Genomic DNA, 57,671 nt, shown 5'->3' with positions numbered 1-57,671 from the left:
CCACCAACTGATCGCACAACTCCGCGCCCAATACCCGAACGGCCGTATCGACGAGCACTTCGTGCAGGCCTCTGCGGTCTCGGGAAGCTTTGCCTCGACCGTGTGCAACCGCCTGCTGCGCGGCACCGACATGCGCCTGCCAGACGGCCTCACGCTGACCGGCGGCGACGGCCTGACCCGCGCCTTCTTCCGCACCAAATTCTGGGAGGAAGACCCGCAAACCTATGGCGACATCGTGTTCCAGCCCGATGCGCTGCCCGAGGAAGTGGCCCGCGCGCCGCTCAGCCACAGCCAGAAGAACGCGCTGCTGCGTTATTCGGAGGATGAACCACTGCTGTTCGTCGGTCATTACTGGCGCAGCGGCCACCCCGCGCCGATCCGCGCCAACCTGGCCTGCCTGGACTACAGCGCGGTGCTCTACGGCAAGCTGGCCGCCTACCGGCTGGACGACGAAACCCGCATCGACCCGCACAAGTTCGTCTGGGTCGATGTCGACCGACCGCAGGCCAGCCAATGAACGTGATCGAAGTGATACGTCTGCCGCTGGGTGTCGACCTCAGTGGCTTCGTCACCTTGTTGCGGCGCCTCGAGGTGCCGCACCGGGTAGTCGAGGAGGGCAGTGAGCAAGTGCTCTGGGTGCCGCCCGCCATGGCCGCGCAGGTGCTCGAGCTCTATCGCCGCTATCCTGACGGCAATGCCGATGCGGATTCGCTCGTGGGTGCGCAAACGCCCGCGAGCGAGCCGACCCGGCCGCCGCTGAAGGAGCAGTTGCGCGCCTGCAAGGTCACCGCTGCGATCCTGCTGCTATGCATTGCCGTGGTCGGCTTGACCGGCCTTGGCGAAAACCTTTCGACCCTGAGCTGGTTCACCTTCCAGGACTACCAGGTACAGGGCGACTACCTCTACTTCGTGCCGCTGGCCCAAAGCCTGGGTGAGGGCCAGTGGTGGCGCCTGGTGTCGCCCATGCTGCTGCACTTCGGCGTCCTGCACCTGGCCATGAACGGGCTGTGGTACTGGGAGCTGGGGCGGCGCATCGAGTTGCGCCAAGGGCCTTGGGCGTTGCTGGCGCTGACCCTGGTGTTCAGCCTGGTGTCGAACCTGGCCCAGCATTTCATCGGCGGCCCAAACCTGTTCGGTGGCCTGTCCGGAGTGCTCTACGGCTTGCTCGGTTACCTCTGGCTCTATCAGTGGCTGGCGCCCAACCCCTTGTTCAGCCTGCCCCGCGGCGTGCTGGTGATGATGCTCATCTGGCTGGTGATCTGCCTGAGTGGCGTGGTCGGCCAGCTCGGCTTCGGCCAGATCGCCAATGCCGCCCATGTCGGCGGGTTGCTCATCGGATGCCTGACAGGCCTCTTGGGTGGACTGCTGGCCCGGCGTAAACTGTCGGCTTGATTTAGGAGACGCTCATGTCCACTTTCGCGCAAATGATCGAAAACATCACCCCCGAGATCTACCAGAGCCTGAAGACGGCGGTGGAACTCGGCAAATGGTCCGATGGCCGCAAGCTCACCGCCGAGCAGAAGGAGCTGTCGCTGCAGGCAGTGATCGCCTGGGAAATCCAGAACCTGCCCGAGGAAGAGCGCACCGGCTACATGGGGCCGCAGGAATGCGCCTCCAAATCCGCGCCGATCCCCAACATTCTGTTCAAGTCGGACTCGGTACATTGATCGAACTCGCTCGTGGCTCCTTGAGCAAGATGGCGGTGCGTCTCGAAGCACCGGTCGTGCAGTACAGCTTTCGCCTCGGTGAAGAGCAGGTGCCGGTCAACCCGTTGATCGGCCAGTCGCTGCGTCTGGAATACCTCGGTGCGATCCACTGCACCCATTGCGGCAAGCGCACCAAGACCAGTTTCAGCCAGGGCTACTGCTACCCCTGCATGACCAAACTGGCCCAGTGCGATGTGTGCATCATGGCTCCGGAACGTTGCCACTACGATGCCGGCACCTGCCGCGAGCCGTCGTGGGGCGAGCAGTTCTGCATGACCGACCATGTGGTGTACCTGGCCAACTCGTCGGGCATCAAGGTGGGAATCACCCGTGCCACGCAATTGCCCACCCGCTGGCTCGACCAGGGCGCCAGCCAGGCACTGCCGATCATGCGCGTGGCCACCCGCCAACAGTCGGGCCTGGTCGAAGACCTGTTGCGCAGCCAGGTACCGGATCGCACCAACTGGCGCACCCTGCTCAAGGGCGATGCCGAAGCGCTGGATTTGGTCGCGGTGCGCGAGCAGATCTTCGATGCCTGCGCCGAAGGCTTGCGCGAGCTGCAAGGCCGCTTCGGCCTGCAGGCGATCCAGCCACTGCCCGATGCCGAAGTGGTCGAGATGCGCTACCCGGTCCAGGCCTACCCGAAGAAGATCGTCAGCTTCAACCTGGACAAGGACCCGGTGGTGGAAGGCACGCTGCTGGGCATCAAGGGCCAGTACCTGATCTTCGACACCGGCGTGATCAATATTCGCAAGTACACGGCCTACCAGCTGGCCGTGCTCCAGTAAAAGGATCGTCACCATGCGTACCGAACAACCGCAAGTGATCTACCTCAAGGACTATCAGGCGCCCGAGTATCTGATCGACGAGACGCACCTGACCTTCGAGCTGTTCGAGGACCACACCCTGGTCCATGCGCAACTGGTCATGCGCCGCAACCCCGAGCGCGGTGCCGGCTTGCCGCCACTGGTGCTCGATGGCCAGCAACTGGCGCTGCAGCGCGCCGCGCTGGACGACCAGGAGCTGCAGGCCGATGACTACCAGCTCGATGACAGCAGCCTGACCCTCCACCCCAAATCTGAGCGCTTCACCCTCGACACCAGCGTGAAGATCCATCCGGAAAGCAACACCGCGCTGGAAGGCCTGTACAAGTCCGGCAAGATGTTCTGCACCCAGTGCGAAGCCGAAGGTTTCCGCAAGATCACCTACTACCTCGACCGCCCGGATGTGATGAGCACCTTCACCACCACGGTGATCGCCGAGCAGCACCGCTACCCTGTGTTGCTGTCCAACGGCAACCCGGTCGGCAGCGGCCCGGCAGAAGACGGCCGCCATTGGGCAACCTGGGAAGACCCGTTCAAGAAGCCGGCCTACCTGTTCGCGCTGGTGGCGGGCGATCTCTGGTGCGTCGAGGACAGCTTCACCCGCCAGTCGGGTCGCGATGTGACCCTGCGCATCTACGTCGAGCCCGAGAACATCGACAAGTGCGACCACGCGATGGTCAGCCTGAAGAAGTCCATGCGCTGGGACGAGGAGGTCTACGGCCGTGAGTACGACCTGGACATCTTCATGATCGTCGCGGTCAACGACTTCAACATGGGCGCCATGGAAAACAAGGGCCTGAACATCTTCAACTCCAGTTGCGTGCTGGCCCGCGCCGAAACCGCCACCGATGCTGCCCACCAGCGCGTCGAAGGGGTGGTCGCCCATGAGTACTTCCACAACTGGTCGGGCAACCGCGTGACCTGCCGCGACTGGTTCCAGCTGTCGCTCAAGGAAGGCTTCACGGTGTTCCGCGACGCCGAGTTCAGCGCCGACATGAACTCGCGCACGGTCAAGCGCATCGAGGACGTCGCCTACCTGCGCACCCACCAGTTCGCCGAAGACGCCGGCCCCATGGCCCATCCGGTGCGCCCGGACAGCTTCATCGAGATCTCCAACTTCTACACCCTGACCGTGTACGAAAAGGGCGCCGAAGTGGTTGGCATGGTCCGTACCCTGCTGGGCGCCGAGGGCTTCCGCAAGGGCAGCGACCTGTACTTCGAGCGTCACGATGGCCAGGCGGTGACTACCGACGACTTCATCAAGGCCATGGAAGACGCCAATGGCGTCGACCTGACCCAGTTCAAGCGCTGGTACAGCCAGGCCGGCACGCCGCGCCTCGAGGTCAGCGAAGCCTATGATGGCGCGGCGCAGACCTACAGCCTGACCTTCCGCCAGAGCTGCCCGCAGACGCCGGACAAGCTCGACAAACTGCCGTTCGTGATCCCGGTAGCATTGGGCCTGCTCGATGCCGAGGGCAATGACCTGCCGCTGCAACTGGCCGGTGAAGCGGCTGCCAACGCCGCGACCCAACGCGTACTTTCGGTGACCGAAGCCGAGCAGACCTTCACCTTCCAGGGCATCGTCGCCAAGCCGCTGCCGTCGTTGCTGCGTGGCTTCAGTGCACCGGTCAAGCTGAGCTTCCCCTATGACCGCGACCAGCTGATGTTCCTCATGCAGCACGACAGCGATGGCTTCAACCGCTGGGAAGCGGGCCAGCAGCTGGCCGTGCAGGTGCTGCAGGAGCTGATCGGCCAGCATCAGCGCGGCGAAGCGCTGAAACTCGACCCTCGGCTGATCACTGCCCTGGGTACGGTACTGGCCAACGAGTCGCTGGATTCGGCCATGGTCGCCGAAATGCTGTCGCTGCCAGGCGAGGCCTACCTCACCGAAATCAGCCAGGTGGCGGATGTCGACGCGATTAATGCCGCCCGCGAGTTCGCTCGCAAGCAGATCGCCGAGCAGCTGTTCGATGCGCTGTGGGCGCGCTACCAGGCCAACCGCGAAGTGTCGCGCAACACCGCTTATGTAGCCGCAGCCGAACACTTCGCCCGCCGCAGCCTGCAGAACATCGCGCTGTCGTACCTGATGCTCAGCGGCAAGGCGCAGGTGCTGGAGGCTACGCTGGAGCAGTTCGAGCACGCCGACAACATGACCGAGCGCCTGACCGCGCTGGCCGTGCTGGTCAATTCGCCGTTCGAAGCCGAGCGCGCCAAGGCGCTGGAGGCCTTCGCCGAGCACTTCAAGGACAACCCCCTGGTCATGGACCAGTGGTTCAGCGTGCAGGCGGCAAGCAGCCTGCCGGGCGGGCTGGCGCGGGTCAAGGCGCTGATGCAGCACCCGGCCTTCACCCTGAAGAACCCGAACAAGGTGCGTGCGCTGGTCGGCGCCTTTGCCGGGCAGAACCTGGTCAACTTCCATGCCGCCGACGGCTCGGGTTATCGCTTCCTGGCGGACCTTGTGATCGAGCTCAACGCGCTCAATCCGCAGATCGCCTCGCGCCAACTGGCGCCGTTGACCCGCTGGCGCAAGTACGATGCTGCGCGTCAGGCGCTCATGAAGGGCGAGCTCGAGCGAATCCTCGCCTCCGGTGCGCTGTCCAGTGATGTGTATGAAGTGGTGAGCAAGAGCCTGGCTTGATTCATTTTTAAACCGGGCTGGCCGATTCGCGGGCAAGCCCGCTCCCACAAGGATCAGGGAGCGGGCTTGCCCGCGATGCTTTTTGGCGGTTAACAAAACATAACGTCCCGCCCGTTGTGTTCGCGCGATCTTCCCCGATAGGATGGCCCAAAGCTATTGCAGGGCTCTGGATCAAGGGTTTTCGCAGTACCTGCAAGGCATTGACCCACTACAAGAACACAACAGGGGGCGGTCATGAGGGAATGGCTGAAGGCGGATGCCAGGCGCGGAGCCTTGGCGTTGACGGCCAGCGCGTTACTGGCGCTGGGCACATGGACAGGCACCGCACAGGCCGCGGCCGTCGCTGAATACTCGGTGGAATCGGCCAAGGCCAGCCAGAGCCTGCTGATCGACGCCGTACACGCCGGCAAACGCCTGGTGGTGGTCGGCGATCGCGGCCATATCCTGTTCTCCGACGACCAGGGCAAGACCTGGACCCAGGCCCGGGTACCCACCCGACAACTGCTCACTGCCGTGTTCTTCCTCGACGACAAGCGTGGCTGGGCGGTCGGTCATGACGCGCAGATTCTCGCCAGCGGCGACGGCGGTGCGACCTGGAGCAAGCAGTTCGAAGACCTCTCCCGTGAAGCCCCGCTGCTCGATGTGCGTTTCATCGATGCCCAGCACGGCTTCGCCGTCGGCGCCTATGGCGCGCTGCTGGAAACCACCGACGGTGGGCAGAACTGGCAGGACGTCGCCGAGCGTCTCGACAACCCCGACCAGTTGCACCTCAATGGCATCACCCAAGTGAAGGATGCCGGCCTGTTCATCGTGGGCGAGCAGGGCAGCATGTTCCGCTCCAGCGACGACGGCCAGACCTGGTCGCATGTCGAAAGCCCCTACGAGGGCTCGCTGTTCGGCGTGACCGGCACCGGGCAAGCGCACACGCTGCTGGCCTACGGACTGCGCGGCAACCTGTTGCGCTCCACCGACTTTGGCGACACCTGGCAAGCCATCCCGCTGGAGGCCGGGCGGGGTCCGCTCGAATTCGGCCTGGCAAACGCTACGCTTCTCGAAGATGGCAGCCTCGTCGTGGTCGGCAATGGTGGCAGCGTGCTGCGCAGCCGCGACGATGGCCAGACGTTCACGGTGTACAACCGCGCCGACCGCATCGCGCTGGCCGGTGTCAGCGGCCTGGCCGATGGCGGCCTGCTGCTGGTGGGGCAGGGTGGCATACACCTGGCCACTGCTGAAGGCGCCGAGGAGGCTCGGCCATGACCCGTCCGGAGAATTTCAACATGCCCCACCACAAGGACAAGGCCACCCTGCTCGAGCGGCTGATCTTCAACAACCGCCCCGTGGTCATCGCCCTGTGCGTGCTGGTGAGCATCTTCCTGTTCTGGCAGGCCACGCAGATTCGCCCCTCCACCAGCTTCGAGAAGATGATCCCGCTGCAGCATCCGTTCATCGAACAGATGATGGAGCACCGCAATGACCTGGCCAACCTCGGCAACACCGTGCGCATCTCGGTCGAGGCGGTCAATGGCGACATCTTCGACAAGGACTACATGGAGACCCTGCGCCAGATCCACGACGAGGTGTTCTACATCCCCGGCGTCGACCGTGCCGGGTTGAAGTCGCTGTGGAGCCCGAGCGTGCGCTGGAGCGAAGTGACCGAGGAAGGTTTCTCCGGCGGCGAAATCATCCCCAACACCTACAACGGCTCGCAGGACAGCCTCGACACCTTGCGTGACAACGTGCTCAAGTCTGGCCAGGTCGGGCGGCTGGTGGCCAACAACTTCAAGTCGAGCATCGTCGACATTCCGCTGCTGGAAAACTTCCCCGACCCGCAGGACCCGGGCAAGCTGACCAAGCTGGACTACCAGAAATTCTCCCACCAGCTGGAAGAGAAGATCCGCGACAAGTTCCAGGCGCAGAACCCGAACGTTAAGATCCATATCGTCGGTTTCGCCAAGAAGGTCGGTGACCTGATCGACGGCCTGGTGATGGTGGCGATGTTCTTCGGGGTGGCGCTGGTCATCACCTGGGCGTTGCTGTACTGGTTCACCTGGTGCATCCGCAGCACCATCGCCGTGCTCATCACCACCCTGGTGGCGGTGGTGTGGCAGCTTGGGCTGATGCACGCGGTCGGCTTCGGTCTCGATCCGTACTCGATGCTGGTGCCGTTCCTGATCTTCGCCATCGGCATTTCCCACGGGGTGCAGAAGATCAACGGTATCGCCTTGCAGTCCAGCGATGCCGACAACGCCCTGACCGCCGCGCGGCGCACCTTCCGCCAGCTGTTCCTGCCGGGGATGATCGCCATTCTCGCCGATGCAGTGGGCTTCATTACCCTGCTGATCATCGACATTGGCGTGATCCGTGAGCTGGCCATCGGGGCCTCGATCGGTGTGGCGGTGATCGTCTTCACCAACCTGATCCTGCTGCCGGTCGCGATCAGCTATGTCGGCATCAGCCAGAAGGCCATCGCCCGCAGCAAGAAGGATGCGGTCTGCGAGCATCCGTTCTGGCGCCTGTTGTCGAACTTCGCCAGCCCCAAGGTGGCGCCGGTGTCGATCGCACTCGCGCTGGTCGCCTTTGCCGGCGGGCTCTGGTACAGCCAGAACCTGAAGATCGGCGACCTCGACCAAGGCGCGCCGGAGCTGCGTCCGGATTCGCGCTACAACCAGGACAACAGCTTCATCATCAACAACTACTCGACCAGTTCGGATGTACTGGTGATCATGGTCAAGACCCCGGCCGAGAGCTGCTCGATCCACTCGACCATGGCGCCGATCGACGAACTGATGTGGACCATGGACAACACCCCGGGGGTGCAGTCGACCATCTCCCTGGTGACCGTGTCCAAGCAGGTGATCAAGGGCATGAACGAGGGCAGCCTGAAGTGGGAGACCCTCTCGCGCAACCCGGACATCCTCAACAACTCCATCGCCCGTGCCGATGGCCTGTACAACGCCGACTGCTCGCTGGCGCCGGTGCTGGTGTTCCTCAACGACCACAAGGCCGAGACCCTCGAGCGCGTCACCGCTGCAGCCAAGACCTTCGCCGATGCGCACAACAAGGAAGGCCTGCAGTTCCTCATGGCGGCCGGTAACGCCGGCATCGAGGCGGCCACCAACGAGGTGATCAAGTCGGCCGAGCTGACCATCCTGATCCTGGTGTACATCTGCGTGGCGGTGATGTGCATGATCACCTTCCGCTCCTTCGCCGCCACCTTGTGCATCGTCCTGCCGCTGGTCCTGACCTCGGTGCTGGGCAACGCCCTGATGGCGTTCATGGGCATTGGCGTGAAGGTTGCGACGCTGCCGGTGGTCGCCCTGGGCGTGGGCATCGGTGTGGACTACGGCATCTACATCTACAGCCGCCTGGAAAGCTTCCTGCGCGCGGGCCTGCCGCTGCAGGAAGCCTATTACGAGACCCTGCGCTCGACCGGCAAGGCGGTGCTGTTCACTGGCCTGTGCCTGGCGATCGGCGTGTGCACCTGGATCTTCTCGGCGATCAAGTTCCAGGCCGACATGGGCCTGATGCTGACCTTCATGCTGCTGTGGAACATGTTCGGCGCGCTGTGGCTGCTGCCGGCCCTGGCGCGGTTCCTGATCAAGCCCGAGAAGATGGTGGGCAAGGAGGGTGGCTCGATCTTCGCCCATTGAGGAAACCGACGCTATTGGTGCAGGAGCGGCGCAAGGCCGCTCCTGCAAGGTTTCAAGGCCTCTTGCAGTGATCCGAAGAAGTGATCCGAAGATATAATGGCCACCTTCCTAGCCCAAGGTGCCCCCATGCCCCCTCTCGCGACCGCACTGCAAACCTGCGACATGCTCCTGATCGATGGCCTGCACGCCTTCGAGTTCACCTGCGACACTTCCGGCCTCATGATTGAATGCATGGACGGCCGCCAGTTGCGCCGCTGGAGTTTCACCCCCGAGCAAATGGCTGCCGCCCGCGCAGAAGGGAACGATTGGTTGCTCCACGACGCCCAAGCAGAACACCGTCTAGTCTTGATGAGTGCGTTTCGCGCCCCGGAAGATGACGAAGATGAAGCTGACCTGGAAGCGCCTGCTGACCGCTAGTCTGATGAGCCTGTCGATCCACTCCCAGGCTGCCACCTTGCTGGTCGGCAGTTACACCGAGGGTGCCAGCCAAGGCATCTACCGTTATCAATTCGACCCGCGCAGTGGTCAGATCGCCACGCCAGCCCGGCAGGTGGTCAAGGCTGTCAGCCCGTCGTGGCTGGTGCTGTCGGCCGACCAGCGGCAACTGTTCACGGTGAACGAAACGCCCATGGGGCACCTCAGCAGCTTCGCGGTGAGTGCCAATGGCGAGATCACGCCGCTGAACCAGGTCGCCAGCCTGGGCGACGAACCGACCCACGCCAGCCTCAGTCACGACCAGCGCTACCTGTTCGTCGCCAATTACGCCGTGGCGCCCGATCCTGGCGGTAGCCTGGTGGTGGTCCCGGTGGCGCGTGACGGCAAGCTCAAGGCGGCGCTACAGCAGTTGCGCCATGCCCCGAGCAAGGTCAACCCCGAGCGCCAGGCCGGTGCTCATGTGCATTCGGTGGTCCAGTCGCCCGATGGCCGCCACCTGTATGCCAGTGACTTGGGGGCCGACAAGGTGTTCATCTACCGCTACGACGGCGCCAGTGCCGACCGGCCGTTGAGCCCGGCGATACCCGCATTCGTCAGCTTGGCGCCAGGCAGCGGGCCACGGCACCTGCTGTTCGATGCCAAGGGCCGGCATGCTTACCTCACGCTGGAAATGAGTGCCGAGGTGGTGACCTTCGATGTTCTGGACGGTGCGTTGCATGAGCGTCAGCGCCTGCCGTTGACCGACAGCAGCGATCCTGCCGCCAAGGCCGCGGGTGGCCTGCACTTGTCCGCCGACGGACGTTTCCTGTACGTCAGCAACCGCGGCAGCGCCAATCAGATCGTGGTCTACGCCGTGGGCAAGGACGACGGTCAGTTGACCTTGTTGCAGCGTCGCTCGGTGGAAGGCGATCACCCACGCGAATTCACTCTGGACCCAAGCGGCAACTTCCTGTTGGTGGCCAACCAGAAGAGCAACCAGATCGTGGTCATGCGCTGCGATCCGCGTACTGGCAAGCTTGGCGAAACGGTGCAGACACTGCTCCAGGACGCGCCTTCGGACCTGAAGTTTCTCGATTGACTATCAATCGGCGTGATAATCGCTACTGCTGCAATGAATTTCAGCCAAGCGCCTCGTCGGCGTAAGTTTGACCCAAGGCCCAAGAGGGCCACTGTCAAACACCGAAGACGAGGACACTCCGATGAACTTCAATCTCTTCCCGGTCATTGCCGCTTCCGCCATTTCCGCTTCCGTCGTGCTGCCGGTCCATGCCCAGTCGGAAAGCCGCAGCAAGGCTGCCGAAACCCACAGCTACACCGAGCAGTACCTGCGCCAGAGTGCCCACTTCCACGCAGCCCTGAGTGCCAAGCACAGCAACTGATCGACCCCTGACAGGTTCTTGTGGGAGCGGGCTTGCTGGCGAAGCAGTCACCACGGTGCCATGGCACCGACTCCGCCGGTGTTCGCGAGCAAGCCTACTCCCACAGGAACCTGGTCAATCGGTTTTTCAGCGGACCATGATCGCCTTGAACAGGTCCGATGCCAGCCATCCCTGCAACCAGCTCCGCACCCGCGGATAAGCCGCCTCGGCGAACCACTGAGGTTCGACCCCGGCGAACTGGCGCAGCAATGGCAGCAACGCGGTGTTCAGCCCAGTAATGCGTGAAAGGTGTTCGCCGTTGGCAGAGACCTTTCAGATTTCATGCGGCTTGCCGCCAGGAATATGGGTAGGTGCCTTGTCGTTGCAAGCGACACCGATTTGCAGGTTCTTTTCGCCGTTGTAGGGGTTTCCTTGGCGATCAATCAAGTAGAAGACTTCATGCAGGTATTGCTTACCCTGCTCTTGGTAGCAGCGGAATGAGGTGTTCTCTGGGAAAGCGGATTTGATCTCGGCGAAAGGCGTGTCTTTCCCGATCATTTGATTGAACTTGGATTGGTCGTACTTCACCACGGTGCGCAAATTCACGAAGTCCGCGAAATAGCTATGCAATTCCTGGCCCGAGCGACTGCCATGCTTGCTCCACTCATGGCGAAACATACCTTCTGGTCGCTGCGTGACCATGTTGGCCAGCTTGGGAATCTTCAGGACTGCTTGCATCTGCTCGTCGGAGATCGTGCATTCCTTGCCCGTACATTTGGACAGGGCCTCACAGAATTGTGGGTGGCGATTGTTCTTGGGCTCAATGCTTTTGCTGTAAGGCCAGATTCCATGGGTGAGGAAGGCCTGTGGCGCGTTCTCACAACCCGCAGCCCATTTGTCCTGGGGCTTCCTGAGTTTTTCCATTTCACAGAAAGAGGGTTGCCAAGTCACCGAATACACCAGGAAATCGGTGGGAAATTCAGAGGGTGATGGGCCGGCTTCTTCGTTGGCATCCATTGCCCAAGCGTTGGTGGCAGCGAGAAGTGCCAGGCTGGCGAGTAGTTTTTTCATCGGATCCATCCTCAGATAACACCGCATGTTGATGCGGTTTACGAGGAATCTACTGCGCTATGCGCGTTATTGACCACTGGCAAAAATGACAGGTCATGGGCATGTCAACTTGGACGGTGCCGAACTGACATGGGTTTATTCCCTATCGGTTCAGGCCGCCGGACGGCTGGAAACAAGTCCGACCTGGCACAGAAAAGGTTGTTTCACCGAGCCATGACTGCCTTGAACAGGCTTGAGTCCAGCCATCCCTGCAACCAGCTCCGCACCCGCGGATAAGCCGCCTCGGCGAACCACTGAGGTTCGACCCCGGCGAACTGGCGCAGCAGTGGCAGCAACGCGGCATCGGCCAGGCTTGGGTGGTGTGCCAGCAGGAAAGGCCTGTTCTCGAGCAGGCCTTCGAGCTCCGCCAGCCAGGCCTCGGCCTGCTGGCGGTAGTGTTCGCGTGAATGCTCCGGGTAGCGCTCAGCGTACTTGTACAGGTTGACCTGTGCCTTGAAATCCCGGTCATTGCGCGCGATCAACGCCTCGCCTCGTTCAGCCGCCAGCGGATCGGCCAGCAGCCGCCAGTCCTGCGGATCGTCATGCGCCAGTGCCCAGCGCATGATATCCAGACTTTCTTCCAGCACCCGCTCCCCGGTATCGAGCACCGGCACCGTACCCTTGGGCGACAGAGCCAGCAGCTCGGCCGGCTTGTCCTTGAGCGACACCTCGCGAATTTCCACGTCACAGCCTGCATAGCGCAGGGCCAGGCGCGCACGCATGGCCCAGGGGCAACGGCGGAACGAATAGAGAATCACCCGCAGACCTCGACATCGCTCAGGCCGTTGCCCTGGCGACGCACCTGGATCTGTACCGGAATACGCTCATGCATTTCCTGCACGTGGGAAATCACCGCGACCTTGCGACCCTGGGCCTGCAGGCCGTCGAGCGCATCCATGGCCAGTTGCAGTGACTCGGGGTCCAGGCTGCCGAAGCCTTCGTCGATGAACAGCGATTCGATGCGCAGGGTGCTGGAGGCCATCGATGCCAGCCCCAAGGCCAATGCCAGCGAGACCAGGAAGGTCTCGCCGCCCGACAGCGAGTGCACCGAGCGCAGTTCATCGCCCATTTCGGTATCCAGCACCAGCAGGCCGAGGGCGCTGCCGCCGCGTTTGAGGCGGTAGCGCCGGGCCAGCTGGCGCAACTGGTTGTTGGCGTGGTGCAGTAGCAGGTCGAGGTTGTAGCCTTGGGCGATCTTGCGGAACACATCGCCTGAGGCCGAGCCGATCAGGTCATTGAGCCGACCCCAGCGCTGGCGCTCGCCACGGGCCTTGTCGATGTCCTCGGCGAGTGCCTGGTGCGCCTGTTGGCGGCGCTGGTCGTCGGCCTGCTGGGCACGCAGCTCGGCGCAGTGCTGTTCGTGGATGGCCAGTTGCTCGCGCAGTTCGCCAAGGCTCTGCTGCAGGTCTTGGGCCGAAGCCTGGACGGCGGACTCGGCGCTGTGCTGTTGCAGACGCTGTTCGCGCTCGTGCAACAGCACCTGCGCTTGCTCGACGGCCTTGTCGGCATCTTGCAGGTGCTGGCGCAGCGCGCTGACGGCGGCCTCATCGATGGCCAGCAGGCGCTCCAGGCCGACGTCGTCCAGTTCAGGGTCTTCGGCGCGCCATTGGGCGATGTCGCCGTGCAGTTGCTGGTGTTCCTGTTCCAGTGCCTGCTGGCGATTGCCGTTGGCCTTGAGCTCACTGGCCAACTGCACGCCTTGGGTGCGCAGCGTCTGCAGGTGTTGTGCGGTATCGGCGTCGAGCGCCCGTGCCTGCTCCAGTTGCGCATCCATATGCTGTTGCCAGGCTTCGGCGCTGGGCTGTTCGCCGAGCAACTCGGCCAGCGCGGCCTGGGCCTGCTGTCGCTGGGCCTCGAGGGCGGCGAGTTGCTGGCGCAGTTGCTCCTGGGTGTCCAGCCGTGCTTGATGCTGATCGCGCAGCTTGTCCAACTGGAGTTGGCGCGCCTGCTGTTCTTCCTGTTCGTCCTTGCGCCGTTCGAGCTGCTGCAGGCGCTGGCTGATCTGCTGGTCGAGGGCGACGAAAGCGTGGGTCGGATCGTCGCTCAGGGCCTTGAGCACGTCGCCCGGCAGCACGCTGGCGAGGTCCTTCAGCCCTTGCTCCAGTTGCTGCTCGTCGTTGGCCAAGGCTTGGTGTTGTTGGTCCAGATGGCGCTGGGCCTGTTGCTGGGCTTCTTGTGCCGCCTGCAATTGCTGGGTGAGGCGTGCGGCGTCCTTCTGCAGGGCGAGCAGGGCGCTCTGGCGTTTCTCGTCCTTGCCGATTTCCTCGTCCAGGCGCCGCAGCTGGCTGTCGAGCCAGACGCTGCGTGCCTTGTCGTCCTGTGGTGCCAGGGCTGGCCATAGACTGTGGGCCTGCACCTGTGCCACCAAGGGTTGCAACTGTTCGCCGAGCTGCTGTTGCTGCTGCTGGAAATCCTTGAGCTGGGCGTTGACCACGCCCAATTGGGTGCGCAGTTCCACCAGTTGGCCGTTGAGGGTCTCGACCTGTTTCTGCGCGGCTTCTTCTTCGGCCTGGTCATGGCGGCCAAGGCTCTGCAGCAGCGCTTCGGGCTGGTGGAACGGATGCTCGGCGCTGCCGCAGACCGGGCAGGGTTCGCCGTCGCGCAGTTGGCCGCGCAATTCTTCGACGCTGGTGTTGCGCGCCAGGCGTTGGCGATCGAGCAACTGGCGGGTGAGGGCGAGTGCCTGTTCTGCCGTTTCCAGCCTGGCCTTGGCCGATGTGCCTTCGCCGATCAGTTGCTGGCGCTGCTGCATGGCCTGTTGCTGCCGCTCACGCAGGGCGTCGAGCTGCTGGCGCAGTTCCATCTCGCGACCGTGCAGGCTCGACAGTTCCTCGACTGCGCGCTGCTGCTTGCGGTTGTCCTGCAGCATGCCGCCGAGCAGGTCGATCTGTTCGGCCAGGGCCTGGGGCTCGGCCTTGGCTTCGCGGAACAGCAACTCGAAGCTGTCGCGCTGGGTTTGCAGTTGGGTATTGGCCTGGCTGGCCTGTGCCTGCAAGCCTGGCAGTTCTTCGCGACCCTTGGCCAGGCGGCTGCCGATCAGCATCACCTGCTTGAGTTGCGGGAGGTAGGCCTGCCAGGCATTGGCCAGGCCCGCCAGGTGTTGGCTGTCGGCCAGTGCGGTGTCGATCAGGGCCAGTTGTTCCAGGCTGCGCTGCTGGTTCTGTTCCAGCTGCTGCAGGTGCTGCTGGCTTTCGGCAAGGTCCTGCTCAGCCTGCTGGCAGGCCGAGTGCTGTTTCGCCAGGTCCTGGTCGAGGCGGGCGAGGCCGTCCTGGGCGGCAAAGGCCTGCCGCAGGCGGGGGGCGTTCTCGCTGTGCTGCGCCTGGCTTTGTGCGAGCGCATCGCGTGCGCTGAGCTGCGCCTGCTCCAGTTCGCCGATACGGGTGTGCAGTTCGGTCTGCTGGCGTACCTGCTCGGCGATTTCGGCGGCCAGCGGTGTGAGCTGGGCGGCCAGGGTCAACTGGCGGTGGAACTGATGGCGCTGGGGGGCCAGGCGCTCCAGGCGTTGCAAATCGATACGCTGCTCGCTGAGCTGTGCGCTGGTGTGCTCGGCGGCCTTGAGCGCTTCACTGGCTTCGGTGTGTTGGGCCAGCAGGCGCTGCTGTTCGCTGAGCCAGATGCACTGTTGTTCAAGCTGCCGCTCGCGCGCCTGTTCGCCCTTGAAGTGCTGTTGCGCCTGCTCCAGGCGCTGGTCAAGTTCGGCACGGGCCTCAGCGGCCAGCGGCAGCAAGTGGCTGGCGCGCTCCTCAAGTGCCTTGAGCGCCTCGGCGGCCTCGCGCGAGCGGGTGAAGGCGCGCTGCCCCAGGCGGGTATAGATGGCCGTGTTGGTGAGCTTTTCCAGCAGTTCGCTACGTTCGCGATCGTCCGCCTTGAGGAAGGCTCCAAACTCGCTCTGGGCCAGCATCACCGCACGGGTGAACTGCTCGAAATTCAGCCCCAGGCGGGCTTCGGCCAGTTGCTTGTATTCGTTCTTGCCACTGGCCAGCAGTTGTTCGCCGTCCAGGTCGTAGAAGCTCTGGCGGCTGTGTTGCAATTTGCCGTTGGCCTTGTCACGCGCGCGGTTGGCCTCCCAGCGGGCGCGGTAGCGCTTGCCATCGATGCCGACGAAATCGACCTCGGCAAAGCCGCTGCCGGTGCCCCGGCGCAACAGGTTGCGCGGATCGGAGGTGGGGATTTCGCCATCGGCGTCCGGCACCTTGGCTTCGCGGCCGATCTCGTTCAGACGTGGCACCGTGCCGAACAGCGCCAGGCACAGGGCGTCGAGCAGGGTGCTCTTGCCTGCGCCGGTCGGCCCGGTGATGGCGAACAACCCGGCGCTGGCCAAGGGCTCGGCAGTGAAGTCGATATCGATGGGACCGGCCAGGGAGGCAAGGTTCTTCAGGCGGATGGCCAGGATCTTCATGGCTGCTCCTCCAGTTGCACGTCCTGCAGCAGCAGGGCGAAGTCGCTCAGGGTCTGTTCATCGACGGGGCTGCCGTAGGCCTGCTCCCAGGCGCGGCCGAACAGGTCCTGCGGGGTCATCTGCGACAGCTCGACGAAGGCCTGTTCGTCCTCGTCCTGAGCATTGCGCCCGGCATATTCGGCGCTGATGCGCACCAGGCGCACCGCCTTGCCCTGCAGTGCGCTTTCTATCTGCTGGCGCAGGTCGGGCTGCGGCTCGTCCAGGCGTACCCGCACTTCCAGCCATGGCTGGCGATTGGGGTCTTCGAGAAGGTCGATCACCGGCAGGTCGGCAAGCTGCTCGAGCAGTTCGCCGAGCGGTGCCGGGCCCATGCGCTGCAGGGCCACGGCCCGAGGCACCAGGCGCGGTTCGACGCTGAGCAGCTCGGTGCCGTCCAACTCGATCTCCAGTACCTGGTGCGGATAGTTGATCTCGGCGAACGACAGCGGGATAGGCGCGCCGCTGTAGCGGATGCGGTTCTCCCGGTTGACCTTCTGGGGCTTGTGCAGGTGGCCCAGGGCGACGTAGCTGATGGCCTTGTCGAACAACCGCGCCGGCAGGGCTTCGGCGTTGCCGATGATCAGGCTGCGCTCGGAGTCTTCGGAAATCGAGCCACCGGCCATGTGGGCGTGGCTGATGGCGATCAGCGCCTGGTCCTTCTTGCGCTTGCCAAGGGCGGCGGCGATCAGCTGCTGGTGCACCTGGGTGATGCCCTGCAGGTAGTCATCGCCCAGTTGCGGACCGGTGACTTCTGCCGGGCGCAGGAAGGGCAGGGCTAGGCACCAGGCACAGACCTTGCCGCGGGCGTTGGTCAGCGGGATCAGCAGGCGCTCGGCGTCGAGCTGGCCTTCGTCCAGCCAGTGCACCCGGCCCAGGGCGTGGGTGCGCAGGCGGCGCATCAGGGCGGCGGGCAATTCGATGCGCGAGCCGGAGTCGTGGTTGCCGGCGATCATCACGATGTCCAGCTTGGGCTGCTGTTCGTGGGCCTGGACGATGAAGTCGTAGAGGCGCTCCTGGGCTTTGACCGGTGGGTTGACCGTGTCGAAGATATCCCCGGCGATCAGCAGCGCGTCGGGTTGGCGCAGGCGTAGCTGGCCGAGCAGCCAGTCGAGGAAGCAGGCGTGTTCGAAGTCGCGTTCCTGGCCGTGGAGGCTCTGGCCCAGGTGCCAGTCGGAGGTGTGAAACAGACGCATGGAGGACCTGTTGGTGTCGAATCAAGCGACCGGTCGGGGCTGCGCTTGAGATGGGGTCTCGGAGGGCGGGTATGGTAACCCAAGTGGCTGTGCAGGTTCGCTTTGCTGTTGCTGCCGAAGTTGTTGGGCGAGGTGTCTGCGTAGAGGCTGATAGGTGCTTGTCGAAAGGTTTTCAGCGCCCTTTAGATCGAGCGCCGCGCGGGCGGCGCTCGATCTCATAGGCCCCAAAAATCTTTCGACGAGCACCTGAAAAATCACTTGGGATAAAGCGGCGGCAAACTCCCACCATCCGCACCCACAGGCAACCCCTGCTGCACCGAAGGAATATTCCCAATCGCGCGCCACAGCTCCTCGCCCTGCCAATGCTGGCCCGACTCGCTGTAGAGCGCGCCATTGAGGCCGTCGAGGGCGTTGGACAAGGGCACGAAGCGTGCCGCCATCTCGGCCAGCGTCTCCGGTTGTTGGCGCGCCCAGGCGTCCAGCGCCTGGCGCGTGGCCTGGGGGTCGTTGGCGAGGGTCGCGCGCTTGAGGTCGTCGAGCAAGGTGCGGGGGCTTGGGCCGCTTTGTGCCGCCCGTAGCACCGCAGGCTGCGAACGGGCGCGCCACCACAGGGCAAAGCCGAGCAGCGTGGTCAGTGCCAGGACCAGCGTCGCCAGTTGCCAGGGCCACAATGGATTGGCGCCGCTGGCAACGTCACCCACCGGCGTGTCGGCACTCAGCGCGGGGTTATCGTCAACCTTGATGCTTCGGGCCGGGAGGCTGCTGTGCTCCAGATGATCTTCGAGGGTGTTCCACCAGGTGACTTCCAGCGCAGGTAGCATCAGGTTGCCACTGTGGATCGGCACCAACGCTTCGCGCTCTTCACGATTGGCGGTCATGCCGCGCTCGTTGATCTCGTTGCGCAGCAGTGGTTGGTCCGGGTAGCGGCGCAGGCCAGTGACCTCGGTGGCCGGCAACGGTGGCAACTGCGTGCTGGACAGCCCCTCGGCGCGCAGAGTGGTGCTGCGCGTCAGCGAATCGCCGATCTGCGTCGGCTGCTGGGTCGGGTCGGGGTTCCAACGCTCCTCCAGGGTGAGGCTGCGGGCCGGGAGCCAGGTCAAACCGGCAGGCCAGGCCGCAGGGATGGCCTTGACCTGCAGGGTCAGCGGCAGTGAGCTGACCTGCACCTGGCGCCCGCTGCGAGCACCTGTGGCAGGCGGCTCTGTGCTGTCGGCAGCGGTGGCGGTGAAGGTCAGGGGCGGCACTAGCAGTGTGCCGCTCTGTTGCGGGTAAAGCGCGTAGCGGGTTTCGATCACGCCATGGCGCACGCCGTTGATTTCTTTCTCGTAGGTGCGCGACTCGCCCAGCGGCTCGACCTTGGCGTTTTCGAGCCGCAGCGGGCTCAGGCTGCTGTCATCGTACAGCGACACCGAGTGGTAGATGCGCAGGGTCAGTACGGCCTGGGCCTGGACATACACTTCGGGGCTGTCGAGGGTTGCCTCGATGAACACCTGCGAGGCGCTGTCCGGGCGATTGGGGTCGGGTTGCACCACTTGCAGCTCGATGGCCTGACTGCGCGACTGCCCCAGTTGCAGCTCCGGGATCTGCAGGTTGCCGCTACGCCGGGGCAGCAGGGTGACGATCCAGCGCGTGCTGGCCCGGGTTTCGCCATCGAGGGTATGCAGGCTATTGAGCTGGCGCGTACCGCGCACTTCGAAGTCGCCCTCCAGGGCGCGCAAATCGGGCTTGCCGAACTCGGTGACATCCTGGCTTTCCAGCGTGAGTTCCAGGGTTTCGCCGGCCTCCACGCGGGTGCGATCGACGCTCGCCTGCAGCGCCGGTTGGGCCTGTGCCAGGGTGAGCCAGAGAAGGCTGAGCAAGAAGGCGCCGAGGCGACTCATCGTTGGGGTTCCTGATGCAATTGCTGTTCGTACCAGAATTTGCGTCGCAGCAGTTGCGCCGGGTTGTCGGGAATTTCCCGCAACCACTGCTCCAGGGCCTGGCGCTGTTCGGCGTCGAGGCTGGTCGAGGTGGGCCGCTGCGGCGGCTGGGTGAGGCTGTCATCATCGCCGCCCTGGTTGCCGGACGACGCCTGGTTGTTGCTGTTGCGGGTGCTGTCGCCACCATCCTGCGCTGGGCTCTGCTCGTCGTTGCCGGGCGTGCCCTGGGCGCTGCTGGAGGCCGAGCTGCTGTTGCCGTCGGTGTCGCGGCTCGGTGTCGGTTGCGCGTCGCTGTTGTCCGGCTTTTGCTCGGCGTTGGCCTCGCGTTGTTGCAGCAGTTGTTGCACCAGTGCCTGGTTGTCCAGTGCCGGTTGCAGGTCGGGCTGGCGCTCCAGGGCCTGCTCGTAGGCATCCAGGGCGGCATCCAGTTCGCCGGCACGGGCCAGGGCATTGCCTCGATTGTAGTGCGCCGCGGCGCTGTTGCCCTGGGCGAATGCCTGGGCCGCGCCAGTGTAGTCGCCTGCCTGGTACAGCGCCATGCCGCGCCACTGTGGATCCTCGAAGCGCTGGGCGGCTTCGGCGGGACGCTGGTGTTGCAGCAGGTACTGGCCTTGTTGATCGGGGCGACGCCAGAGGTCCTGGAATTCGAACGCCTGGCTTGGTTGGGGCAGGGCAAATAGCAGCGGCAGGCAGAACAGCCAGCCGCGGCGTCCGGCGCAGGCGGCCAGCAGCAACAGCGGCAGCAGCAGCCAGTAGCCCTGGTCGGCCCAACTGTCCAGTTGCAGGGTCTGGCCGTCGTTGCGCAGGGCGCGGGGGGAGTCGAACAGGCCCAGACCGCGCAGGTCGAGATCGTCGATACGGGCATGCCGGTAGCGTCCGCCCGTGCCGACGATGAAGCGCTTGAGCTCGGCGCTGTCCAGGCGTGGTACGAGGATGGCGCCCTGGTCGTCCTTGAGGTACTCGCCACTGGCCTGGCGCACGGGTGCACCTTCGGCGGTGCCGACGCCGAGCATCAATAAAGAGGGGCCCTGGCGACCCAGGGCCTGGACGATACCCTGGCGCTCCTGCTGGCTGAGCGAGCTACCGATCAGCAGCACGCGGCCTTGCCCCAGGCCGCTCTGAGCGAGCAGTGCCAGGCCCTTTTGCACTGCCAGATCGGCGCGATGGCCGGGCTGTGGCATGATCGAGGGGTCGACTGCCTCGAGCAGGTTGCGTGTGGTGCCCAGGTCATCCGACAGTGGCACCAGGGTATGCGCGCTGCCGGCATAGACGATCAACGCGGTCTGGCTTTCGCGACGGTGTTCGAGCAGATCGAGGACCTTGCGCCGAGCCTGTTCCAGACGGTTGGGCGGGCTGTCCTCGGCGAGCATCTGCGGGGTCAGTTCGAGCAGGATCACCAACGGGTCGGCCGGGCGCTGGCGGGTTTCTTCCAGGCGCTGCCAACTGGGCCCGAGCAGGGCCAGGAGCACCAGCAGCCAGGCCAGGCCCAGGGCGATCCACGGCAGCTTGCTGGTGCTGCCATTGCCGCCTCCGAGCAACACTGCATGGAACTGCTGCGGCAGAATCATCTGCCAGCGGCCGGCACGTTTGCGTCGATGCCAGAGCTTGAACAGCAGCCAGCCGAGCAGGGGCACCACCAGCAGCCAGAGCGGGCGCAGCCATTGTGGCCAGAGTTCGATCATCGCCGCCTCCTCAGGCGTAGGCGCTTGAGGCGCTGGCGCCATTCGGGGTGGGGTTGCAGAAAGCGTGGTCGACGCAGCAGGCGTTGCAGCAGATTGTCTGGCCACTGCACGGCGATCACCAGCAGGACGCTGAGCAGCAGCGCCAGGGCCATCGGCCAGGCATACAGCTCCCTGGCAGTGCGCGCCTGGGTCGGTTGCTGGGCTACTGGTTCGAGCTGGTCGAGGGTGTCACCGATGCTGTTCAGCTCGGCACCGTCATGGGCGCGGAAATAGGCGCCATGGGTGAGTTCGGCGATTTCCTTGAGCGAGGCTTCGTCCAGGTCCAGGCTCGGATTCAGGCCGAGCAGCCCCGGGGTGCCGCTGGCGTCGGGGTTGGCGCCGATGCCGATGGTGTAGATGCGTACGTCTTCCTGGGCCGCCAGGCGCGCGGCCGTCAGGGGGTGTATCTGCCCGCCGTTGTTGGCGCCATCGGTCACCAGTACCAGCACTCGGCTCTGTGCGGGGCGCTGACGCAGACGCTTGACCGCAAGGCCGATGGCGTCGCCGATGGCGGTGTTCTTGCCGGCGATGCCGATCTGCGCTTCGTCGAGGAAGGTACGCACGGTGCGCCGGTCGAAGGTCAGCGGGGCCTGCAGATAAGCCTCGCTGCCGAACAGGATCAGCCCGACCCGGTCGCCCTCGCGGTCCTGGAGAAAATCGCCGAGCAGCGCCTTGACCAGGTCGAGGCGACTGATTTCGTCGCCCTTCCACTGCATGTCGGGGAAGTCCATCGAGCCCGACACGTCCACCGCCACCAGCAGGTCGCGGCCGCTTGCCGCGATCGGTACCGGATCGCCCAACCACTGCGGCCGGGCGGCCGCCAATAGCAGAAGCAGCCAGATCACCACGAAGGGCGCCTGCTGGCGCCAGGTTGGCAGGTTGAGGCGGGCGCGGCGCCCGGCAAGGCCTTCGAGCTCATCGAGAAAGCCCACTTTGAGCACCGGCTCGCCACTGTCGGCGGCAGGCAGCAGCAGGCGCATCAGCCAGGGCAGCGGCAGCAGGGCGAAGATCCACGGCCAGGCCAGGTCAAACATGTTTGCGAATCCAGGTCTCGACCGCCTGGGCGAGCCCGGCGATGGCCTTGTCGTCGAGCTTGCACTCGGGCTTGTAGGCCCCTTCGACCAGTACCATCCAGCGGGTCAGGCCGGCAGCCGGGCAGCGGTTGTCGAGAAACGCCAGCCATTGACGGCCGTTGAGCGTGTGGCTGTTGGCACCAGGGTAGTGATTGCGGCACAGGCGTTTGAGCAGGGCATTGATCTGCTGCAACCAGGCCCCGGCCGGTGCGCCGTCGTAGGGGCGCGGCAGGCGGGCGAGCTCGGCCAGGGCTTCGACGCGGATCGGGTCCAGCGGCTGTTCGGCGGGCGGCGCCTGGCGTCGGCCTGGCCGCCAGCGGCGCAGGCGCCACAGCCCCCAGCCGAGCAGCGGCAGCAGGGCCAGCAGCAGCCACCAGCCCGGCGCCGGTGGCCACAGACCGATGGCCGGCGGGGCGATCAGCGGTTGCAACTGGTCGAGCGGGTTCATTGGCCGCTTCCCGGACGCTGGTTGAGGTACTCGCGCAACTGCTCGATCATTTCGCTCTGGGTGCTCAACGGCATCAGCACCACGCGCATTTTCTGCGCCAGCAGTTCCCAGCGTTCGATGCGTGCTTCGGCCTGTTGGCGATAGAGCTGGCGCAGGTTGGCGTCCAGGGTGTCGAGCTCCAGGTGCGCGCCGCGTTGGGCGAAGCGTAGCAGGCCGGCGGCGGGCAGCGCGTGGTCGAGCGGGTCGGAGACCGGCATCAGCAGCACGTCGCAGTGGCGTGAGAGCATCGCCAGGTGCTGTTCGACGGCTGGGGTGAGTGCGCGTTCGTCGCAGATGACGATGGCCAGGCTGCCGGGGCGCAGCACTTCACGCGCGCGGCGCAGTGCCAGGCCCAGGCTGTCGGATTGGGGTAGCGCTTCGGTGTGCAGCGACTGGTTGACCTTGGCCAGGCGGTTGAGCAGTTGCAGCAGGCTCTGCTTGCTGCGTCGGGGCTTGATCTCGTGGTGTTCGTTGTCGCCGAACACCAGCCCGCCGATGCGATCGTTATGGCCCAGCGCCGCCCAGCCGAAAAGCGCCGCAGCCTGGGCCGCGAGCACCGACTTGAACATCAGGCCCGAGCCGAAGAACAGGCGCTGGCTCTGCTCGACCATGATGAAGATCGGCCGTTCGCGCTCTTCATGGAAGAGCTTGGTGTGGGGCTCTTGGGTGCGTGCGGTGACACGCCAGTCGATGTTGCGCACGTCGTCGCCGGCCTGGTACACGCGCACCTGGTCGAAGTCGACCCCACGTCCGCGCAGCTTGGAGTGGTGCAGGCCCACCAGCGGGCTGCGCTGGCCGGGCCGGGAGAACAGCTGGATCTCGCGCACGCGGTGGCGCATGTCGATCAGCTCGGCCAGGCCGATGCGGATGCCGGGTTCGGCGAGGTGCGTGGCGGGCATGCGGGTCAGGCGACGGCGACGACGTCGAGGATACGCTGCACCACCCGGTCCTGGTCGATGCCCGCAGCCTCGGCTTCGAACGACAGGATGACACGGTGGCGCAGCACGTCGAACAGCACGGCCTGGATGTCTTCCGGGCTGACGAAGTCGCGCCCGGCCAGCCAGGCATGGGCACGTGCGCAGCGGTCCAGGGCGATCGAGCCACGGGGGCTGGCGCCGTAGGCGATCCAGTCGGCCAGTTCGCCGTCGAACTTGGCCGGGGTGCGCGTGGCCATGACCAGTTGCACCAGGTATTCCTCCACGGCATCGGCCATGTACAGGCCGAGGATTTCCTTGCGTGCGGCGAAGATCGCCTGCTGACTGACCTGGCGCTCCGGCTTGACCTCGCCGCCCAGCGCTTCGCCACGGGCCTGCTGGAGAATGCGACGTTCGACGGCCGCGTCGGGGAAGCCGATTTTCACGTGCATGAGGAAACGGTCGAGTTGCGCTTCGGGCAGCGGGTAGGTGCCTTCCTGCTCGATCGGGTTCTGCGTGGCCATGACCAGGAACAGCGGCGACAGCTCGTAGGTGCTGCGGCCCACGCTGACCTGGCGCTCGGCCATGGCCTCGAGCAGGGCCGATTGCACTTTGGCCGGGGCGCGGTTGATCTCGTCTGCCAGGACCAGGTTGTGGAAGATCGGCCCTTGCTGGAACACGAAGCTGCCGGTTTCCGGGCGATAGATCTCGGTGCCGGTGATATCGGCCGGCAGCAGGTCGGGGGTGAACTGGATACGGTGGAATTGCGCCTCGATGCCCTCGGCCAACTCCTTGATGGCCTTGGTCTTGGCCAGGCCCGGTGCGCCCTCGACCAGCATGTGCCCGTCGGCGAGCAGGACGATCAGCAGGCGGTCGACCAGCTTCTCCTGGCCAAGGATCTGGGAGGAGAGAAAGGTGCGCAGCGCGATCAGCGCTTCACGGTGTTCCATCGTCGGCGGTTCCTGGAAATGGGCCGGGCGCTTGGGGGAGGGCGGTTGCCGGGCAGGGGGTGATACTTTAATCCATCCAGGGGGGCGGCGACCAATTGGGTGTCAGAAAAAATCCTGACGGCCGGGGTGGTCCGGGCCCGCTGCGGGCCCGGCGACGTGTCAGAGGAACACGAACTTGGCGATGAAGATCACGCACAGCACCCACAGGCTTGCGGAAATTTCCTTGTACTTGCCGGTCCCGGCCTTGAGCACGACGTAACTGATGAAGCCCAGGGCGATGCCGTCGGCCACCGAAAAGGTCAGCGGCATCATGATCGCGGTGACGATCGCCGGGATGCTGTCGGTCGCCTCGTCCCAGTTGATGTGCGCCATGCTGCCCATCATCAGCATCGCCACGTAGATCAGCGCGCCGGCCGTGGCATAGGCGGGGATCATCCCGGCCAGCGGGGCGAAGAACATCGCCGCGACGAACAGCAGGCCGACCACCACCGCCGTCAGGCCGGTGCGCCCGCCCGCGGCAACCCCGGCGGCACTTTCCACGTAGCTGGTCACCGGCGGTACGCCCACTGCGGCGCCGAACACGCTGGAGGCGCTGTCGGCCTTCAGGGCGCGCGACAGGTTCTCGATACGCCCGTCCGGGGCCACCAGGTTCGCCCGCTGCGCCACGCCCATCAGGGTGCCGGCGGTGTCGAACATATGCACGAACAGGAAGGCCAGTACCACGCTGATCATGCTGACGTTGAAGACGCCGGCCACGTCCATGGCCATCCAGGTCGGTGCCAGGCTCGGTGGCAGCGAGAACACCCCGCCATACTGCACCAGGCCCAGGCCCCAGCCGGCCAGGGTCACGGCGATGATGCTGATGAGAATGGCGCCGAACACCCGGTGGTAGCTCAGCACCGCGATCATCAGGAAGCACACGGCCGCCAGCAGCGGTCCGGGTTCATGCAGCGAGCCCAGCTTGATCAGCGTCGCCGGGCTGTCGACGATGATGCCGGCGGTCTTCAGGCCGATCAGCCCGAGGAACAGTCCGACCCCGGCACCCATGGCATGGCGCAGGCTCACCGGAATGCTGTTGAGCAGCCACTCGCGCACCCGTGACAGGGTCAGCAACATGAACAGCACGCCGGAGACGAACACGGCGCCCAGCGCCGCCTCCCAGGTGTAGCCCATGGTGCCGACCACGGTGTAGGTGAAGAAGGCGTTGAGCCCCATGCCGGGCGCCAGGCCCACTGGCCAGTTGGCGTACAGGCCCATCAGCAGACAGCCCAGGGCGGCGGCGATGCAGGTGGCGACGAAGGCGGCACCGTGATCGATGCCAGCGTCGGCCATGATGTTGGGGTTGACGAAGATGATGTAGGCCATGGTGATGAAGGTGGTCATCCCGGCGATCATTTCGGTCCTGACGGTCGTGCCGTGGTGCCGGAGTTTGAAGATCCGCTCCAGCCATCCCGGTCGGGGCGACGCAGCGAGATCCAGCGTTGGGGCTTCGGATTTGCGGCTTTCCACAGCGAGTACTCCTCAAGTCTTTCTTGTTGTTCTGGAGCCTTGGTCCTGCGCATGCACTTGGCGGCTCCGCGAGGGGGTGGCAGACGTCTGACGGGTTTGTTGACTTTTGGGTCAGGAAGTTGCTCGGTGGATTATGCTTTTGTGTACAAAGAATGCAAATAATGTTTTATCTTTTGTGCGCACAATCTTCGTCAACGCAGCTATATGGGAATTGGCCACCTGCAGAAACGGCTCAGCCTGTGTACAATGCGCAGATACCTTGATCCCTTTTTTCACCCCAGGACTTGCCAGCCACCCTCTGACAGGTATTACAGTCGAGGTTCCACTGGCCGATCCCTTGTGCTCGAGTGCCCATGAACGAACAGCTGCAACCTCTGAAGAAACCTGCGCGCACAGCCAAGGCCGGCCGCAGCGGTACCCAGGACGACATCGTCTATGCGCACATTTTCGAGGCCATCCTCGAACAGCGCCTGGCGCCGGGCACCAAGTTGAGTGAGGAAGCGCTGGGCGAGATCTTCGGCGTCAGCCGCACCATCATTCGCCGCGCCTTGTCGCGTCTGGCCCATGAAAGCGTGGTGCTGCTGCGCCCCAACCGTGGCGCGGTCGTGGCCAGCCCCACCGTGGAGGAGGCGCGCCAGGTGTTCTTCTCCCGGCGCATGGTCGAGCGCGCCATCACCGAGCTTGCGGTGCAGCATGCCACCGACGAGCAACTCAACGAGCTGCGCCAGATGGTCCGCGATGAGCGCGACAGCTTCTCGCGTGGCGACCGTGGCGCTGGCATCCGCCTTTCCGGCGAGTTCCACCTCAAGCTGGCCGAGGCGGCCGGCAATGCGCCGCTGGTCAGTTTCCAGCGCAGCCTGGTGTCGCAAACGTCGTTGATCATCGCCCAGTACGAAAGCGGCAACCGCTCGCATTGCTCGTACGACGAGCACATGCAACTGATCGACGCCATCGAGGCGCGCGATGCCGAGCAGGCGGTGAGCCTGATGATGCACCACATGGATCATATCGACAGCAAGCTCAACCTCGACGAAGACAGCGCATCGGACGACCTGCATGCGGTGTTCTCGCACCTGCTGAAAAAACCCAAGGCTGCCGCCAAGGGTTGATCGTTTGCCTGGATGAATGACCGAGGGCTGCTGTGCAGCCCATCGCGGGACCAGCCCGCTCCCACAGGTATGGACTGCTACCAAGTTGGACATGAATCCAACCTTTGCGGCAGTTCAGGTACAGCACATCCCTCGGGCCTGGTGCTTTCTCTGTGGGAGCGGGCTCGTCCCGCGATGGGCCGCGCAGCGGCCCTTTGTGCATCAGCGCCGATGTACCGAGCGCCCCGCGGCGAAGGTCTCGCGCACGGTACGGTCATCGCCCAGGGTGGTCAGCACGAACAAGGTCTCCTCGATGCTGTTGGATTGCTGGATGCGGTAGTCCAGCAGCGGCGTGGCCTTGTAGTCGAGCACCACGAAATCGGCATCGTTGCCGGCGCGCAGGCTGCCGATGCGGTCGTCCAGGCGCAGGGCGCGGGCGCCACCGAGGGTGGCCAGGTACAGCGACTTGTACGGGTGCAGGCGCGCGCCCTGTAGCTGCATCACCTTGTAGGCCTCGTTCAGTGTATGGAGCAGCGAGAAGCTGGTTCCGGCACCCACGTCGGTGCCCAGCCCGACATTGACCTTGAAACGCTCGGCCTGGGGCAGGTTGAACAGGCCGCTGCCCAGGAACAGGTTGGACGTCGGGCAGAAGGCCACGGCCGAGCCGGTCTCGGCCAGGCGCTGGCATTCCTCGTCGCACAGGTGCACGCCGTGGGCGAACACCGAGCGCTCGCCCAGCAGTTCGAAGTGGTCGTAGACGTCCAGGTAGCCTTTGCGCTCGGGGAACAGTTCCTTGACCCAGTCGATCTCCTTGAGGTTCTCCGACAGGTGGGTGTGCAGGTACACGCCCGGATGTTCCTTGAGCAATTGCCCGGCCATGGCCAGCTGTTCAGGCGTGCTGGTGGGCGCGAAGCGCGGCGTCACCGCATAGTGCAGGCGAGCCTTGCCATGCCAGCGCTGGATCAGCGCCTTGCTCTCGCTGTAGCTCGATTCGGCGGTGTCGGTCAGGTAGTCGGGGGCATTGCGGTCCATCATCACCTTGCCGGCGATCAGGCGCAGGTCCAGGCGCTCGGCCTCCTTGAACAGGGCGTTGACCGACTCCGGGTGCACGCTGCCGAACACCAGCGCGGTGGTGGTGCCGTTGCGCAGCAGTTCCTGCAGGAAGATCTTCGCCACCTTGTCGGCATGAGCCTTGTCGGCGAACTGCTTTTCGCAAGGGAAGGTGTAGGTGTTCAGCCAGTCCAGCAGTTGCTCGCCGTAGGAGCCGATCATGCCGGTCTGCGGGAAATGGATATGGGTGTCGATGAAGCCTGGGGTGATCAGGGCGTCCTGGTAGTGCACCACTTCGATATCGGCGTCGAGGGTCGGCAGCAGGTCGGTGGCGTGTCCCAGGGCGCTGATGCGGCCTTCGTCGACCACCAGCAGGCCGTCTTCGTAGTATTCGTGGGAGGCCTCCAGGCCAACCTCGGCAGGGTCGGCAATGCTGTGCAGGATGGCGGCTCGGTAGGCTTTGCGGGTTGCGGTCATAAAGCGCTCGTCAAATGGCTTGGCTGCGCCGGGAGGGCGGCAGCAACTGGGCAATGGGGCCTGCATTGGCGCCAGCGTCATGCTGGCCGAAGCAGGCGTTGTAGGTGGCGATGATTTCGCCGGCAATGGACACCGCGATCTCGATGGGCAGCTTGCCCTTGACCTCCGGCAGGCCCATGGGGCAGCGCATGCGTGCCAGCACGGCATCGTCGTAGCCGCGCTCGCGCAGGCGGTGTTCGAACTTGACCCGTTTGGTCTTCGAGCCGATCAGGCCGAACCAGGTGAAGTCGTTGCGCTTGAGGATGGCGGCGGTCAGCTCCAGGTCGAGCTGGTGATTGTGGGTCATGACGATGCAGTAGCTGCCTGGCGGCAGTTCGGCCACTTCGTCGACCGGCTCTTCGCTGACCACCTTGGTCACCCCGTCGGGGACAAGCGGTGGGAATTCCTGCTCGCGCGAATCGATCCAGCGCACCCGGCAGGGCAGCGCGGCGAGCAAGGGTACCAGAGCCCGGCCGACATGGCCCGCGCCGAACACCGCGACCTGCGCCTGCACCGGCGCCATGGGTTCGAACAACAGCACCGTGACGCCGCCGCAGCACTGGCCCAGGCTCGCGCCCAGGCTGAAGCGCTCCAGATGCGGTGTGCTGCGCTGCTCGGCGAGCATCTGCCGGGCGATGTGCAGGGCCTTGAACTCCAGGTGTCCGCCACCGATGGTGTCGAACAGGCTGCTGGCGCTGACCACCATCTTCGACCCCGCGTTGCGTGGCGTGGAGCCGCGCTCCTCGATGATGGTCACCAGGATGCAGGGTTCGCCGCGGGACTGATGGTCGGCGAGGGCATTGATCCATTGGTGCATGATGTAGCCTCTCTAAACCATGCTGAGGACCCTGTAGGAGCGGGCTTGCCCGCGAAGAGGACGGTAAGGCCATCCTCACATTCGCGGGCAAGCCCGCTCCCACGGAATTCCTCGCTGTCAGTGGGTGACGGTTTCCAGTTCTTGTTCGCTCGGCTGCTGTTGCGCCACTGCCTTGCGCATCTGCTCGCATCCCCACAGCACCCGCTCGGGTGTCGCCGGGGCGTCGATGTGCGGCTGTACGCGATAGTCGGCGAGGCTCGCCACCGCATCCTTGATCGCGCACCAGGCGGCGATGCCGAGCATGAACGGCGGCTCGCCCACGGCCTTGGAGTGGAACACCGTGTCCTCGGGGTTCTTGCGGTTCTCCACCAGTTTCACGCGCAGGTCCAGGGGCATGTCGGCCACCGCCGGAATCTTGTAGCTGGCCGGGCCGTTGGTCATCAGCTTGCCCTTGGCGTTCCACACCAGTTCCTCGGTGGTCAGCCAGCCCATGCCCTGGATGAAGCCGCCCTCCACCTGGCCGATGTCGATCGCCGGGTTCAGCGAGTCGCCCACATCGTGCAGGATGTCGGCGCGCAGCATCTTGTACTCGCCAGTCAGGGTGTCGACGATCACTTCGACGCAGGCGGCGCCAAAGGCGTAGTAGTAGAACGGTCGGCCGCGCGCCTGGCTGCGGTCGTAGAAGATCTTCGGCGTGCGGTAGAAGCCCGTGCTCGACAGCGACACCTGGGCGAAGTAGGCCTGCTGCACCAGTTGCTCGAAGCTCAGCAACTGGTCGCGCACGCGCACGTGGCCGTTGCGGAACTCGACATCTTCCTCGGTGACCTGATAGTGCCGGGCGGCAAACTCGGTCAGGCGTTTCTTGAGGATCTCGGCCGCATTCTGCGCCGCCTTGCCGTTCAGGTCGGCGCCGCTGGACGCTGCTGTCGGCGAGGTGTTGGGCACCTTGTCGGTGTTGGTGGCGGTGATCTGGATGCGGTTGAAGTCGACCTGGAACACTTGCGCCACCACCTGGGCGACCTTGGTGTTCAGGCCCTGGCCCATCTCGGTGCCGCCGTGGTTGAGGTGGATGCTGCCGTCGGTATAGATGTGGATCAAGGCGCCTGCCTGGTTGAGGAAGGTGGCCGTGAACGAGATGCCGAACTTCACCGGGGTCAGGGCCAGGCCTTTCTTCAGTACCGGGCTGTGTTCGTTGAAGTGGCGGATCGACTTGCGTCGCTCGGCATAGTCGCTGCTGGCCTCCAGGTCGGCGGTCATTTCCTCGAGCAGGTTGTGCTCGACGGTCTGGTAGTAGTGGGTGACGTTGCGTTCGGTCTTGCCATAGTAGTTGGCCTTACGCACCGCCAGCGGGTCGAGCGCCAGGTGGCGGGCGATGTGGTCCATCACCTGCTCGATGGCGACCATCCCCTGCGGGCCGCCGAAGCCGCGGTAGGCGGTGTTCGACGCGGTATTGGTCTTGCAGCGGTGGCCGTTCACCGTGGCATCGCCCAGGTAGTAGGCGTTGTCGGAGTGGAACATGGCGCGGTCGACGATCGAGCCGGACAGGTCCGGCGAATAACCGCAATTGCCGGCCAGGTCGAACTCGATGCCGTGCAGGCGGCCTGTGTCGTCGAAGCCGACGTCGTACTCGACATAGAACGGGTGGCGCTTGCCGGTCATGGTCATGTCCTCGACCCGTGGCAGGCGCATCTTGGTCGGCTGCCCGGTGAGGCGCGCGATCACGGCGCACAGGCATGCCGGGCTGGCCGCCTGGGTTTCCTTGCCACCAAAACCGCCGCCCATGCGGCGCATGTCCAGCACCACCTTGTTCATCGGTACGTCGAGCACTTCGGCGACCAGCTTCTGCACCTCGGTGGGGTTTTGCGTCGAGCAGTAGACGATCATTCCGCCGTCTTCGGTGGGCATCACCGAGGAAATCTGGGTTTCCAGGTAGAAGTGCTCTTGGCCGCCGATGTGCAGGGTGCCCTGCAGGCGATGCGGGGCACTGGCCAGGGCCTTGGCCGAGTCACCGCGCTGGTGGGTATGGCTGTCGAGCACGAAATGCTTCTTGCGCAAGGCTTCGACCACATCGAGCACCGGTTCCAGGTCCTCGTATTCGACGATCGCCGCCATGGCGGCGCGACGTGCGGTGTCCAGGTCACGGGCAGCGACGGCGAGCACCGGCTGGCCGAAGAACTCGACCTTGTCGATGGCCAGCAGCGGATCGCCCGCGACCACCGGGCCGATATCCTTGAGCCCTGGAATGTCCTCGTGAGTGATGGCGATGCGCACGCCTTCGAACTGGTAGCAGGGGGTCGTATCGATGCGCAGGATGCGCGCGTGCGCACGGTCGGCGGTGCGCGCATAGACGTGCAACTGGTTGGGGAATTCCAGGCGGTCGTCGATGTACACCGCCTCGCCCGACACGTGCTTGTCGGCGCTGTCGTGCTTGACGCTGCGCCCGACCCCGGTGGTCAGGTCCTGGCTGAACAGTTCGGCCATCTCGGCCTGGCTCTTGACGGCGTGATGGTTAGACATAAGCGGTCACCCGGGTCTCGATGTATGGCGATTGCTGTTCGATGAAGTACTTGCGCAGCAGGTTCTGCGCGGTCAGCAGGCGGTATTCCTTGCTGGCGCGAAAATCCGTCAGCGGGCTGAAGTCTTCGGCCAGTGCCTGGCAGGCGCGCTCGATGCTCGCCTGGTTCCAGGGCTTGCCAAGCAGCGCCGCCTCGCAGGCACGGGCACGCTTGGGAATCGCCGCCATGCCGCCGAAGGCGATGCGCACGCCACCGACCACGCCGTTCTCGATGTTCAGGTTGAACGCTGCGCAGACCGCAGAAATGTCATCGTCCAGGCGCTTGGACACCTTGTAGGCGCGGAACGTCCACTCGTTGCTGGCGCGCGGCACCAGGATCTTCTCGATGAACTCGCTGTCCTGGCGGGCCGTGATGCGGTAGTCGATGAAATAATCTTCCAGCGCCAGGGTGCGCTGGCGATCGCCCTGGCGCAGGACGATCTGTGCGTTCAGGGCGATCAGCAGGGGCGGCGAGTCGCCGATCGGCGAGGCGTTGCCGATGTTGCCGCCCAGGGTGCCCTGGTTGCGGATCTGCAGCGAGGCGAAGCGGTGCAGCAGGGCACCGAAGTCGGGATATTCCTCGTTCAGCGCGCCATAGCAGTCGGTGAGCGGGGTGGCGGCGCCGATTTCCAGGTGGCTGCTGGTCTTGTCGATGCGCTTGAGCTCGGCGACATGGCCGACATAGATCATCACGGGCAGGGTCTTGTGGAACTGGGTGACTTCCAGTGCCAGATCGGTGCCGCCGGCGAGCAGGCGTGCTTCGGGGTGCGAACTGTACAGGTCGGCCAGGTCGGCGACGGTCAGCGGGACCAGGCAGCGCTTGTCGCCACTGTTGAGCTCGCCGGTCTGCTGCGGGGCGATGGCCTTGAGGCGGGCGATGGTCTGCGCCTGCTGCGCGTCGAACTGGTCCTGGCAGGGGCGGGCGCAACTCTGCTCGGCGGCATCGAGGATAGGCCGGTAGCCGGTGCAGCGGCACAGGTTGCCGGCCAGGGCTTCCTGGGCCTGGTGCAGGTCGTGGCCGCTGCTGTTCTTCTGCAGGGCGAACAGCGACATGACGAAGCCAGGGGTGCAGAAGCCGCATTGCGAGCCGTGGCAGTCGGCCATGGCCTTTTGCACGCTGTGCAGCTCGCCCTGGTGCTTGAGGCCCTCGACACTGATCAGTTGCTTGCCGTGCAAGGAGGAAACGAACGTCAGGCAAGAGTTGAGGCTGCGATAACGCAGGGCCGGCTGGCCCAGGTCATCCTGGGTCAGTTCGCCCACGACCACGGTGCAGGCGCCGCAGTCGCCGCTGGCGCAGCCTTCCTTGGTGCCGGGTTTGCCCAGGTGCTCGCGCAGGTACTGCAGCACCGTCATGTTCGGGTCCAGGGCGTGCTCGTTGCGCAGCTCCTGGTTGACGAGAAACTGGATCACGGGGAAGGCCTCGTAATGGTTTTATTGTTGTTGGGCGGACTCTAAGCAAGGGCTGACCTTGAGGTCAATATTTTTCTGACTCAAAGGTCAAGATTTTACCCGCGCCGGGTTCTGGCCACCCAACCCTGCCTTTTTACAAGCATAGATCGCGCCGGGCACTGCGACTGACCGACAGGTCGCACAAAGCCTCGTGTGCCGCTGCGCGCAAGCCCGGCGAGTGCGCTACAATCGCGCCTTTGTGCCCTGTTTTCGATTCCGAAGGAAAATCATGACGTTCAAGGCGCCGGACAGCCTCTCCGAGCAAATTGCCCACTACCTGGCCGAGCGGATCATCCGCGGCGAGCTCGCACCCGGCGAGCGCATCCAGGAGCAGAAGGTCACCCAGGCCCTGAATGTCAGTCGCGGCTCGGTACGCGAGGCGCTGCTGATACTTGAACGTCGTCATCTGGTGGCGATCCTGCCGCGCCGTGGTGCCCATGTCACCGAACTCGACGAGCACAGTGTGCGCAGCCTGTGCAGCCTCATGGGCGAGCTGTACATCCTGCTGGGCAACGCCGTCGCCCAGCAGTGGCGCAGCGAGACCGACCTGCTGCCGTTCCTGGAGATCCAGCAGCGCCTGCACGAGGCCCGCAGTAACCTGGACATCAAGGCGTTCGTCGCCGAAAGTTTCGCCGTCATGCGCGCCGCCTTCCCCTTCGCCGCCAACCCTTACTTGCAGGAGACCGTGGAGAACCTGCAGCCGGCCATGAGCCGCGCCTACTACCTGGCACTGGATCAGCGCCAGGCCAGCATGGACGATTACCTCGACCTGTTCGCCCGCCTGCTGGAGGCGGTGCTGCTGCGCGACCTGCCGCGTATCCGCGAGGTGCTGATCGCCTATTGTCAACGCAGCTGCGAGCTGGTGTTGGCCGCGCTGGTGCGGGCCTGACCGATGCGCCTCAAGTGCATTCGCCTGGCCGGGTTCAAGTCGTTCGTCGACCCCACCACGGTCAATTTCCCCAGCAACATGGCGGCGGTGGTCGGGCCCAACGGCTGCGGCAAATCCAACATCATCGATGCCGTACGCTGGGTGATGGGCGAAAGCTCGGCGAAGAACTTGCGTGGCGAGTCGATGACCGACGTCATCTTCAACGGCTCCTCCGGGCGCAAGCCGGTGAGCCAGGCGAGCATCGAGCTGGTGTTCGACAACAGCGACAGCACCCTGGTCGGTGAATACGCCGCCTATGCCGAGATCTCCATCCGTCGCAAGGTGACCCGCGACGCGCAGAACACCTACTACCTCAACGGCACCAAGTGCCGCCGCCGTGATATCACCGATATCTTCCTGGGCACCGGCCTTGGCCCGCGCAGTTACTCGATCATCGAACAGGGCATGATCTCCAAGCTGATCGAGGCCAAGCCCGAGGAGCTGCGCAACTTCATCGAGGAAGCGGCGGGCATCTCCAAGTACAAGGAGCGGCGCCGCGAGACCGAGAACCGCATCCGCCGCACCCAGGAGAACCTGGCGCGCCTGACCGACCTGCGCGAAGAGCTGGAGCGCCAGCTCGAACGCCTGCATCGCCAGGCCCAGGCCGCCGAGAAATACCGCGAATACAAGGCCCAGGAGCGCCAACTCAAGGCGCGCTTGTCGGCACTGCGCTGGCGTGCACTGGATGAGCGCGTGCGTCAACGCGAAAGCATCATCGGTGACCAGGAGGTGGCCTTCGAGGCGCTGGTGGCCGAGCAGCGCAACGCCGATGCCAGCATCGAACGCCTGCGCGACGGGCACCATGAGCTGTCCGAACGCTTCAACCAGGTGCAGGGGCGCTTCTATTCCGTAGCGGGCGATATCGCCCGGGTCGAGCAGAGCATCCAGCACGGCCAGCAGCGTCTGCGCCAGTTGCAGGATGATCTCAAGGAAGCCGAGCGCACGCGCCAGGAAACAGAGTCGCACCTGGGCCACGACCGCACCTTGCTGGCGACCCTGGCCGAGGATCTGGCGATGCTCGAGCCCGAGCAGGAAATGACCCTCGCCGCTGCCGAAGAGTCCGCTGCGACGCTTGAAGAGGCTGAGCTGGGCATGCATGGCTGGCAGGCCCAGTGGGATGATTTCAACACCCGCTCCGCCGAGCCGCGGCGTCAGGCCGAGGTCCAGCAGGCACGCCTGCAGCAACTGGAGGGCAGCCTGGAGCGTCTGGCCGAGCGCCAGCGCAAGCTGAGTGAAGAGAACCAGCAACTGGGCGCCGATCCCCAGGACGCCGCCATGCTCGAACTGTCGGAGCAGGTGGCGGGCAGCGAGTTGCAGCTCGAAGCGTTGCAGTTGCAGGAACAGCAGGTGGTCGAGCGGCTTGAGGCTGTGCGCGAGCAACTGCAGCAGGCGACCCAGGCCCAGCAGCAACAGCAGGGTGAATTGCAGCGCCTGGGCGGGCGTCTGGCATCACTGGAGGCCCTGCAGCAAGCGGCTCTCGAGCCCGGCAGTGGCGCGGCTGAATGGCTGCAGGGGCAGGGCTTGGGCAGCCGTCCGCGCCTGGCTGAAGGGCTGCGTGTGGAGTCCGGCTGGGAGCTGGCGGTGGAGACCGTACTGGGTGCCGACCTGCAGGCGGTGCTGGTGGACGATTTTGCTGCACTTGATTTTGCCGCCCTGGAGCAGGGCGACCTGCGCCTGCTGCAGGCGAGCGGCGAGGGTGCGCGCCTGCCCGGCAGCCTGCTGGACAAGGTCGACGGACGCATCGATCTGGCACCCTGGCTCGGCCAGGTCAAGCCGGTCGAATCCCTGGAGCAGGCCCTGGCCCTGCGCGCCACGCTTGGAGAGGGACACAGCCTGGTCAGCCGCGATGGCTACTGGGTCGGTCGGCATTTCCTGCGAGTCAGCCGTGGTGGCGAGTCCCAGGGCGGTGTTTTGGCGCGCGGGCAGGAGATCGAGCGCCTCGGCCACGAGCAACTGGAGCACGAGGCATTGCTCGAACAGCTCACGCAGCAGTTGCAGGACCTTCGCGAGCAACAGCTCGACCAGGAAGAACAGCGCGAGCAACTGCGTCGCCGCAGCCAGGACGAAAGTCGCCAGCTTGGCGAACTGAAGGCGAGCCTGTCTGCCGGGCGTGCTCGTGCCGAGCAGTTGGAGTTGCGCCGTCGTCGCCTGCAGGAAGAACTGGCCGAACTCCAGGAGCAACGCGCCCTGGAGCATGAGCAACTGGGCGAAGCACGCCTGGTGCTGCAGGAAGCCCTGGACCTCATGGCCCAGGATACCGAGCAGCGTGAACAGTTGATGGCCCGTCGCGACACCCTGCGCGAAACCCTCGACCGCGTCCGCCAGGAGGCCCGTCAGCACAAGGACCACGCCCACCAGTTGGCAGTGCGCCTGGGTTCCCTGCGTGCCCAGCACGACTCCACGCGCCAGGCCCTGGAGCGTCTTGAGCAGCAGGCCGCGCGTCTGAGCGAGCGCCAGGAGCAGTTGAGCCTCAACCTCGAAGAGGGCGAGGCGCCGCTGGAAGAGTTGCGCCTGAAGCTCGAAGAGCTGCTCGAGCGGCGCATGAGTGTCGACGAGGAAATGCGCCAGGCGCGCCTGCACATGGACGAGGCCGATCGCGAGCTGCGCGACGTCGAAAAGCGCCGTGCCCAGGCTGAACAGCAGGCCCAGTTGTTGCGCGGGCAACTGGAGCAGTCACGCCTGGAGTCCCAGGGCCTGGATGTGCGGCGCAAGACCCTGCAAGAGCAACTGCTTGCCGACGGTTACGACCTGCAGGGTGTGCTCGCCACGCTCGAGCCCGAGGCCAGCGAGCAGGGGACCGAGCAGGAGTTGGAGCAGACCGAAGCGCGGATCCAGCGCCTGGGCGCGATCAACCTGGCGGCAATCGAGGAGTACGAGCAGCAGTCCGAGCGCAAGCGCTATCTCGATGCCCAGAACGCTGACCTGGTCGAGGCGCTGGAGACGCTCGAGAACGTCATCCGCAAGATCGACAAGGAAACCCGAAACCGTTTCAAGGATACCTTTGATCAGATAAACGCCGGATTGCAGGCACTTTTCCCAAAAGTTTTCGGTGGCGGCAGCGCTTATCTGGAACTGACGGGCGAAGATCTACTCGATACAGGGGTGACGATCATGGCGCGCCCGCCGGGCAAGAAGAACAGCACCATCCATTTGCTGTCCGGCGGCGAGAAGGCACTGACCGCATTGGCGCTGGTGTTTGCCATCTTCAAGCTGAACCCGGCACCGTTCTGCATGCTCGACGAAGTCGATGCGCCGCTGGACGATGCCAACGTCGGGCGTTACGCCCGGTTGGTGAAGGAAATGAGCGAGACCGTGCAGTTCATCTACATTACGCATAACAAGATTGCCATGGAAATGGCCGATCAATTGATGGGGGTCACCATGCATGAGCCCGGTTGTTCACGTCTTGTTGCAGTTGATGTGGAGGAGGCCATGGCCATGGTTGACGCCTGATGCGCGAAGATTGGGCGATATCTGTAGGCAAATGCGCCTTGCATGTGCGACAGACGGTGTAAAGTTGTCTTTGGTCGTGCTAGCTTAATGTCACTCGTTTTTTGCGTGGGTAAAACGCCTGTCAGAACATAGAGTTGGCGCCACGTGTTAAAGGGCTTTGAAGCCTTTGTTTTCAAGCATATTTTTATAGAGGCACGGGATTACATGGAAATCGGTCTGCGCGAGTGGCTGATCGTCATCGGCATCATTGTCATCGCCGGTATTCTTTTCGACGGCTGGCGCCGCATGCGCGGCGGCAAGGGCAAGTTGAAGTTCCGCCTGGATCGTAGCTATTCCAACCTCCCGGACGACGAGGGCAGTGCCGAGGTGCTTGGCCCTGCGCGCGTCCTGGACACGCACAAAGAGCCGGAGCTGGACGAAACCGACCTGCCGTCGATGAGCGCCCCGGCCCGGGAACGCGAGCGCGAGCCAAAGCCGGCCAAGGCGCCCAAGCGTGGCAAGCGTGCTGCTGCCGAGTCGCAGCAGGGCGACCTGAATCTGGTCGCTGAACCGCGCGAGCCGGACCTGTTCGCCGACAGCGATGACGACTTCAGTGCCGACAACAACCGCAACAGCGGTTTCGCCACGAGCAACAACGCCGCCAAGGAGTTGCCTCCGGTCGAAGAGGTGCTGGTGATCAGCGTCATCTCCCGTGACGAAGGTGGCTTCAAGGGCCCGGCGTTGCTGCAGAACATCCTGGAAAGCGGCCTGCGTTTCGGCGAGATGGACATTTTCCACCGCCACGAAAGCATGGCCGGTCACGGCGAGGTGCTGTTCTCCATGGCCAACGCGGTCAAGCCAGGCATATTCGACCTGGATGACATCGACCATTTCAGCACCCGTGCGGTCAGCTTCTTCCTTGGCCTGCCCGGCCCGCGTCATCCGAAGCAGGCCTTCGACGTGATGGTTGCCGCCGCGCGCAAGCTGGCCCATGAGCTCGACGGTGAGCTCAAGGATGACCAGCGCAGCGTACTGACCGCGCAGACCATCGAGCACTACCGCCAGCGTATCGTCGAGTTCGAGCGCCGTGCGCTGACCCAGAAGCGCTGATAGATCCAGACTCAAGAGCAGCCCATGGGGATTGCTGGTCGGTTCGGCAGATGTCGTTGCCTGTGCCGGCCCCATTGCCGGACAAGCCGTACGCCGCACCGCCGCTCCCACAGATACACGATTGTCTGTGGGGGCGGCGGTGCGGCGTACGGCTTGTCCGGTGATGAGGTCAGTACATGCTGAACAGCATCCCGATCCGCGCCGGCATCACCCAGGCTGCTCTTTTGCTTTGCAAGAGACCTGAAAGATGAACGCCGAAAACCGAATCCACGAACTGCGCGCCGAACTCGACCAGCACAACTATCGCTACTACGTGCTGGACGAGCCCAGTGTGCCCGACGCCGAATACGACCGGCTGTTCAACGAACTCAAGGCCCTGGAAGCCGAGAACCCACACCTGATCACCCCCGACTCGCCCACTCAGCGTGTCGGCGGTGCAGCCCTGGCCGCCTTTACCCAGGTGCGCCACGAGATCCCCATGCTCAGCCTGGGCAACGCCTTCGAAGAGGCTGACTTGCGCGAATTCGGACGGCGTGTGGTCGAAGGGCTCGACCAGGCCGAGGCGGTCGACTACAGCTGCGAGCCCAAGCTCGATGGCCTGGCGGTGAGCCTGTTGTACCGCAACGGCCAGCTGGTGCAAGGCGCCACCCGTGGCGACGGCACGACCGGCGAAGACATCAGCACCAACGTGCGCACCATCCGCAACGTCCCGTTGAAGCTGCATGGCAGCGGCTGGCCCGAAGTGCTCGAAGTGCGTGGCGAGGTGTACATGAGCAAGGCGGGTTTCGAACGCCTCAATGCCGCTCAGGCCGAAGTCGGCGGCAAGACCTTTGCCAACCCGCGCAACGCTGCCGCTGGCAGCCTGCGTCAACTCGACTCGAAGATCACCGCCAGCCGCCCGCTGGAATTCTGCTGCTACGGTATCGGCCAGACTTCGGCGAGTGTCGGCGACAGCCATATCGGCATCCTCGAGCAGCTCAAGGTCTGGGGCATGCCGATCAGCCCTGAGCTCAAGCACGCCGCCGGCATCGAAGAATGCCTGGCCTACTACCAGGACATCGGCGCCCGCCGCAACGCGCTGCCCTACGAGATCGACGGCGTGGTGTTCAAGGTCAACAGCCTGGCGGCGCAGCGCGAGCTGGGTTTCCGTGCGCGTGAGCCGCGCTGGGCCATCGCCCACAAGTTCCCGGCCATGGAAGAGCTCACCGAGGTGCTGGACGTCGAGTTCCAGGTCGGCCGTACCGGCGCGGTCACTCCGGTCGCCCGTCTCAAGCCGGTCAAGGTGGCCGGGGTGACCGTATCCAACGCCACCCTGCACAACATGGACGAGATCGCCCGCCTGGGCCTGCGCATCGGCGACACGGTGATCATCCGCCGTGCCGGTGATGTGATCCCGCAGGTGATGCAGGTAGTGCTCGAGCGTCGCCCCGATGACGCCCGCCCGGTCGAAGTGCCGAGCGCCTGCCCGGTGTGCGGCTCGCAGGTCGAGCGCACCCAGTTGGTCAAGCGCAGCAAGGGCAAGGAAACCACCAGCGAAGGGGCGGTGTATCGCTGCGTCGGCCGTCTGGCCTGTGGCGCCCAGCTCAAGCAGGCGATCATTCACTATGTGTCCCGCCGGGCGATGGATATCGACGGTCTTGGCGAGAAGAGCGTCGAGCAGTTGGTCGACGAGGGGCTGATCGGTTCGCCGGCAGACCTGTACAAGCTCCAGTTCGAGCAGATCGTCGACCTGGAGGGCTTCGCCGAGGTCTCCAGCCGCAAGCTGCTCGAAGCCATCGAGGCGAGCAAGCGCCCGCCGCTCGCGCGCTTCATCTTCGCCCTGGGCATCCCCGATGTGGGCGAGGAGACCGCCAAGGTCCTGGCTCGCTCCCTGGGTAGCCTGGAGCGGGTGCAGGTGGCACTGCCGCAGGTGCTGACCTACCTGCCGGACATCGGCCTTGAAGTCGCCTACGAGATCCACAATTTCTTCGAGGATGCGCACAACCGCCAGGTCATCCAGCAACTGCTCGACAGCGGCATGCAGTTGCAGGACCAAGGCGAGTTGGCGGCGGAGTTCGCCGCCAGCACCACCCTCGCCGGGATGATCGCCAAGCTCGACATCCCCTCGGTCGGCCCGACCGGCGCCGAGAAGCTGGTGGACAAGCTCGGCACCCTCGACAAGATCATCGCCGCCGACGGCATCGACCTGCGCCAGGCCCTGAACACCAAGCAGGCCGATGCCGTGCGCGAGTTCTTCAAGGTCGAGGCCAACCAGCAACTCGCCCGCGCCATCGAAGCCCAGCTCGAAGCGTTCGGCATGCACTGGCACAGCGAGAAGAAAACCACCGAGGGCCTGCCCCTGGCCGGTCAGACCTGGGTGCTGACCGGCACCCTGGAGCGCATGAGCCGCGACATCGCCAAGGACAAGCTGGAAAGCCTCGGCGCCAAGGTGGCGGGCTCCGTGTCCGGCAAGACCCACTGCGTGGTGGCAGGTCCGGGGGCGGGGTCGAAGCTGGCCAAGGCCAGTGAGCTGGGGGTCAAGGTGCTGGACGAAGAGGCCTTCGTCGCCTTCCTGGCGGGGCAGGGCATCACGGTCTGATGTTGCCTGCCCTGGCCTCATCGCGGGACGAGCCCGCTCCCACAGGATAAATGTATAGGCGCACCTGTGGGAGCGGGCTCGTCCCGCGATGAGGCCGGCACAAATTCCCGAGAACCTCATCCCTGGCGGACAAGTCCTTGAGAAATGATGGTTTTTTTGCCGTCAAAGGTTGTAACTTCCCCCCGTAACGGTACAATGGCGCGGCTCGTCACCTGATGAGCTGCGTTATGGTGGCCCCACCGGTCCCCCCGCATTGATTACCCGTTAACCTGGTCAGGCCCGGAAGGGAGCAGCCACAGCGGGAACATCGAGTGCCGGGGTGTGGCTGGTGGGGCTGCCTCCATTACGCAAGTCCTTGATTCTAAAGGACTTTTCTCTCTCAAAATCTCGAAGTGGACCAGTGCCGTAGTACACCTGAGTGGTGCACTGCAAGCGGCATGTTAGCTTGCTCCTGTCTTTTCTCCAACTACCTCCCTTCCCCAAGCTCCCGTACCGACATCGGCAGAAGCACTTTGCTGGCTGCTAGCCATTGGAGGCCAGTATTATCGTCTGAACCTTCTGGTGAGGTAGGAAGATGAGCAACCGTGAGAAGATGACCTGGCAACAGTTCGCAGACGAGTATCAGCCTCCGTCAGAGGCCGCTTGGATCAATGATTTCGCTATCAGGTGCTTCAGAGATACTGGTGACGGCGACTACATCACTGCACGGCTCGCTTTGAGAGCTGGCCTGCCAAGCCAGGCAATCTGGTCGGGATTGCAGGCGATCGAGAAGTATCTTAAGTGTATTTTGCTTCTTGGTAGGGTTAGCTCGAAGGGGGTTGGGCACAAGATTGCTGAAGGCTTGAGGTTGGTAAACGACCGTTTGAAGTACAGCATTCTTCTGCCCGACCAAGAACAGGCTGTTTTCAACCATCTTGCAGAGTCCGAAGGTGACCGATACCTAGTGGCGTCCCTCTACCTTTGCCACCACGAATTAACTGACCTAGACGCATTGGTATGGCGGCTCCGCCAATACTGCGCTGTGCTTAATGTTGAGCACTACAACGACCCACCATCTCAAGAGGTGTTGTCAAGGAGTCTTGAGAGGATTGGCGAGCAATTGAAAGGGCCGCCTGAAGGGGGATATCTCGAACGAGGTTTCCTCGAACAGGTCTTGTCCAATGCGAATCACTCTGCTCACGACGGCCTTGTGTGGCGTAACGCGATGTTTGGCGGTAGGCAGCCATTCAGTAGCTCTTCCGGCGCTTTCAATTTTGTAGCTACCAACTCGCCGTTGTTTTTAAATCCGCAGATTGTGAAAGCAGTGGATGAGCTGGTCTACCTACCTAAGGGGGCTCGAAAAGCATTTGAGCGCCTAGCACTAGAGAGGGCAGGGGAGTCTCAACCCGGCAGACCTAACAAGTCTTGATGGCAGATTGACATTTCTTGTTGTCAAGAGAGTCGGCAAACAGGTATAAGGAAGATGCTGGGCGTACCGTCCAGGTGCTCTTTAAACATGGTCAAATTCTCTGGGCTTGCAGTTGGTGGTTGGGAAACCAACCAGCTTTGATGTTCGTCAAGGCTACCTCTCCGCACGACCCGTCACTGTGTGCTGCGAATTGCGTCACGGCTAAACGAGGTGCTCTTTGCGTCCCCTAAGGTTCGGACCATTACGGTTCGACCAATGCGGTGATGTCTTTGAGCGCTTACGAGAAGCTGAGCGCTGAGTGTTTGCGGCTGAGCGGTGACGAAATGTGGCGGCGACGGCTTGCCGATCTTGACTTGTCAAGATCGACAAGCAGAACTGTGGTTTGTAGTGGTGTCTTGGTAGTTCCATTCGGCCCGGAATGCTTTGGCGGCGGCAATTTCGCCGGCCAGGAGCTACAACCATGTTGCGTTCAAAGAAAGCGGCTAGTCCTCGGACAGAGCTGCAAAAGCACGATAACCAAGACACCCGCGTTACAGTTGACAATCAGGACTCAAAGAAACAAAGAGGAAAGGGCAATCGTATCAAACGCCTCCGTGAGGTTATCGAGGCTTTTGTGATTCGCCAAATCCTTCTGGATGTCTGGGAGAACCGGCTGGAGTACTGGGAGCTTGTCTGTGATAAAGCGGTCAAGCTCATTGAGGTGTTAACCTCATGACGCAGCAAACCACATCATTCGAATTGTGAAGGGCCGGTATCTGTATCGGCCCTTTTTCGTTTCAGGGATGGAAGATGGACGCTCCCGTTTATCCGTTTAAGCCAATCCATAGTGTCAGGGCGTTGGCTCTTGCTCTTGGCGAGAGCGAGCAGTTACTTGAGAGGCTCGCCGCTCGTGCGGATCGTATGTATCGCCATGTGCCCCAAGAAAAGAAAGGGAAGCCGGGCGAGACGCGAGACACCTACGATGCCCACGAACCGCTCAAGAGAGTACAGCGCAAACTCGTAGACAGGCTATTGTCAAAAGCGGTCTTCCCGGCTTACCTTCACGGTGGTATCAAGGATCGTAAATCTCCGAGAAGCATCCATAGCAATGCCGCCGTGCATGCAGGATCAAAGTACCTTATTCTTCAAGACATCCAGAACTTCTACCCTTCGATATCGATACATCAGGTCGATACCTTATTTCGTCAGCTTTTCGGATTCGGTAGGTCTGTAGCATCCCTGCTGTCGTCTATATGCACGCGTGAGGGTAGTACACCACAAGGCGCCAGTACCAGCGGCTACATTGCCAACCTATTATTCTGGGATGTAGAGCCGAAGGTCGTGAAAGACTTGATGGCGCGTGGCTTTCAGTACTCCCGCTTCGCTGACGACATCACCATATCATGCCGTCGTGAGCCGTTGCCGGATGAGCTAACAGATATCGTTTCAACCATCACTGGAATGCTGGCGTCCAAAGGGTGTCGTCAGAAGCGTGCGAAGCTTCATGTGCGAGTTCGTGGCCAGGGCATAGAAACGGATAACGCTACCTTCCAGCCGGTTACAGTGACGGGATTGAGCGTGTTCAACACCACCCCAGGGCTGACCAAGTTGGAGCGTAAACGTATACGCTCAGCCGTTCGGCAGCTTGAATTAATGAGCGAAGCCGGTGGTGTTTGGCTTGATCTTGAGCCGATTTACAACCGTGCGATGGGGCGAGTAGGCAGACTTTTGGCTTGCGGTCATGCAGATGGAGAAGCATTTAAAGCGCGTCTCAATGCCGTAAAGCTGTCACATCAGGCGCCATTACTTGATCGGTATAAGCTCGCAATCGTTGGCTTGCTTGACACTACCACCGTGATAGTCGGAGACGGGGCGCGCTTTTCCTATTCAGCGGAGCGAGATGGGCCTCTACCTTGGGAGTGACGGCTGGCGCCCTGAAGAACTCGTATTTCACCGATCCGCAAGTCATCGACTACGGAGATGGCGGGAACAGCTATAAGCTCGTGACTACTATGCGGAAGGGCCGGGGCGCAGGGGCGGAATCAAGTGTATTCGCGCTTACCATCATGGAATTCAAAGAGGGGCAGCGAAAGCCGTTCATTTACCTCAGCGACGCCTACCCAGACCTTGGGTGATGCGAGCATTTCTGAAGGGGGCTGCTTTTTTTCAAAGTACCTGTCCCTTATATTTTCCGGTCGAGCCTTCGCCCGCTGCCAAGTAACATGAATGTATCCGGGCGGGAATATAATCGGGTAAATTGGTGAGAAGGGACCAAGTGTGGCTCGGTGCCTAACCCCTAGCCCGAACTGCAATCGGCCAGCTATGCGAAATGCAGAAATATTATGGGCATGAATAAGCCGTCCGAAGGCGGCTAGTCACGAAGGCGGTCGATTACTGCGGATATCGCGTCGGCATTGACGTCCAATGTTTGTAAGCAGGCCATGGTGTTGTCGTGGACGTTAACGGACCCACGCTGGCGTACCCAGGTGCTTAATTCTTCTAGCCCAGCCCTTAAGGCAATCTGGTTTAGGTGCAGCAGCTGCAAGGCATCCGCTATTGCCGCGTCCCGGTCTTCCATGTTGGCACTCACGCTAAAGAGGCAGATACCTCAGCGTAGAGGCTTAGAGCGTCTTGCTCCAGTGGTTTTTGATTTCGACCCCTTTACTCCTTGAGCAGTTGTCCGGCCTTCTCTAGGGCCTCTTTCTTGTCCATCCATGACTGATAATCCGCCTCTGTGAGGTCATGGCCATTAGGCATGCTGGATTGCTCAATCTTCTCATCGAGGATTGCGTATTCCTTCTTGAATGCCTCATGGGCCGCATCCAGTGCATTCAACTGCCTAACCTTCTGTACCGTCGTGGTGCTGCACTTCAACAACTCAGCCACCTTCCGGATGCTCTTTCCATCTGCCAGTAGTTCACTAACCCTCTTGTGCAGGTCAAGGTTAGCCGGACGACCTTTGTACGCACCGTCCGCCTTGGCTTTATCGATGCCCTGGGCCTGGCGGCGGCGACGGTCTTCGTAATCTTTGCGAGCCACCACAGCGAGTATGTCGAGCAACATACCGTTCACTGCCGCGATCATACCTTTGGTGAAGTCGTCCATTCCGTCAGTGGCCTTCAAGGCCGCGTGGCTTGTGCTCAGGTCTAGCGACACTACAGTCACCTTCTTTGCCGCGATCTTCGCTTTCAGCAACGCCCAATCATCCTGGCTGAGCCTGGAGAGTCGATCTACACCTTCGATCAACAGCACGTCACCTTCGTGGCTATCGTCCAGGAGACGGAACAACTGGGGGCGGTCGAGTTTGGCGCCGCTGGCGTTCTCGATATAGAAAGCCGCGATCCTATGGCCTCGCTCGGCAGCGAAGTCGATCAACGATTGCTTGGCTCGCGTTGCGTCTTGTTCGGAAGTCGAAGCTCGAAGGTAGGCCCGGATGAACATGGTGGGTGCTCTGTGTCAGTTTGGGTGTGTCATATGCTAGTGTGTCACGTAGGGTTCGTAAAGCCATTTAATGACACAGTTTTGAAGGCACTTAAAGCCGTGTTTGCATGTAGCACCTCAAGCACACCCATAGTGGTACATCATGCTTATGGGAGAACTGAGTCAGACAGCATCTGCTGTTAATCTTTCGCACGATTGACGGTCCCGCAGCCTCCGTGCAATCAGGACCGATTTTGATTAAGTCCGCTTTGCGCGTTCAACAATTGATGCGAGCTGTGGGTTCTCCTTAATGCCTGCGATGTGCGCTAAGTAGTCAGGTAGCTCCAACACAACCCCGGCATTTATAGGGCGAGCTAGAATGACAATTTTACCATCACCAATTTTTTCGATGTCTTCCTCCGATAGCAGCGCTTCATGTGCACATAAGACTGTCGAATTCAGAATTGAATTTATGTTCAGATTTACCGCGACGCCTTCAGAAGTTCGTATTAAGGCAATCGTGACTGCATTCGGTATGCCGATGATAGCGGATAGCTGTGGGTCGCGTTCGCCGCCGAATAAAGAACGCCCAAGCACTGAGGGGGTGCTCTGCCCATTTCTGAACCAAAGGCCATTATGTAACTCAACGCCATAATCGGTATAGAGAGTCTTGGGTCCAAATAGGCAGTATCCAATGCCTATTGCAATTTTGCTAAGGAATCGATGGTCGAAATCTCGGGACATCGTCACTCTTATTTCACGCATCGGCATGTCATTCGATTTGTTCTTAAAGAAATCGAATCGTGCTAAATCCACTTCGTCGGCAGTAGCAAAGCCTATGTCCGCCGGGTCTGCTCCTTCGACAATGGTTCCTAATAGCTTTTTGACTTTTCGCCCTTTGAAAGCCTGCTCAAAAGAGAGCCAGGTTTTAAGCAAGTCCTTATGGCTTTGTTCAGAGAACAGAAAATACGCCCGGGTTTCGACAGTCTTCATCGTACGGGGATTGCCACCTACATACGAGGCCATTTTGTCATCGTGTGGGCGTATCCAGAATACCTGTTCGCCGTGTGGGCCTAACCAAAGCTCACAAACATGCTCATCAGGGGCGTCCGGTGGCAGAAGATCACAGATGCCCATACAGACTAACGATACACCTGCTGGGTTGGCAGGGTCATAATAAGCATCGGAGGAATTGCGGAGCCAGTTTGATACAGCCCAGTTTTTCTCGAATGCGGCATCTACAAAAAGACCTAGGTTGCTGTTGCAGCGTTTACAAACATCGCGGGTTTTCAACCAATCAGGCGCGTGAGCCCCGCCCAAAAACTGCGGTATGACGTGCTCCAGCGTTGAATCCGCTTCGGCTTGCTCCGACTGGCAGTAAAAACAATATCCCATCTTCGCTTCCATTCTGTGGCTTGGTAGGGACGGTATGATACTGCGCATTCACCCCGGACTGTCTAGGGCCGCAGAAGACGAGTTCAGCGGGTGAGTCGGCATTGGACGCCATATCTATTCCTATGTGCAAGGTGTCTTTCCCAGTTCGACATAGCGTTAAGGTGTGAAAAGGGGCGACTGGAGGAGATCGGGCAGCGTAGTGATCACAGCTTTTCCTCGCGCTAGTGCTAACGGTTTGTGTCATCTGTAAATAGTTTCATTAATCTCAAGTGATTAATGCTTTAAAAGCCACTTCGGCTTAACCTCGAGGTCCTCTATTCCAACATTCACGCGGGTTGGAGAAAAAGACATTGATTTTGATGGCGTAATGAGGGTTAGTTGTCGATTGGCAACTGATTAGAAAAAAAGCGCATCACGCTGTGGCTTAGTTCTGACTCACATTCCTTCGAACAGAGCAGCGATGCTCACGCCCAGAGCGTCAGCCAGCACCTTGATGGCATTAATGGACGGATTCGCCCCTCCTGTCTCGATGCGGGACATATACGTCCTAGCGAAGCCACACCGATCAGCGAATGCCTCCTGGCTCATGCCCATAGCAACACGCAGCTCCCTGACTCGGGTGCCAAACTGGTGCTGAAGCGCTGGGGAGGGAGGTGGTGCAGGCATTCCCTCATGGTCAGCGGATGTGCTCTAATCGGACACACACTAATCGTGACATTCGTTTGAGGCGCAGCCCTCGCGAGTGCCTAAGGATCGAGTCGATGACCGAGTTAGCCTCAAATTCCCCTGCATCCCATGACTCCGTGTGCTTCACGCCTGAAGCCATGAGGTGCGTCCTTAAGCTGGTGCTTTCACACCGTTCATGTGGTGCAATCCTTCTTGCCCTTTGGTCGAACGTAGGAGAGGGCGGAGTAGTGCGGGTATCACAGGCTGCTATCGCCCATGAGTGCGACGTTACCCTCCGTAAGCTCACCAAGGAACTTGCCCACCTTGTGGATGGGGGCTGGATCGAGTTAGTAAACGTGAGCATCGAGCCGGGCGGTTCGCTTGAGTGCGTCATTAGCCCTCTTGTTCTTCAGACGATCAGGCCCTAAGAACGAGTTTGAGTGTGCCGTAGCGGCTGGGCAGAGTTGTCACTCTTGGCTGCTGGTTGTTGTCTGATTGAACTAGAGGTGGGTGGTGATGCACTGCACCATCTTGCAGTTGGTGCACTTCGAGTGCCTGCGACGTGATAGTTTCAGAGGCGGGGGCAGAGGTGAAAGCCCCCGATCAACTCGGTTTTAACGGTAGAGCTAGATGTAACGTACCGTTACTGGATAACGTCGTGCACGATGATTGTAGAGTTAGAAGCAAGATGAAGAGCGCGGAGGGGCAGTACAGCCCCTTCTCTCTCCTGCAATCCTAGAGTCACTACCTTGCCTCACGGCATGTTTGAAGCAGGGGGCAGGGCAGAAAAGCCCTGTAGCCTTTGATTCGAACTGTACCAATTCATTGTGACGTTCCGTCACGCTGTAGTTACTTTTCCACTTGCCAGCAAGGTTAAAAGCAAGATCAAGAGCGGGGTGGTGCTGCATACCCTCCACCCCCGCTTAAAGAGTTCATACTGCATAGAGTTAATACTAAGCCTGTCGGCTTGATCCTGTGCGGTGGGGAGGGGCGGAAAGCTCCCCACTAACCTAGCTGCTTATGCATTCGAGGGCGTAACGTAACCGTTACTCAGGCGATAGTTCTTGGAGTGCAAGCTCAGAGTCGATATCTAGAGTTGGGGGAAGGGTTTTGTCCTTATCTTCCTTGCTTCATAGAGGTGTTACTCGTGCATCAGGCACCATTCGTTCTGCTGTGGCGTCTGCGCCACAGTTGCCAACTATCTATGAATTACATCTTGCAGTACGTGTCTGGAAATCGCCTCATACACTTAGTATGGTCCGCGCATTTTCTCATTTTTCAGACAGATAAGAATTGTTCGCATCTGCACGGTGACTGGATCAGAGCAGCCATCCCTTTCGCTCAGCGTAGTCGAGGAAGTGATCAACTCCTGAGGGCTCACGGAAACACTTGGGCTTCTCGGATTTCTCGGGAGTAGCTCCATTGTCGGCTAGTGGGAGGTCGGGGTTTCCTTCAAGTTCGCCAATGATGATGGTAGTTCTTCTGAGCAGATTTTCAATCGGCTCGTTATCATAGCCTTTGATCGCTAGTTTGATCAGGTGGCGTTCGACGGAGTAGTATTGCTTTCTGCGGGCAAGTTGAGCACTTTCGCTGCTCTCTTCTATCCGGGTGCCGTGCAATGTCATGTACTCAGACACGTACTCGCCAATCCTGCTTTGCAAGTCCGTGGCTGCACTCATTAGAAAGTTATTACTCATGCGTGGTGCTTTTTCGTCAATCCAGTCCATTACGAAGATTACGTTGCAGTCCTCTTCAATGGCGCGTTTACGAACTTTTTCCTTCACGCGTGTAATTGTGTCGCTATTGAATTTGCTTCGGTACGTGCCAGTGGACGTATCCCACTCAGTGCCGTACTCCTCGTGCAAAATGTTCTTCAGCTCGTAGTCCCGGATGCCTTGCTTTCGGCGGGCTAGCAGGAAGACCCTCTCGGTTGCTCTGGCAAGTGGGGTAGGGATTCTGGTTACTTTCTTCGGAGGCTTCTTGCCCTTAGGAATGTCTGCTATTAGGGCTTTGATCCGCCTTTCTGGTACGCCAGTCGCTTCATGCATTTTGTCGATCGCCATGCCTTCTTTGCGTAGCTCAATGACTTTGTGTTCTGCTGGAGTTACTGGGGTGGTGCTAGAGTTTTTCATGATTCATCCTTGAATTGGTTGTTGATCGTATCGCTGGCCCCCTCTGTTCCGGTGGTTTTTTTCGGAACTTCCCCGTTTTCAGGCAGCACAAGTCCCGCTCTGCTCAGTGGCCTATTGGCTTGAACAAGCGAGGTGGTGGTTTGAGGGGGGTGTTGCAGGAGGTCACTGGATCTGATCGGTGGAAAATAATACAGTTTTTTTTGTGAAAAGTCAAGCGGAAAGTGTACTGGGAAGTTGGCTTAAGTGCTTTTAGTTTGTTGTGCAGTAGTTGTTATGCTGTAATAAAAGTTTCTATGCATAAAGTGCGGTATTTGTCATACTGCAGTTAATGTTTTTGTTGTTGAAGTCTTTTGATTGAGTTTCCGATTTGTCTGGGATGTTCGGCGTGCAAAGAATGTTTTCCCGTATTGCAACCATCAATGACGAGATTGGGGCTGGCAATCACGCGTTCATGACGGCTCTTGAATCCTGCGGCCTCGTACTAGTGTAGGTTTATTTGCACTAGCGCTTCTAACATCGCCTTCAGCGGGCTTCTGCTCCCGTAAATGCTGAACGTAACGGCCCCGTCTTCATGACCGACGATCCGCTTGATCAACGAGTCCTGCACGGCTGCATCTCGGAGGTCATCGATTAGCGTGTGTCGGAAGCTATGAAAAGTCTTACGTGGGTCGGTCACGCCTATCTTCGCCTTGTAGCGGCCGAACCACTTTGATGGGGCGTGGCCGAGCTTGCCTCGTACTGCTTCCAGTTCAGGGAACACGCGATCAGCCCCTGATGCCTTGACTGACGCAACGTGCTGTAGGAGGCCCAGGTCTAACAGGGCAGGATGTATAGGGAGGATACGACGGCTGCTAGCGTTCTTGAGGTTCTGGCCCTTACCGCTGTCATCAATGCGGATGCACGGGATTCCCTGTTGCTCGATGAAGTCATCAACCCGCAACTGGCACAGCTCTTCCAGTCGTGCCCCGGTCGACCTTCCCATTAATGGCAGCCAGTAGCGCCATGGGTGCTTGCGTGCTTCCTTTCGCAGCGCTTCATGATCCAGCAGGATCGCAAGATCGCGGCGGTCAAAGGACAGGCGTGCTTCCTTTGCTGATCCCGTCATCACCTTCATTCCAGCGAGAGGATTGTCTGCGACATATCCGTTTGCCTTGCACCAGTTCATGAAGGCCGTGAGCTTGCGGAGCCGGTTGTTCACAGTGACAGCGGTGATGGTCTTGTAGTTGCTAGCTGACTCGACCACCTGCTTCAAGGTCTTACCCTTGAACTCTGGGCGTAAGCCGAAGTACTGAGGGCAGCGGCTAAGGCGCTCCTTTAGTAGGCGAGCTTGCTGAACGTCGAAGGCTACCGCTGGCATATCACCCATCAGCTCGAACAGTTCTGCTAGGGCGCGCTCAACGTCATCGGTGCTGCTTTGCCGCCATATGCCACCACGCTTCCCTTCCTCTATATACAGCTTGGAGAGAGTGGCCAGTGTGGAGCCTTCACCTCTTGGCTTCAGTGCGGCTGCTGGAGCTGTCCATGGTGCGGTTGCAACGGCTGGCTCGGGTGGCGCTACTCGCCATTGCTCACACAACGCACGCAGCGTCTCAGGGGCTGTTAACGGGTGTTCGCACAGGTGGCTGTTCACCTGCTGAACTAAGGATGAGGCTAGGAAGATGGCTGCCTGGCGCTCACGTACATGCAGAGAAATTCGAAGTGTGTGCCGGTTGGGAAACAGGCGCTTTGGCAGTCGAAGGTTGAGGTAGTAAACGGACTGGCGGCGGACGATGTAGGCCATGAATGAGCACCAGAGTGGACCAGTAGAGTGGACCAATTGAGTGGAACAATTCTGGTCACACCCCAAGCTCTGCGAGTCCGTGCTGAATGTCTGCACGTGTAGATGGCATGCTACCTCATCAGCCTGAAACCCTTGCCCCATAAGGCCCGCATTGATTCCCGAGCATGCTTGCATGCGATCTGGTCAGGCCCGGAAGGGAGCAGCCACAGCGGGAACATCGAGTGCCGGGGTGTGGCTGGTGGGGCTGCCTCCATTTCTCTCGAAGTCCTGCTCTCGAACGGCTTTCGCTTTTCACCGCCTGGTGATCCAAAGCGTTACGCACCGTACGCCTAGCCCTCCCTGCTTTTGCTTACCCCGCCACTTGGTCCCATTGTCAACGTTTACGCGTGAACTGCTGTTCCGTAACCGTCGAGCCCCATTGGCTGCCTTGCTCTTCATTAGTCAGTTCGAAGCCCAGCGATTCGTAGAGGTGCCGGGCGGGGTCGATCATTGTTGAGGTCTCGCCAGGAATGGTTGCGTAGTACAACCATCTTTGGTTGCATCATGCAACCATCCGTTGACCCATGGGCAGTTTCGCTGTGGGTGAAGACTGCTTCACAGCCTTGAGGTCCGGTTCTGGACAAGTGAAAACACCCTTGTTAGTTTGCGTCCGCCATATATTTCAAAATATGACAGTGACACTTGAGTGATATTGATCTGATATCAATTTATGACGAGCAAGGACGCATTGAATGAAAAGCCTGCAAGGTTTGCCCAGTCTTATCAGCGCTTCGGTAGGCACGCCCGGTAAAGCCCGAAACTTGCCCGCCGATGTTCAATGTATCCAGTACCTGTTCAATCTACTCATTCCGCGGCTCGGTTTTCCGTTGCCCGAGAATGGCCGTTGCGACGGGCAGTTGGTACAGCGCATCAGTCAGTACCAGTTTCGTCATCTGAAGTACGCGCATCCCGATGGCGTCGTCGATCCGAATGGGCGCACCTTCAACAGCCTGGTCGAGGAGGCTGTTCGAGTACCGGTCAAGTTGATTCCCGCGCTGCGCCTGCCAACCTTCATCAATGTCTTCGCCAATAATGTCGACGCCCAGGTGCAGGCCACGGTCAATCATTACCTGGACCGGATGCGCGCGGTAATCGAAGCCGAGCGGCGCAATCGGCGGATGGTGCTGCAGGTCACGTGCGATGGCGGCATGACGCTCAGCGACAGCGACTTCCAGAACGCTGCGACTCAATTGGGCAACGGGATTTCAGCCAACCTGATCAAGGCATTTGCCACGGTGGAGTCGGGTGGTCGTTCGGGTTTTGGGCCGGCCAAGCTGCCGGTGATCGCCTTCGAGGGGCATCACTTCCAGCGCTATACCAAGCACAAGTACGACCAGACTCATCCGCTGCTCTCGTACAAGTACAAGAAGAAAGCCGGCCCGCAGTGGCAAGCCAATAACAAAGACCAGACCAAGGCCTGGGAAACCATGGCCACGGCGTTTGGGCTGGATCAGGAGGCGGCATTGAAGTCGGCGTCCTGGGGTATGTTCCAGATCATGGGTTTCAACTTCGCCGATTGCGGACATGCCAATGTGTTTGAATTCGTCGCAGCCATGAAACTCAATGCCGGGCAGCAACTCAAAGCCTTCCTCGGTTTCTGCAGCAAGAACCCGTCGTTTATCAAGGCGGCGAAGAACAAGGATTACGCCGGCATGGCCGCCAGTTACAACGGCAAGGATTACGGCGACTATGACGTGCGTATCAAAAAGGCCTACGAAGCACTTGAAGGGAAGAAGTGACATGGCAAAAAGTTTCTCTCGCCGACTGACTGTTCTGGCCGCCGCACTGCTGGGATTGTCCGGGTCTGTTCATGCAAGCGCCGCCGTACTGAAGCCTGGGCAATACGATGCGCTGATGCTGGCGGTCACGCCGGATCGCCAGGTGGAGGGCTACTATTCCGAGACCCTTGGCGAAGGTGTGACCCGGCATTGCACCTTCTACCTCAAGGGGCAGATCAGCGGCGATGGGGCGGTTGCGCTGGCCACCTGGGAAGATCAGACCTTCCCCGGCAGCCTTGCGGCCACGGGCGATGGCGTCACCCTCACCGTGGCACGCGGCCGCGAGCATCCCGGCTGCGTCAGTGTGCTGATGCCGGAGATCGCCACGGGGCTGGAGCTCAGCCGCTATGCGGAAAAGCCCTGGATCGCGCTGCTGACGGTCACTGCCGACAAGGCCTATCTGCGCAAGCAGGCGGGCAGCAGCGCGAGCAAACGACCCTATATCGTCAAGGGCGATGTAGTGGGCGTGCTGGCCTTCAAGGACGGCTGGGCCAAGGTCGAGTTCATCAACCAGGACGACCGCTCGTTCACGGGTTGGATCAGTCAGGATCAGTACAGTCGACTCGTTGTGCCCAAGGGCTGAAGCTGTGTGTGGGTGACGGGCCGAGCCCGCCGTACCTGCATTTATCGGCAAACAGGCTTATGATGCGCCTCTCGCAGCCCACCCATTTCTGAGAGAGGCCATCAGCATGGATCAGGTTGACGATCTGACCCGCCAGCGCATCCGCGACTGGCAAGCGCGCCGCCTGGAGATCAAGGACCAGATGGCCTCGCACCCCGAGCGCACCCTTGAGCTTTCGAAAGTACTCGACCAGATGGAAGAGGAACACGAGCGCATCCTTGGCGAAGCCACGCCCGCAGCCGACACCATAGCAGCAGTCGATCAGGCGCCGGGGCTGGATTTTCGCCTGAGCGTTTCGGCGCGCAATGCCCAGGACCTGCGCAAGCTGCTGGAGATGGCGCTGCACGAGCTCGATAGCGCGCTGGCTGCCGAAGCCCGCTGCGAGAATGACGCGCGGCGTGTCTATCCGGGCGGCATGTCCGGCTCCCTGGGCGCCTACGCCTATGAACTTGAAGCCAATCCCGACACCAGCGAATGACCTGCGCGCATGCAACCTGAACATTACGACTTCGCCGACACCGTGTATCTTCCCGTCGCCCTGGAGGTGTGCCAGGGCCTGCTCGAGGACGCCTCCGGGCTTGATGGGTTGAGCGATCCGGAGCTGGCGGCGGTGCTGGTGATCCAGAACCTGTCCCAGGCGCGCGAGCAGGTGCTCGACCCTGCGGCAGCGGAAAAGGTGCTGGCCAAGTTGCTGCAGTGGTCGGTGCAGGGTCCGCATTCGCCGGGCGTGGGGCTGGGGTCCGAGGCGCGCCGGCTGTTCGATGCGCGCAAGCTGTATTTCGGCCTGGAGGTCATCAAGGGCTCGCGCTTGCAACTGCTGGGGGCCGAGGAGGTGGCGCAGCGCGAATACTTGTTGGAAGACGGCACCTGGGACATGCGCTTCAGGTCGCTTCGCCACCCGCGCCACAATCCGTTCAGTCAGCAAGCCATCACAGGCTTCGATAAAGAGCGCTGGCTGACCCGCGAACAAGACAAGTTGCTGCGAGTGCTGCGCGCCAACCCTGACGAGGACCTGCATGTGCAGGGCTATGCGGGCATCGGCAAGAGCTACCTGCTGGGAGCGCTTATCGATTGCCTGCCCAGGGGGCGGGTGCTGGCACTGGCGCGCACGCCCGGCAAGCTCGACGCCCTGCGGCGGCGTATCGGAAAAGGCTCCAAGGCTGGCAAGACGTTCGCCGAGTTTGCCCAAGCCCTGCTGAGCGTGCCTGGGCGGCCTGCCGCACGCGCATCGGCACGCCTGCCGGGCAAGCGTGCGGTGGCCGAAACCTTGAACATCCTGGGCTTTCGCCAGTACGACGGCGAGAAGACCCTGGATATCTGCCTGGAGCTGCTGAAGAACTACTGCGAGTCACGCGATCACAGCCTCGCCGCGCGCCACCTGCCGCACTTCGCTCAGGCGCTTTCGCGGCTGGACAGCCAGGTGCTGCTCGAATACGCCAGCCGCCTGTGGGCCTACCTGCAGGACAACCCTGCCTGGGATCGCCAGACCGGCTTCCCCACGTTGCTGCTGCTCAAGCGCGCCAGCCTCGCTGGCCACAGTGTGCCGAACCGCTACAGCCATGTAATCGTCGACGAGAGCCAGGACATGCCTGGCCCGTTGTTGCAGATCATCGAGCGGGGCCGCCAGGTGTTGATCACGCTGGGTGACGAATACCAGCGTGCCGACGGGCCCGGACTGCGCCGCGCGCGTCAGGTGCGCCAGCGTGATATCGCCTTCTCGGTGCGTTGCGGGCCGAAAGTGGAGCGGCTGATCAACCCGCTGATCGGTGTGCATTCGCAAAAATCCAAGCTCGCCTTCGAAGGCGCCGGCAGCGTGGATGTCGGCATCGAGTACTACCCCCTCGATTTCGTGCCGCCGCAAGGCTGTGTGGTGCTTACCGCATCGCCCTGGGATTCGATGAAGTGGGCCATGCAACTGGCCGACAACCAGTGCCGGGTGGGCTTCTCCGATAACGTTGGGATGCAGCGTTTCATGTCCAGCGCCGTGCAGTTGTTCCGTGCCGACCTTTATGGCGCGGGCAGCGATGGCCAGGACACGCACGCCTATTTCGCCCACGCGCTGAACTGGCGACAAGTGCATGAGGACAATCGCTTCGACGAGTCATTCCTGTGGGTCGAGGCGCGGCTGCAGGACGGTTTTCGGATTGCCGAACTCAACGCCTTGTCGGCACGCTTCTCCAATCAGCCGGGCAGCCTGTTGCTGATGCCGGCGCAGGAGGCCGGTGGGCAGGAGTTCGATCACGTGCTGTTGACCCAGGAACTGATGGCGCTGAACCCGTTCAAGGATGCCTACGCCTTCGACAACCGGGTCTGCGCGGTCTATATCGCGCTGTCGCGTGCCCGGCGCCATCTCTATCTGCCCTACGATGTGGACGAGTGGGTGGCCTACCACAAGGGCCAGAAATTCCGCGAGTCGCACGGCTACTGATCGGCCGACAGCGCCTCCTGCACCCGGGTGTAGCGTTCGATGATCCGTTCGATCTCGCCGGACTGCTTGAGGCGCACCAAGGCGCGCAGCACCTGCTGCGCCGGAATGGCCGGGTCGTTGCGCACCATGCAGCCCAGGTCCTGCGCTTCCAGCAAGGCCAGCGGGCGCAGGCGCTGCTCCCGGGGTTGCTGGCGGTTGAACCATTGCAGCGACAGTTGGTTGCTCACCGCATAACGATAACGGCTGGCTTGCAGTTTCTGCAGGGCCAGGTCCTGGTTGCGGCTGTCTTCGCGCTTCAGTAGACGCTGCGCGAACAGCGGGTCCAGGGCCGGGTAGGTGTAGCCCAGCACCGTACCGATGGCTTGTGTGGGCAGTTGCGCCAGGCCGCCGGGCAGGCTGTCGCCGGCACGCCCGACCAGCAGGTCGCGTTGATGGATCAGCGGTACGCTCCAGATGAACTCACCGGGCCGTTCGTTGAGCCAGTTGCTGGCCACGTAGCAGCGCACGTCGATGTCGCCATCGGCCATGGCCTGCTCCAGGCGCAGGCGTGCCATTACGTGGTATTGCGGGCGCACCC

General features: G+C 62.1%; 42 protein-coding genes, 1 other RNA gene and 2 pseudogenes (2 of these 45 only partly in view). 23 read left to right on the top strand and 22 right to left on the bottom strand.

Annotated features, from left to right (window positions below; all coding sequences use genetic code 11):
- From HU748_RS06935 to HU748_RS06890, 10 genes are all read left to right on the top strand, one after another.
- Positions 1–517: the 3' portion of a metallophosphoesterase gene (locus tag HU748_RS06935; RefSeq protein ID WP_186719808.1), read on the top strand. 455 nt of this gene lie to the left of the window's left edge; only the last 517 of its 972 coding nucleotides appear in the window; its start codon lies beyond the left edge, outside the window; the stop codon is at positions 515–517.
- Positions 514–1,392: a rhomboid family intramembrane serine protease gene (locus tag HU748_RS06930; protein WP_186719807.1), complete on the top strand. Its 879-nt coding sequence runs from the start codon at positions 514–516 to the stop codon at positions 1,390–1,392. Before HU748_RS06935 ends, HU748_RS06930 begins: the two co-directional genes overlap by 4 nt.
- Before the next feature lie 14 nt (positions 1,393–1,406).
- Positions 1,407–1,667, top strand: coding sequence for a DUF1315 family protein (locus tag HU748_RS06925; RefSeq protein ID WP_065861159.1), 261 nt, complete (start codon positions 1,407–1,409; stop codon positions 1,665–1,667).
- Positions 1,664–2,494, top strand: a complete 831-nt coding sequence (locus HU748_RS06920) for a DUF2797 domain-containing protein (RefSeq protein WP_186666763.1) — start codon at positions 1,664–1,666, stop codon at positions 2,492–2,494. The genes HU748_RS06925 and HU748_RS06920 overlap by 4 nt, the downstream gene beginning before the upstream one ends.
- Before the next feature lie 13 nt (positions 2,495–2,507).
- Positions 2,508–5,168 (top strand): aminopeptidase N, encoded by a 2,661-nt coding sequence (pepN, locus tag HU748_RS06915; protein WP_186719801.1) that lies wholly within the window; start codon positions 2,508–2,510, stop codon positions 5,166–5,168.
- A gap of 234 nt (positions 5,169–5,402) precedes the next feature.
- Entirely contained in the window at positions 5,403–6,425 is a 1,023-nt protein-coding gene (locus HU748_RS06910) for a YCF48-related protein (RefSeq protein ID WP_186719800.1), read from the top strand.
- Positions 6,422–8,818 (top strand): RND family transporter, encoded by a 2,397-nt coding sequence (locus HU748_RS06905; protein ID WP_186666760.1) that lies wholly within the window; start codon positions 6,422–6,424, stop codon positions 8,816–8,818. The genes HU748_RS06910 and HU748_RS06905 overlap by 4 nt, the downstream gene beginning before the upstream one ends.
- A 126-nt stretch (positions 8,819–8,944) precedes the next feature.
- Positions 8,945–9,235 carry a DUF5629 family protein gene (locus HU748_RS06900; protein WP_186666759.1) on the top strand — a complete coding sequence of 97 codons (291 nt, stop codon included), beginning with the start codon at positions 8,945–8,947 and terminating at the stop codon, positions 9,233–9,235.
- Positions 9,201–10,331, top strand: coding sequence for a lactonase family protein (locus HU748_RS06895; protein ID WP_186719799.1), 1,131 nt, complete (start codon positions 9,201–9,203; stop codon positions 10,329–10,331). Before HU748_RS06900 ends, HU748_RS06895 begins: the two co-directional genes overlap by 35 nt.
- Positions 10,332–10,452: 121 nt before the next feature.
- On the top strand, positions 10,453–10,632 hold the full coding sequence (locus HU748_RS06890; RefSeq protein ID WP_186666757.1) for a hypothetical protein: 180 nt from the start codon (positions 10,453–10,455) through the stop codon (positions 10,630–10,632).
- A 126-nt stretch (positions 10,633–10,758) separates the two neighbouring features.
- On the opposite strand, the pseudogene HU748_RS06885 reads toward HU748_RS06890, so the two are convergent.
- The 12 genes and pseudogenes from HU748_RS06885 to HU748_RS06830 all read right to left on the bottom strand — a co-directional run.
- Positions 10,759–10,899, bottom strand: a pseudogene (locus HU748_RS06885) (glutathione S-transferase); the annotation flags it as partial.
- Positions 10,900–10,944: 45 nt separating this feature from the next.
- Entirely contained in the window at positions 10,945–11,682 is a 738-nt protein-coding gene (locus tag HU748_RS06880; RefSeq protein WP_186719798.1) for a hypothetical protein, read from the bottom strand.
- A gap of 203 nt (positions 11,683–11,885) precedes the next feature.
- Positions 11,886–12,479 carry a glutathione S-transferase N-terminal domain-containing protein gene (locus tag HU748_RS06875; protein ID WP_186719797.1) on the bottom strand — a complete coding sequence of 198 codons (594 nt, stop codon included), beginning with the start codon at positions 12,477–12,479 and terminating at the stop codon, positions 11,886–11,888.
- Positions 12,476–16,120, bottom strand: a complete 3,645-nt coding sequence (locus tag HU748_RS06870) for an AAA family ATPase (protein WP_186719795.1) — start codon at positions 16,118–16,120, stop codon at positions 12,476–12,478. Before HU748_RS06870 ends, HU748_RS06875 begins: the two co-directional genes overlap by 4 nt.
- Positions 16,117–17,352, bottom strand: a complete 1,236-nt coding sequence (locus HU748_RS06865) for an exonuclease SbcCD subunit D C-terminal domain-containing protein (RefSeq protein ID WP_186707896.1) — start codon at positions 17,350–17,352, stop codon at positions 16,117–16,119. Before HU748_RS06865 ends, HU748_RS06870 begins: the two co-directional genes overlap by 4 nt.
- Before the next feature lie 254 nt (positions 17,353–17,606).
- Positions 17,607–19,232: a BatD family protein gene (locus tag HU748_RS06860; RefSeq protein ID WP_186666752.1), complete on the bottom strand. Its 1,626-nt coding sequence runs from the start codon at positions 19,230–19,232 to the stop codon at positions 17,607–17,609.
- Positions 19,229–20,953 (bottom strand): VWA domain-containing protein, encoded by a 1,725-nt coding sequence (locus HU748_RS06855; RefSeq protein WP_186666751.1) that lies wholly within the window; start codon positions 20,951–20,953, stop codon positions 19,229–19,231. Before HU748_RS06855 ends, HU748_RS06860 begins: the two co-directional genes overlap by 4 nt.
- Positions 20,950–22,026 (bottom strand): VWA domain-containing protein, encoded by a 1,077-nt coding sequence (locus HU748_RS06850; RefSeq protein WP_186666750.1) that lies wholly within the window; start codon positions 22,024–22,026, stop codon positions 20,950–20,952. Before HU748_RS06850 ends, HU748_RS06855 begins: the two co-directional genes overlap by 4 nt.
- Positions 22,019–22,513: a DUF4381 domain-containing protein gene (locus HU748_RS06845; protein WP_063543917.1), complete on the bottom strand. Its 495-nt coding sequence runs from the start codon at positions 22,511–22,513 to the stop codon at positions 22,019–22,021. The genes HU748_RS06850 and HU748_RS06845 overlap by 8 nt, the downstream gene beginning before the upstream one ends.
- Entirely contained in the window at positions 22,510–23,451 is a 942-nt protein-coding gene (locus HU748_RS06840) for a DUF58 domain-containing protein (protein WP_186666749.1), read from the bottom strand. The genes HU748_RS06845 and HU748_RS06840 overlap by 4 nt, the downstream gene beginning before the upstream one ends.
- 5 nt (positions 23,452–23,456) lie before the next feature.
- Positions 23,457–24,416 carry a MoxR family ATPase gene (locus HU748_RS06835; RefSeq protein ID WP_186666748.1) on the bottom strand — a complete coding sequence of 320 codons (960 nt, stop codon included), beginning with the start codon at positions 24,414–24,416 and terminating at the stop codon, positions 23,457–23,459.
- Between the two features lie 159 nt (positions 24,417–24,575).
- Positions 24,576–25,895, bottom strand: a complete 1,320-nt coding sequence (locus HU748_RS06830) for an NCS2 family permease (RefSeq protein WP_189657582.1) — start codon at positions 25,893–25,895, stop codon at positions 24,576–24,578.
- A 383-nt stretch (positions 25,896–26,278) separates the two neighbouring features.
- Between HU748_RS06830 and HU748_RS06825 the strand changes: the two genes are divergently transcribed.
- Positions 26,279–27,034: a GntR family transcriptional regulator gene (locus tag HU748_RS06825; RefSeq protein WP_186707889.1), complete on the top strand. Its 756-nt coding sequence runs from the start codon at positions 26,279–26,281 to the stop codon at positions 27,032–27,034.
- A gap of 201 nt (positions 27,035–27,235) precedes the next feature.
- Here the strand turns inward: HU748_RS06825 and guaD are convergent, their stop codons facing one another.
- From guaD to xdhA, 4 genes are all read right to left on the bottom strand, one after another.
- Positions 27,236–28,540, bottom strand: coding sequence for a guanine deaminase (gene guaD / locus HU748_RS06820; RefSeq protein WP_186719794.1), 1,305 nt, complete (start codon positions 28,538–28,540; stop codon positions 27,236–27,238).
- A 10-nt stretch (positions 28,541–28,550) separates the two neighbouring features.
- The gene (gene xdhC, locus HU748_RS06815) at positions 28,551–29,396 is read right to left on the bottom strand and encodes a xanthine dehydrogenase accessory protein XdhC (protein WP_186719793.1); all 846 of its coding nucleotides are present in this window, start codon (positions 29,394–29,396) and stop codon (positions 28,551–28,553) included.
- A gap of 117 nt (positions 29,397–29,513) precedes the next feature.
- Positions 29,514–31,913, bottom strand: coding sequence for a xanthine dehydrogenase molybdopterin binding subunit (xdhB, locus tag HU748_RS06810; RefSeq protein ID WP_186719792.1), 2,400 nt, complete (start codon positions 31,911–31,913; stop codon positions 29,514–29,516).
- Entirely contained in the window at positions 31,906–33,360 is a 1,455-nt protein-coding gene (gene xdhA, locus HU748_RS06805) for a xanthine dehydrogenase small subunit (protein ID WP_186719791.1), read from the bottom strand. The genes xdhB and xdhA overlap by 8 nt, the downstream gene beginning before the upstream one ends.
- Before the next feature lie 268 nt (positions 33,361–33,628).
- Between xdhA and HU748_RS06800 the strand changes: the two genes are divergently transcribed.
- The 8 genes from HU748_RS06800 (at position 33,629) to HU748_RS06765 (ending at position 44,757) form a co-directional block, all read left to right on the top strand.
- Positions 33,629–34,288 carry a GntR family transcriptional regulator gene (locus tag HU748_RS06800; protein WP_186711743.1) on the top strand — a complete coding sequence of 220 codons (660 nt, stop codon included), beginning with the start codon at positions 33,629–33,631 and terminating at the stop codon, positions 34,286–34,288.
- A gap of 3 nt (positions 34,289–34,291) precedes the next feature.
- Positions 34,292–37,780: a chromosome segregation protein SMC gene (gene smc / locus HU748_RS06795; RefSeq protein WP_186719790.1), complete on the top strand. Its 3,489-nt coding sequence runs from the start codon at positions 34,292–34,294 to the stop codon at positions 37,778–37,780.
- Between the two features lie 204 nt (positions 37,781–37,984).
- The gene (gene zipA, locus HU748_RS06790; protein ID WP_054893632.1) at positions 37,985–38,869 is read left to right on the top strand and encodes a cell division protein ZipA; all 885 of its coding nucleotides are present in this window, start codon (positions 37,985–37,987) and stop codon (positions 38,867–38,869) included.
- 247 nt (positions 38,870–39,116) lie between these two features.
- Positions 39,117–41,447: an NAD-dependent DNA ligase LigA gene (gene ligA / locus HU748_RS06785; protein WP_186719788.1), complete on the top strand. Its 2,331-nt coding sequence runs from the start codon at positions 39,117–39,119 to the stop codon at positions 41,445–41,447.
- Positions 41,448–41,684: 237 nt separating this feature from the next.
- An RNA gene (ffs, locus tag HU748_RS06780) (signal recognition particle sRNA small type) lies at positions 41,685–41,781 on the top strand.
- Between the two features lie 240 nt (positions 41,782–42,021).
- Entirely contained in the window at positions 42,022–42,855 is an 834-nt protein-coding gene (locus HU748_RS06775) for a hypothetical protein (RefSeq protein ID WP_186719786.1), read from the top strand.
- Between the two features lie 460 nt (positions 42,856–43,315).
- A complete protein-coding gene (locus tag HU748_RS06770) occupies positions 43,316–43,570 on the top strand; it encodes a hypothetical protein (RefSeq protein WP_186719784.1) in 255 nt (84 codons plus the stop codon).
- Positions 43,571–43,644: 74 nt separating this feature from the next.
- Positions 43,645–44,757: a reverse transcriptase family protein gene (locus HU748_RS06765; RefSeq protein ID WP_186719782.1), complete on the top strand. Its 1,113-nt coding sequence runs from the start codon at positions 43,645–43,647 to the stop codon at positions 44,755–44,757.
- A gap of 915 nt (positions 44,758–45,672) precedes the next feature.
- Here HU748_RS06765 and HU748_RS06760 read toward each other — a convergent pair.
- The 5 genes and pseudogenes from HU748_RS06760 to HU748_RS06740 form a co-directional block, all read right to left on the bottom strand.
- Positions 45,673–46,275: pseudogene (locus HU748_RS06760) on the bottom strand (recombinase family protein); the annotation flags it as partial.
- A gap of 237 nt (positions 46,276–46,512) precedes the next feature.
- Complete coding sequence (locus HU748_RS06755; protein WP_186719778.1) at positions 46,513–47,661, bottom strand: HNH endonuclease; 1,149 nt, start codon at positions 47,659–47,661, stop codon at positions 46,513–46,515.
- A gap of 423 nt (positions 47,662–48,084) precedes the next feature.
- Positions 48,085–48,315 (bottom strand): helix-turn-helix transcriptional regulator, encoded by a 231-nt coding sequence (locus HU748_RS06750; protein ID WP_084212844.1) that lies wholly within the window; start codon positions 48,313–48,315, stop codon positions 48,085–48,087.
- A gap of 1,319 nt (positions 48,316–49,634) precedes the next feature.
- Complete coding sequence (locus HU748_RS06745) at positions 49,635–50,447, bottom strand: hypothetical protein (protein ID WP_186719776.1); 813 nt, start codon at positions 50,445–50,447, stop codon at positions 49,635–49,637.
- A 481-nt stretch (positions 50,448–50,928) separates the two neighbouring features.
- A complete protein-coding gene (locus HU748_RS06740; protein ID WP_186719774.1) occupies positions 50,929–52,227 on the bottom strand; it encodes a site-specific integrase in 1,299 nt (432 codons plus the stop codon).
- A 731-nt stretch (positions 52,228–52,958) separates the two neighbouring features.
- Here HU748_RS06740 and HU748_RS06730 point away from each other — a divergent pair.
- The 4 genes from HU748_RS06730 to HU748_RS06715 all read left to right on the top strand — a co-directional run bounded on the left by HU748_RS06730 (position 52,959) and on the right by HU748_RS06715 (position 57,094).
- The gene (locus tag HU748_RS06730) at positions 52,959–54,005 is read left to right on the top strand and encodes an N-acetylmuramidase family protein (RefSeq protein ID WP_186719772.1); all 1,047 of its coding nucleotides are present in this window, start codon (positions 52,959–52,961) and stop codon (positions 54,003–54,005) included.
- Between the two features lies 1 nt (position 54,006).
- The gene (locus tag HU748_RS06725; protein ID WP_238343296.1) at positions 54,007–54,627 is read left to right on the top strand and encodes a hypothetical protein; all 621 of its coding nucleotides are present in this window, start codon (positions 54,007–54,009) and stop codon (positions 54,625–54,627) included.
- 106 nt (positions 54,628–54,733) lie between these two features.
- Complete coding sequence (locus HU748_RS06720) at positions 54,734–55,144, top strand: hypothetical protein (RefSeq protein ID WP_186666740.1); 411 nt, start codon at positions 54,734–54,736, stop codon at positions 55,142–55,144.
- A gap of 9 nt (positions 55,145–55,153) precedes the next feature.
- Complete coding sequence (locus tag HU748_RS06715; protein WP_186719770.1) at positions 55,154–57,094, top strand: hypothetical protein; 1,941 nt, start codon at positions 55,154–55,156, stop codon at positions 57,092–57,094.
- Here the strand turns inward: HU748_RS06715 and HU748_RS06710 are convergent.
- On the bottom strand, positions 57,088–57,671 hold the 3' portion of the coding sequence (locus HU748_RS06710) for a transporter substrate-binding domain-containing protein (RefSeq protein WP_186719768.1). It continues 175 nt past the right edge of the window; only the last 584 of its 759 coding nucleotides appear in the window; its start codon lies off the right edge, out of view; the stop codon is at positions 57,088–57,090. The two genes, HU748_RS06715 and HU748_RS06710, sit on opposite strands and share 7 nt — an antisense overlap.

Origin of the sequence: Pseudomonas sp. RW3S2 (assembly GCF_014268955.1) — a bacterium.
Lineage (GTDB): Bacteria > Pseudomonadota > Gammaproteobacteria > Pseudomonadales > Pseudomonadaceae > Aquipseudomonas > Aquipseudomonas wayambapalatensis.
The sequence above is the reverse complement of the archived record's forward strand: the minus strand, read 5'-3'. Positions and strand labels throughout refer to the sequence as shown.

Coding starts and splice junctions, on each gene's coding strand:
- HU748_RS06930 (WP_186719807.1), top strand. CDS start 514: ATGAACGTGATCGAAGTGATACGTCTGCCGCTGGGTGTCGACCTCAGT.
- HU748_RS06925 (WP_065861159.1), top strand. CDS start 1,407: ATGTCCACTTTCGCGCAAATGATCGAAAACATCACCCCCGAGATCTAC.
- pepN (WP_186719801.1), top strand. CDS start 2,508: ATGCGTACCGAACAACCGCAAGTGATCTACCTCAAGGACTATCAGGCG.
- HU748_RS06910 (WP_186719800.1), top strand. CDS start 5,403: ATGAGGGAATGGCTGAAGGCGGATGCCAGGCGCGGAGCCTTGGCGTTG.
- HU748_RS06905 (WP_186666760.1), top strand. CDS start 6,422: ATGACCCGTCCGGAGAATTTCAACATGCCCCACCACAAGGACAAGGCC.
- HU748_RS06900 (WP_186666759.1), top strand. CDS start 8,945: ATGCCCCCTCTCGCGACCGCACTGCAAACCTGCGACATGCTCCTGATC.
- HU748_RS06895 (WP_186719799.1), top strand. CDS start 9,201: ATGAAGCTGACCTGGAAGCGCCTGCTGACCGCTAGTCTGATGAGCCTG.
- HU748_RS06890 (WP_186666757.1), top strand. CDS start 10,453: ATGAACTTCAATCTCTTCCCGGTCATTGCCGCTTCCGCCATTTCCGCT.
- HU748_RS06880 (WP_186719798.1), bottom strand. CDS start 11,682: ATGAAAAAACTACTCGCCAGCCTGGCACTTCTCGCTGCCACCAACGCT.
- HU748_RS06870 (WP_186719795.1), bottom strand. CDS start 16,120: ATGAAGATCCTGGCCATCCGCCTGAAGAACCTTGCCTCCCTGGCCGGT.
- HU748_RS06865 (WP_186707896.1), bottom strand. CDS start 17,352: ATGCGTCTGTTTCACACCTCCGACTGGCACCTGGGCCAGAGCCTCCAC.
- HU748_RS06860 (WP_186666752.1), bottom strand. CDS start 19,232: ATGAGTCGCCTCGGCGCCTTCTTGCTCAGCCTTCTCTGGCTCACCCTG.
- HU748_RS06855 (WP_186666751.1), bottom strand. CDS start 20,953: ATGATCGAACTCTGGCCACAATGGCTGCGCCCGCTCTGGCTGCTGGTG.
- HU748_RS06850 (WP_186666750.1), bottom strand. CDS start 22,026: ATGTTTGACCTGGCCTGGCCGTGGATCTTCGCCCTGCTGCCGCTGCCC.
- HU748_RS06845 (WP_063543917.1), bottom strand. CDS start 22,513: ATGAACCCGCTCGACCAGTTGCAACCGCTGATCGCCCCGCCGGCCATC.
- HU748_RS06840 (WP_186666749.1), bottom strand. CDS start 23,451: ATGCCCGCCACGCACCTCGCCGAACCCGGCATCCGCATCGGCCTGGCC.
- HU748_RS06835 (WP_186666748.1), bottom strand. CDS start 24,416: ATGGAACACCGTGAAGCGCTGATCGCGCTGCGCACCTTTCTCTCCTCC.
- HU748_RS06825 (WP_186707889.1), top strand. CDS start 26,279: ATGAACGAACAGCTGCAACCTCTGAAGAAACCTGCGCGCACAGCCAAG.
- guaD (WP_186719794.1), bottom strand. CDS start 28,540: ATGACCGCAACCCGCAAAGCCTACCGAGCCGCCATCCTGCACAGCATT.
- xdhC (WP_186719793.1), bottom strand. CDS start 29,396: ATGCACCAATGGATCAATGCCCTCGCCGACCATCAGTCCCGCGGCGAA.
- xdhB (WP_186719792.1), bottom strand. CDS start 31,913: ATGTCTAACCATCACGCCGTCAAGAGCCAGGCCGAGATGGCCGAACTG.
- HU748_RS06800 (WP_186711743.1), top strand. CDS start 33,629: ATGACGTTCAAGGCGCCGGACAGCCTCTCCGAGCAAATTGCCCACTAC.
- smc (WP_186719790.1), top strand. CDS start 34,292: ATGCGCCTCAAGTGCATTCGCCTGGCCGGGTTCAAGTCGTTCGTCGAC.
- zipA (WP_054893632.1), top strand. CDS start 37,985: ATGGAAATCGGTCTGCGCGAGTGGCTGATCGTCATCGGCATCATTGTC.
- ligA (WP_186719788.1), top strand. CDS start 39,117: ATGAACGCCGAAAACCGAATCCACGAACTGCGCGCCGAACTCGACCAG.
- HU748_RS06775 (WP_186719786.1), top strand. CDS start 42,022: ATGAGCAACCGTGAGAAGATGACCTGGCAACAGTTCGCAGACGAGTAT.
- HU748_RS06770 (WP_186719784.1), top strand. CDS start 43,316: ATGTTGCGTTCAAAGAAAGCGGCTAGTCCTCGGACAGAGCTGCAAAAG.
- HU748_RS06765 (WP_186719782.1), top strand. CDS start 43,645: ATGGACGCTCCCGTTTATCCGTTTAAGCCAATCCATAGTGTCAGGGCG.
- HU748_RS06755 (WP_186719778.1), bottom strand. CDS start 47,661: ATGGAAGCGAAGATGGGATATTGTTTTTACTGCCAGTCGGAGCAAGCC.
- HU748_RS06750 (WP_084212844.1), bottom strand. CDS start 48,315: ATGCCTGCACCACCTCCCTCCCCAGCGCTTCAGCACCAGTTTGGCACC.
- HU748_RS06745 (WP_186719776.1), bottom strand. CDS start 50,447: ATGAAAAACTCTAGCACCACCCCAGTAACTCCAGCAGAACACAAAGTC.
- HU748_RS06740 (WP_186719774.1), bottom strand. CDS start 52,227: ATGGCCTACATCGTCCGCCGCCAGTCCGTTTACTACCTCAACCTTCGA.
- HU748_RS06730 (WP_186719772.1), top strand. CDS start 52,959: ATGAAAAGCCTGCAAGGTTTGCCCAGTCTTATCAGCGCTTCGGTAGGC.
- HU748_RS06725 (WP_238343296.1), top strand. CDS start 54,007: ATGGCAAAAAGTTTCTCTCGCCGACTGACTGTTCTGGCCGCCGCACTG.
- HU748_RS06720 (WP_186666740.1), top strand. CDS start 54,734: ATGGATCAGGTTGACGATCTGACCCGCCAGCGCATCCGCGACTGGCAA.
- HU748_RS06715 (WP_186719770.1), top strand. CDS start 55,154: ATGCAACCTGAACATTACGACTTCGCCGACACCGTGTATCTTCCCGTC.